45 protein-coding genes (1 of these 45 cut by a window edge) are annotated in these 57,671 nt (G+C 65.5%); 15 read left to right on the plus strand and 30 right to left on the minus strand.

Features of this window, described 5'->3' with window-relative positions; genetic code table 11:
- Positions 1-1,861, minus strand: partial view of an RND family transporter gene (locus HBE63_RS27220; protein ID WP_208301222.1) — the 5' portion only. It extends 1,043 nt beyond the left edge of the window; 1,861 of the gene's 2,904 nt are visible here — the first part of the coding sequence; it begins with the start codon at positions 1,859-1,861; the stop codon falls past the left edge of the window.
- Positions 1,858-2,304 carry an MmpS family transport accessory protein gene (locus tag HBE63_RS27225; RefSeq protein WP_166907889.1) on the minus strand — a complete coding sequence of 149 codons (447 nt, stop codon included), beginning with the start codon at positions 2,302-2,304 and terminating at the stop codon, positions 1,858-1,860. The genes HBE63_RS27220 and HBE63_RS27225 overlap by 4 nt, the downstream gene beginning before the upstream one ends.
- Before the next feature lie 137 nt (positions 2,305-2,441).
- On the opposite strand from HBE63_RS27225, the gene HBE63_RS27230 reads away from it, so the two are divergent.
- Positions 2,442-3,068: a TetR/AcrR family transcriptional regulator gene (locus tag HBE63_RS27230; RefSeq protein ID WP_166907891.1), complete on the plus strand. Its 627-nt coding sequence runs from the start codon at positions 2,442-2,444 to the stop codon at positions 3,066-3,068.
- A 26-nt stretch (positions 3,069-3,094) separates the two neighbouring features.
- Here the strand turns inward: HBE63_RS27230 and HBE63_RS27235 are convergent, their stop codons facing one another.
- Both HBE63_RS27235 and HBE63_RS27240 read right to left on the minus strand, forming a co-directional pair.
- Positions 3,095-3,727 carry a DUF1361 domain-containing protein gene (locus HBE63_RS27235; RefSeq protein ID WP_166907893.1) on the minus strand — a complete coding sequence of 211 codons (633 nt, stop codon included), beginning with the start codon at positions 3,725-3,727 and terminating at the stop codon, positions 3,095-3,097.
- 143 nt (positions 3,728-3,870) lie between these two features.
- The gene (locus HBE63_RS27240; protein ID WP_166907895.1) at positions 3,871-5,706 is read right to left on the minus strand and encodes an acyl-CoA dehydrogenase; all 1,836 of its coding nucleotides are present in this window, start codon (positions 5,704-5,706) and stop codon (positions 3,871-3,873) included.
- Positions 5,707-5,940: 234 nt separating this feature from the next.
- Here HBE63_RS27240 and HBE63_RS27245 point away from each other — a divergent pair, with 234 nt between their 5' ends.
- Complete coding sequence (locus HBE63_RS27245) at positions 5,941-7,020, plus strand: dihydrodipicolinate reductase (RefSeq protein ID WP_166907897.1); 1,080 nt, start codon at positions 5,941-5,943, stop codon at positions 7,018-7,020.
- A gap of 9 nt (positions 7,021-7,029) precedes the next feature.
- Here the strand turns inward: HBE63_RS27245 and HBE63_RS27250 are convergent, their stop codons facing one another.
- Together HBE63_RS27250 and HBE63_RS27255 are read right to left on the minus strand one after the other, a co-directional pair.
- Positions 7,030-8,139 carry a transporter substrate-binding domain-containing protein gene (locus HBE63_RS27250; protein WP_166907899.1) on the minus strand — a complete coding sequence of 370 codons (1,110 nt, stop codon included), beginning with the start codon at positions 8,137-8,139 and terminating at the stop codon, positions 7,030-7,032.
- Between the two features lie 548 nt (positions 8,140-8,687).
- Positions 8,688-19,796 carry a type I polyketide synthase gene (locus HBE63_RS27255; RefSeq protein WP_166907901.1) on the minus strand — a complete coding sequence of 3,703 codons (11,109 nt, stop codon included), beginning with the start codon at positions 19,794-19,796 and terminating at the stop codon, positions 8,688-8,690.
- Positions 19,797-20,043: 247 nt separating this feature from the next.
- On the opposite strand from HBE63_RS27255, the gene HBE63_RS27260 reads away from it, so the two are divergent.
- The 6 genes from HBE63_RS27260 (at position 20,044) to HBE63_RS27285 (ending at position 29,067) form a co-directional block, all read left to right on the plus strand.
- Complete coding sequence (locus tag HBE63_RS27260) at positions 20,044-21,465, plus strand: condensation domain-containing protein (RefSeq protein WP_166907903.1); 1,422 nt, start codon at positions 20,044-20,046, stop codon at positions 21,463-21,465.
- A gap of 67 nt (positions 21,466-21,532) precedes the next feature.
- Positions 21,533-24,523: an RND family transporter gene (locus tag HBE63_RS27265; protein WP_166907905.1), complete on the plus strand. Its 2,991-nt coding sequence runs from the start codon at positions 21,533-21,535 to the stop codon at positions 24,521-24,523.
- Between the two features lie 69 nt (positions 24,524-24,592).
- The gene (pe, locus tag HBE63_RS27270; protein WP_166907907.1) at positions 24,593-25,723 is read left to right on the plus strand and encodes an acyltransferase PE; all 1,131 of its coding nucleotides are present in this window, start codon (positions 24,593-24,595) and stop codon (positions 25,721-25,723) included.
- A gap of 47 nt (positions 25,724-25,770) precedes the next feature.
- The gene (locus HBE63_RS27275; RefSeq protein ID WP_166907909.1) at positions 25,771-27,534 is read left to right on the plus strand and encodes an AMP-binding protein; all 1,764 of its coding nucleotides are present in this window, start codon (positions 25,771-25,773) and stop codon (positions 27,532-27,534) included.
- A gap of 130 nt (positions 27,535-27,664) precedes the next feature.
- Positions 27,665-28,510, plus strand: a complete 846-nt coding sequence (locus HBE63_RS31215; protein WP_243858322.1) for a P1 family peptidase — start codon at positions 27,665-27,667, stop codon at positions 28,508-28,510.
- A gap of 71 nt (positions 28,511-28,581) precedes the next feature.
- Positions 28,582-29,067 (plus strand): flavin reductase family protein, encoded by a 486-nt coding sequence (locus tag HBE63_RS27285; RefSeq protein WP_166907911.1) that lies wholly within the window; start codon positions 28,582-28,584, stop codon positions 29,065-29,067.
- A 31-nt stretch (positions 29,068-29,098) separates the two neighbouring features.
- Here the strand turns inward: HBE63_RS27285 and HBE63_RS27290 are convergent, their stop codons facing one another.
- The 12 genes from HBE63_RS27290 to HBE63_RS27345 all read right to left on the minus strand — a co-directional run bounded on the left by HBE63_RS27290 (position 29,099) and on the right by HBE63_RS27345 (position 39,717).
- Complete coding sequence (locus tag HBE63_RS27290; RefSeq protein WP_166907913.1) at positions 29,099-29,260, minus strand: hypothetical protein; 162 nt, start codon at positions 29,258-29,260, stop codon at positions 29,099-29,101.
- A gap of 65 nt (positions 29,261-29,325) precedes the next feature.
- The gene (locus HBE63_RS27295; RefSeq protein WP_166907915.1) at positions 29,326-30,192 is read right to left on the minus strand and encodes a hypothetical protein; all 867 of its coding nucleotides are present in this window, start codon (positions 30,190-30,192) and stop codon (positions 29,326-29,328) included.
- On the minus strand, positions 30,189-31,241 hold the full coding sequence (locus tag HBE63_RS27300) for a hypothetical protein (RefSeq protein ID WP_166907917.1): 1,053 nt from the start codon (positions 31,239-31,241) through the stop codon (positions 30,189-30,191). The genes HBE63_RS27295 and HBE63_RS27300 overlap by 4 nt, the downstream gene beginning before the upstream one ends.
- Positions 31,238-32,275: a VWA domain-containing protein gene (locus HBE63_RS27305; RefSeq protein ID WP_166907919.1), complete on the minus strand. Its 1,038-nt coding sequence runs from the start codon at positions 32,273-32,275 to the stop codon at positions 31,238-31,240. The genes HBE63_RS27300 and HBE63_RS27305 overlap by 4 nt, the downstream gene beginning before the upstream one ends.
- Positions 32,272-33,342, minus strand: a complete 1,071-nt coding sequence (locus HBE63_RS27310) for a hypothetical protein (RefSeq protein WP_166907920.1) — start codon at positions 33,340-33,342, stop codon at positions 32,272-32,274. Before HBE63_RS27310 ends, HBE63_RS27305 begins: the two co-directional genes overlap by 4 nt.
- Complete coding sequence (locus HBE63_RS27315) at positions 33,333-33,806, minus strand: hypothetical protein (RefSeq protein WP_166907922.1); 474 nt, start codon at positions 33,804-33,806, stop codon at positions 33,333-33,335. Before HBE63_RS27315 ends, HBE63_RS27310 begins: the two co-directional genes overlap by 10 nt.
- Positions 33,806-34,696 (minus strand): DUF58 domain-containing protein, encoded by an 891-nt coding sequence (locus tag HBE63_RS27320; RefSeq protein WP_166907924.1) that lies wholly within the window; start codon positions 34,694-34,696, stop codon positions 33,806-33,808. The genes HBE63_RS27315 and HBE63_RS27320 overlap by 1 nt, the downstream gene beginning before the upstream one ends.
- 9 nt (positions 34,697-34,705) lie before the next feature.
- Entirely contained in the window at positions 34,706-35,710 is a 1,005-nt protein-coding gene (locus tag HBE63_RS27325) for a MoxR family ATPase (protein WP_166907926.1), read from the minus strand.
- 129 nt (positions 35,711-35,839) lie between these two features.
- Entirely contained in the window at positions 35,840-36,589 is a 750-nt protein-coding gene (locus HBE63_RS27330) for a succinate dehydrogenase/fumarate reductase iron-sulfur subunit (protein ID WP_166907928.1), read from the minus strand.
- 2 nt (positions 36,590-36,591) lie between these two features.
- Positions 36,592-38,499: a fumarate reductase/succinate dehydrogenase flavoprotein subunit gene (locus HBE63_RS27335; protein ID WP_166907930.1), complete on the minus strand. Its 1,908-nt coding sequence runs from the start codon at positions 38,497-38,499 to the stop codon at positions 36,592-36,594.
- A 38-nt stretch (positions 38,500-38,537) separates the two neighbouring features.
- On the minus strand, positions 38,538-39,368 hold the full coding sequence (locus HBE63_RS27340; RefSeq protein ID WP_166907932.1) for a hypothetical protein: 831 nt from the start codon (positions 39,366-39,368) through the stop codon (positions 38,538-38,540).
- 52 nt (positions 39,369-39,420) lie between these two features.
- Positions 39,421-39,717 (minus strand): hypothetical protein, encoded by a 297-nt coding sequence (locus tag HBE63_RS27345; protein WP_166907934.1) that lies wholly within the window; start codon positions 39,715-39,717, stop codon positions 39,421-39,423.
- A gap of 210 nt (positions 39,718-39,927) precedes the next feature.
- On the opposite strand from HBE63_RS27345, the gene HBE63_RS27350 reads away from it, so the two are divergent.
- Together HBE63_RS27350 and HBE63_RS27355 are read left to right on the plus strand one after the other, a co-directional pair.
- Positions 39,928-40,686 carry an isocitrate lyase/phosphoenolpyruvate mutase family protein gene (locus tag HBE63_RS27350; protein WP_166907936.1) on the plus strand — a complete coding sequence of 253 codons (759 nt, stop codon included), beginning with the start codon at positions 39,928-39,930 and terminating at the stop codon, positions 40,684-40,686.
- A gap of 134 nt (positions 40,687-40,820) precedes the next feature.
- Positions 40,821-41,297 carry a hypothetical protein gene (locus tag HBE63_RS27355; protein ID WP_243858324.1) on the plus strand — a complete coding sequence of 159 codons (477 nt, stop codon included), beginning with the start codon at positions 40,821-40,823 and terminating at the stop codon, positions 41,295-41,297.
- Between the two features lie 61 nt (positions 41,298-41,358).
- On the opposite strand, the gene HBE63_RS27360 is transcribed toward HBE63_RS27355, so the two are convergent.
- Positions 41,359-42,267 carry a DMT family transporter gene (locus HBE63_RS27360; protein ID WP_166907938.1) on the minus strand — a complete coding sequence of 303 codons (909 nt, stop codon included), beginning with the start codon at positions 42,265-42,267 and terminating at the stop codon, positions 41,359-41,361.
- On the opposite strand from HBE63_RS27360, the gene HBE63_RS27365 reads away from it, so the two are divergent.
- From HBE63_RS27365 to nirD, 3 genes are all read left to right on the plus strand, one after another.
- Positions 42,266-43,678, plus strand: coding sequence for a PLP-dependent aminotransferase family protein (locus HBE63_RS27365; protein ID WP_166907940.1), 1,413 nt, complete (start codon positions 42,266-42,268; stop codon positions 43,676-43,678). The genes HBE63_RS27360 and HBE63_RS27365 overlap by 2 nt on opposite strands.
- Before the next feature lie 113 nt (positions 43,679-43,791).
- Positions 43,792-46,401, plus strand: a complete 2,610-nt coding sequence (gene nirB, locus HBE63_RS27370; protein WP_243858326.1) for a nitrite reductase large subunit NirB — start codon at positions 43,792-43,794, stop codon at positions 46,399-46,401.
- Positions 46,398-46,769, plus strand: a complete 372-nt coding sequence (gene nirD / locus HBE63_RS27375; RefSeq protein WP_371814826.1) for a nitrite reductase small subunit NirD — start codon at positions 46,398-46,400, stop codon at positions 46,767-46,769. The genes nirB and nirD overlap by 4 nt, the downstream gene beginning before the upstream one ends.
- Here the strand turns inward: nirD and HBE63_RS27380 are convergent.
- The 10 genes from HBE63_RS27380 to HBE63_RS27425 all read right to left on the minus strand — a co-directional run bounded on the left by HBE63_RS27380 (position 46,754) and on the right by HBE63_RS27425 (position 56,297).
- A complete protein-coding gene (locus tag HBE63_RS27380; protein ID WP_166907941.1) occupies positions 46,754-47,005 on the minus strand; it encodes a transcriptional repressor in 252 nt (83 codons plus the stop codon). The genes nirD and HBE63_RS27380 overlap by 16 nt on opposite strands.
- 673 nt (positions 47,006-47,678) lie before the next feature.
- Positions 47,679-48,374 (minus strand): sirohydrochlorin chelatase, encoded by a 696-nt coding sequence (locus HBE63_RS27385; RefSeq protein ID WP_166907943.1) that lies wholly within the window; start codon positions 48,372-48,374, stop codon positions 47,679-47,681.
- The gene (locus HBE63_RS27390) at positions 48,371-49,522 is read right to left on the minus strand and encodes a uroporphyrinogen-III synthase (protein ID WP_166907945.1); all 1,152 of its coding nucleotides are present in this window, start codon (positions 49,520-49,522) and stop codon (positions 48,371-48,373) included. Before HBE63_RS27390 ends, HBE63_RS27385 begins: the two co-directional genes overlap by 4 nt.
- A 34-nt stretch (positions 49,523-49,556) precedes the next feature.
- Positions 49,557-50,963: a NarK/NasA family nitrate transporter gene (locus HBE63_RS27395; protein ID WP_243858790.1), complete on the minus strand. Its 1,407-nt coding sequence runs from the start codon at positions 50,961-50,963 to the stop codon at positions 49,557-49,559.
- A 120-nt stretch (positions 50,964-51,083) separates the two neighbouring features.
- Positions 51,084-51,680, minus strand: coding sequence for an aminoglycoside N-acetyltransferase AAC(2')-Ib (gene aac(2')-Ib, locus HBE63_RS27400; RefSeq protein ID WP_371814827.1), 597 nt, complete (start codon positions 51,678-51,680; stop codon positions 51,084-51,086).
- A gap of 149 nt (positions 51,681-51,829) precedes the next feature.
- Positions 51,830-52,711 carry a 5-oxoprolinase/urea amidolyase family protein gene (locus HBE63_RS27405; RefSeq protein ID WP_166907952.1) on the minus strand — a complete coding sequence of 294 codons (882 nt, stop codon included), beginning with the start codon at positions 52,709-52,711 and terminating at the stop codon, positions 51,830-51,832.
- A gap of 17 nt (positions 52,712-52,728) precedes the next feature.
- On the minus strand, positions 52,729-53,400 hold the full coding sequence (locus HBE63_RS27410) for an allophanate hydrolase subunit 1 (RefSeq protein WP_166907954.1): 672 nt from the start codon (positions 53,398-53,400) through the stop codon (positions 52,729-52,731).
- A 74-nt stretch (positions 53,401-53,474) separates the two neighbouring features.
- Complete coding sequence (locus HBE63_RS27415; protein ID WP_166907956.1) at positions 53,475-54,179, minus strand: queuosine precursor transporter; 705 nt, start codon at positions 54,177-54,179, stop codon at positions 53,475-53,477.
- Between the two features lie 12 nt (positions 54,180-54,191).
- Positions 54,192-55,142: an ABC transporter substrate-binding protein gene (locus tag HBE63_RS27420; protein WP_166907958.1), complete on the minus strand. Its 951-nt coding sequence runs from the start codon at positions 55,140-55,142 to the stop codon at positions 54,192-54,194.
- 21 nt (positions 55,143-55,163) lie between these two features.
- Entirely contained in the window at positions 55,164-56,297 is a 1,134-nt protein-coding gene (locus HBE63_RS27425) for a YeiH family protein (RefSeq protein WP_166907960.1), read from the minus strand.
- A 277-nt stretch (positions 56,298-56,574) separates the two neighbouring features.
- Between HBE63_RS27425 and HBE63_RS27430 the strand changes: the two genes are divergently transcribed.
- Positions 56,575-56,853 carry a hypothetical protein gene (locus HBE63_RS27430; RefSeq protein WP_166910273.1) on the plus strand — a complete coding sequence of 93 codons (279 nt, stop codon included), beginning with the start codon at positions 56,575-56,577 and terminating at the stop codon, positions 56,851-56,853.
- 37 nt (positions 56,854-56,890) lie between these two features.
- Entirely contained in the window at positions 56,891-57,205 is a 315-nt protein-coding gene (locus HBE63_RS27435; RefSeq protein ID WP_166907962.1) for a heme-binding protein, read from the plus strand.
- Positions 57,206-57,226: 21 nt separating this feature from the next.
- On the opposite strand, the gene HBE63_RS27440 is transcribed toward HBE63_RS27435, so the two are convergent.
- Complete coding sequence (locus HBE63_RS27440) at positions 57,227-57,649, minus strand: organic hydroperoxide resistance protein (protein WP_166907965.1); 423 nt, start codon at positions 57,647-57,649, stop codon at positions 57,227-57,229.
- Between the last annotated feature and the right edge of the window lie 22 nt (positions 57,650-57,671).

Consider the following 57,671-nt stretch of genomic DNA (forward strand, 5'->3'; position numbering starts at 1 on the left):
GGAGGGCGTCGAGCTTGTCCAAGCTCGCGGTGATCTGGCCGAACTGGTCGCTGAGCTTGTCGATCCCGTCGAGCGCGTCGAACACCGACCGCAGCGCCGCGCACATCGGGATGTCGAAGCAGTGCGGTTCCCAGTAGAAGTAGTTGCGCAGGGGCCGGAACTGATCGTCGAAGTTGGCGATCTTGTCACGCAGGTCGTTCACGATCGTCACGGTGTCGTGGAAGGCCTGGGTCTGCTCATGAGTGGCGGCAGCACTGGCCTGCTGCAGTGTGACCTGCTGCTTGAGGATGTTGATCGTGTTGGACAGCTCGCCTGCCTGCTTGAGCAGATCGGCTGCGCGATCCTGCTGGTAGCCCAAATTCATGATCTGGCTGGCGCTTTGCGCGCTGATCTGAAATGGGATGGAGCTGTGCTTGATCGGGGTGCCCAGCGGTCGGGTGATCGACTGGACCAGGGCAATGCCGCGGGTGTGCAGAACTGCCTTGGCAACGCGTTCGAGCACCAGCATGTCGGCGGGGTTGCGCATGTCGTGATCGGTTTCGATCATCAGCAGCTCGGGGTTCAGGCGGGCTTCTGAGAAGTGCCGTGTGGCAGCGGTGTAGCCGATGTTGGCCGGTGCTGATTCCGGTAGGTAGGGCCGGCCGTCGTAGCTGGTCTTGTAGCCCGGCAGGGCGAGTAGGCCGACGAGGGCGATCAGACACGACACCACCAGGATGGGACCGGGCCAACGCACGATCGCGGTACCGATGCGGCGCCATCGCGGTGCCCGTGGGTTGCGTTTCGGCTCAAGGAGTCCGAACCGGCTGAAAATGGTCAGTACGGCGGGGCCCAGCGTCAGCGCGGCTGCCAGCGTCACAAGCACGCCGATGGCGGCGGGTATGCCCAAGGTCTGGAAATAGGGCAGTCGGGTGAAGTGCAGGCAGGCCACGGCTCCGGCGATGGTCAGTCCGGAGCCGACGATGACGTGTACGGTGCCGCGAAACATGTCGTAATACGCGGCTTCTCGGTCCATGTCACGGCTACGCGCTTCGTGATAGCGGCCGACGATGAAGATGCCGTAGTCCGTGCCCGCCGCGATCGCCAACAGCGTCAGCAGATTCGTCGAATAGGTGGACAGGCCGATGACCCCGGAGTGCGCGAGCGCGGCGACGACACCGCGCGCGGCAGCCAGCTCGATGAGGACCGTGACGAGCATGATGAGCATGGTGACCAGCGAGCGGTAGACCACGAGCAGCATCACCGCGATGACCAAGAAGGTTATGCCGGTGACCTTTTCGGTGCCCTTGCTGCCGACCTCGAAGTTGTCGGTGATGAGCGGTGCGGCGCCGGTGACGTAGGCCTTGACACCCGGCGGTGGTGGGGTGCTCGCCACGATTTCGCGGATGGCGTCGACGGATTGGTTGGACAGTGCCTCACCCTGGTTGCCGGCGAGATACACCTGCACCAGTGCGGCTTTGCCGTCCTTGCTCTGCGAGCCGCCCGCGGTGAGCGGATCTCCCCAGAAGTCCTGAATGTGCTCGACGTGCTTGGTGTCCTGGGCCAGTCGCTGTACCAGGGTGTCGTAGAAGCGGTGGGCGTCGTCGCCGAGCGGCTTGTCGCCTTCGAGCACGACCATGGCTGCGCTGTCGGAGTTGAACTCGTCGAAGACCTGACCGATGTGCCGCATCGCCATGGTCGATGGCGCGTCGGGCGCGTTCAGACCTACCGAGCGCGCCGCACCGACGACCTCCAATTGCGGCACAAGGATATTCGTCAGTGCGGCGACGGCGACCCACACCAGCACGATCGGTACGGCGAGCAGGCGAATGGTTCGCGCTGTCCTGGAACCGGCAACTTCACCTTCTGCGTGCTGCCCGCTCATGCCGACTTGTCCAGGCAGGCGATGTAGCCGTTCACGTTATCGGTGGACCTTTCGTCCTTGACCACACCGTTGACGGTGATGCGGCACCCGATGGACTCGCCGTCCCCTTGCGCCCGCAGGTCGGCGAACATGGTCGGGTCATCGGTGACCAGCGTCTGCGACCACGGCAGCGTCACGTCCTCGGCCCGCTGCGGTTGTGCGTCGATGTCCAGGTAATTGATGGTGGCAACGGAGCCCGGTGATCCGAACACTTCGAAGAGAACCCGTTTCGGGTTGTATCCGGTGTTCTCCAGAGCGTCGGCACTGGGACGTGACACCTCGTTGTCGGAACCGAATATGCCGTGCAGCCGGCTGACGGCGAAGGCGACGACCGCCACCACCAGTACGGCAACGATCACCGTCCAACGTCGCCGGACCAGGCTTCCTACCGAGATCCCCTGCATCTCAGAGCCTTTCGAGGACAAGCGCACAACTCGCCTTGAGGCGAGAGTGTTCGGCCGTTCCAAGCACCTGAACGGTACCGTACGGTACAGTCGTGTTGAGGGCAAGGCCTACGGACAAGTGGCCATGGCTGCCCGCTATGGAAAGGTTTTCAGTGTCACCCGCTTCGACCGCCTCATCGCATGACGTCTCACCGCCGGCCCCGGCGTCGCAGTGGACCGAGCGCGAGTCGGAATTGTTGGCGGTGACCCTTCGCCTGTTGCAGCAGCACGGATACGACCGGCTGACCGTGGAAGCCGTGGCGACCGAGGCGAAGTCGAGCAAGGCCACGATCTACCGGCGGTGGCCGTCGAAGACCGAGCTCGTGTTGGCGGCCTTCATCGAGGGCACCCGGGTTCAGCTGGTGCCGCCCCGCACCGGCTCGTTACGCACCGACCTGCTGAGCATCGGGGCGTCGGTGTGTGCACAGGCACGCGAGCACGGCAGCACGATGAGCGCGATCATGTCCGAGGTGGCACACAGTCCGGAGTTGAGTGCGGCCATGCAGAATCAGTTCGTGCTGCAGCGCAAGAAGCTGATGTCCGACGTCCTGGCCGACGCGGTCGGCCGGGGCGAGATCGACGCCGCGGCGGTGCACAACGAGCTGTGGGATGTGATGCCGGGATATCTGGTGTTCCGGTCCCTGATACCTGGACGTCCGCCGACCGAGGCGACGGTTCGGGCACTCGTGGACGACGTCTTGATGCCCAGCCTGACCCGCTTCTGACCTCGCAGGGCGGCGGGGCCTGTCGCTCAACGCAATCCGCGCACAGCCCAGACGGTCAGATAGGCCAACCCGAAGAACGCCGCAACCGCTATCGCCACACCCGTCGACTGCACGTAGGACAGCGGTGAGCGCATCCAGTCGAACGTCGCCGCGACCACCGCATCGGGCCGGGTCACCAGGTCCCAGGAGTTCCATCGCTGGAAGCGGCCGATGACCACGCCGACGGCGCACGCCGCAACGGACAGCACGACGGTCAGCCAACCCCAGAACGAGCCGAATTCGTCGTCCAGGCGCTGATGCACGAGCAGCAGCGACGCCACGCCCAGCAGGATCCCGGTCCACGCGGCGAACCCGTACTGCAGTACGTGGCGCCACAGCTCATACCCCTCGCCGAGGTGAACCAGATCGGTCACCAGATACGGGGCGTTCGGCAGGAACGCCAACCAGCCCAGTCCCAGCGGCAGCAGCCACAGCCGGCGCTCGACCAGATCGAACGCGATCGCGAAGACCATCGGCATCCACGCCAGCACCAGGTTCCATACCAGGAACTTGGTCGGGTAGGACATCGGTGCGGCCGGGTCGGTGATCCCAAGGGCCAGGGTGAGCGCGGTCGTCGCCATCAGCGATACGACGAGCAGGATGCCGCGGGCTTCGGTCATGGGACCAGTTTGCCTGGTGCCGGTTGCCCGTCGAATGTTGGCTTGTGTTCGATATTTTGGCCGATGTTGTTACACCAGCCAACGTTGGGCACAGAAGCAAAATCGCCCCCGGGGTGACCCGGGGGCGATTTCGTACGAGCTTCTTAGAACGCAGCCTCGTCGAGCTCCATCACCTCGTTGTCGAGGGTCTCGATGACCTGACGGGTGCTGGTCAGCAGCGGCAGCATGTTCTTGGCGAAGAACGATGCGGCAGCGATCTTGCCCTCGAGGTAGGTGCGGTCGTCGCCACTGGCGCCGGCGTCGAGCTTCTCGATGGCCACCGCGGCCTGGCGGGCCAGCAGCCAGCCGAGCAGCAGGTCGCCGACCGACAGCAGGAAGCGCACCGAGCCGAGGCCCACCTTGTAGATGCTGGCGGCGTCTTCCTGGGCGGCCATCAGGTACCCGGTGAGGGTGGCGGCCATGCCCTGCACGTCGGTCAGTGCGGTGCCCAGCAGCTCACGCTCGGTCTTGAGGCGGCCGTTGCCGGTCTCGTTCTTGATGAACTGCTCGATCTCACCGGCCACGAACGCCAGCGCCTGGCCTTTGTCGCGGACGATCTTGCGGAAGAAGAAGTCCTGCGCCTGGATGGCGGTCGTGCCCTCGTACAGCGAGTCGATCTTGGCGTCGCGGATGTACTGCTCGACCGGGTAGTCCTGCAGGAAGCCGGAACCACCGAAGGTCTGCAGGCTCTCGGTCAGCTTCTCGTAGGCGCGCTCGGAGCCGACACCCTTGACGATCGGCAGCAGCAGGTCGTTGACCTTGTGGGCCAGCTCGCCCTCGATGCCGTGCACGGCCTGGGCGACCTCGACATCTTGGAACGTTGCCGTGTAGATGTACAGCGCGCGCAGCCCCTCGGCGTAGGCCTTCTGGGTCATCAGGCTGCGACGGACGTCGGGGTGATGGGTGATGGAGACACGCGGAGCGGTCTTGTCCATCATCTGGGTCAGATCGGCGCCCTGGATGCGCTCCTTGGCGTACTCCAGAGCGTTGAGGTAGCCGGTCGACAGGGTGGCGATGGCCTTGGTGCCCACCATCATTCGGGCCTGCTCGATCACGTCGAACATCTGCGCGATGCCGTTGTGGACCTCGCCCACGAGCCAGCCGACGGCGGGGGTGCCGTGCTGACCGAAGGTCAGCTCACAGGTGGTGGAGACCTTCAGGCCCATCTTGTGCTCGACATTGGTGACGAAGGCACCATTGCGCTCGCCCAGTTCGCCGGTCTCATGGTCGAAGTGGAACTTCGGTACGAAGAACAGCGACAGGCCCTTGGTGCCCGGGCCGGCACCCTCGGGGCGGGCCAGCACCAGGTGCATGATGTTCTCGAACAGATCATCGGAGTCGGCAGAGGTGATGAAGCGCTTCACACCGTCGATGTGCCAGGTGCCGTCCTCCTGCTTGACGGCCTTGGTGCGGCCGGCGCCGACATCGGAGCCCGCGTCGGGCTCGGTCAGCACCATGGTGGCGCCCCAGCCGCGCTCGGCGCCCAGTACCGCCCACTTCTTCTGCTCTTCAGTGGCGTTGTTGTAGAAGATCTCGCACATGCCCGCGCCCATCGCGTACATGTAGGCCGCGGGGTTGGCGCCGAGGATGTGCTCGATCAGCGCCCACTGAAGGGCGCGAGGCACCGGCATGCCGCCGAGCTCTTCGGAAAGGCCGACCTTGTCCCAGCCGCCGTCGAGGAGCGCACGCATCGACTTCTTGAAGGACTCGGGCAGCGCGACGCTGTGAGTCTTGGGGTCGAACACCGGGGGATTGCGATCACCGTCGGCGAATGACTCGGCGATGGGGCCTTCGGCCAGTCGGGCGATCTCCGCGAGCATCTCACGAGCCGAATCCTGGTCGAGATCCGCAAACGCGCCGGTGCCGAGCACCTTGTCGATGCCGAAGACGTCGAACAGGTTAAAGACCTGGTCACGGACATTGCTCTTGTAGTGGCTCACTTTTCCTCCTTGTGGAATGCCACCTGAGGTTGGGTACTTTGGATAAGTTACCCACCAGTAACTGCGGCCAACTATACCGTTCAGTAACTTCAACGCAAAGAAACTCTGAGCAATTTCTGGAAGCTAACCAACCCAGTGGTTGATCGAGCCTTGTACCTCTCGCCGCGAACGGCTTTGACCTGCCATTTTCGGATACTGTGAGGATAGTCACCAACTGTCCACTAGGGTGGCCCGATGCGTCGAATTGCGGTGTGGGGTACCGGGAACATGGGTGCGACGGCCATCAGGTCGGCCACGGGATTCCCTGGACTGGAACTGGCTGCAGTCATCACGTCATCTGAGGACAAGGCTGGTCGTGACGCCGCGACGTTCGCCGAGCTCGACGCCCCGACCGGCGTCACCGCGACCACCGATGTCGACGCCGCGCTCGCCCAGTGCGATGCGGTTGCCTATATGTCCTCTGGCGATATCCGTCCGGAGGAGGCCATCGCCGAGATCGAGCAATGCCTGCGTGCGGGCAAACAAGTGGTGACGCCGTCTCTGTATTCGCTCTACGACCCGGCCTCGGCTCCCGCGGAGTGGGTCGAGCGGCTCACCGACGCCGCGGTGGCCGGTAACTCGGCACTTCTGGTCAGCGGCGTGGACCCGGGCTGGGGCAACGACGCCCTGGCGGTGATCGCGGCCGGGCTGTGTACCCGGATCCGCACCATCCGGTGCCAGGAAATCTTCGACTACTCCACCTATAACCAGCCCGAGGCCGTGCGGCTGCGGTGTGGTTTTGGAGGGTCGATGGACGAGACGCCGATGATGTTGCTGCCGTCGATCCCCACCATGGTGTGGGGCGGCAATGTGCGGCTGATCGGCCGCGGGCTGGGCCTGGAGATCGACGACATCACCGAGACGGTCGAACGGTTGCCGCTCACCGAGGCCGTCGACAACGTCATGGGCCGGTTCGAGGCCGGCACTCAGGGCGCGTTCCGACTCCAGGTCATCGGATGGGCCAACGGCGTCGAGCGGGTCGTCATCGAGCACATCACCCGCATCGACCCGGCCTGTGCCCCGGACTGGCCGGAGCCCGACGAGGGCGTCGGCGACCATCGCGTCATCATCGACGGCGATCCGCAGCTGACCATGGTGGTGCGCGCCGACGTGCCGGGCGGGACTCGCGCGGACGGCGGCAACACCACTGCGGCCAACCGCCTGCTCGGCGCGATCGACTGGCTGGCCACCCAGAAGCCCGGCATTTACGACGGCCTCGACGTGCCGTTGCACCCGCCGCTGCCTGCCGAGGTCGAGGCCACCCGCTGGATCTGACGGACCTGTTCAGCTGGCGCCGGCGGCAGTCGCGACGTCGTCGCCGAACCACTTCTCTTTGATCAAGTTGTAGGTTCCGTCCTCGCGCATGCGGAATAGGGCTTGGTTGATCGGTCTGCGTAGCGGGCTGTTGGTGCTGACGACAAAGCCTTGGTTCTCGTCTTGGAACACTGGGCCGGCCGTCACAGCAACGCCTTCGCCACGGTGAGCGACGTAGTAACGCAGCACGGGCGCATCGAAAACGACTGCGTCGTAGCCTTCTTCACGCAATAAGTGGTACGAGTCCTCGATAGTGGACGTCTCGGTGGCCTCGATGCCCATCGAGTGAAGGAAATCCGCTGCCGTCGTCCCTCTCACCGTAGCTACAGACTTCTCATAAAGATCAGCCGGGCCGGTAATTTTGGCATCGAGCTTCGCCACGGTCAGGGTGGCGCTGAGGTTGGCCGAGTAAAACGACACGAATACGATTGCGGCAAAACCCCATAGGATGGCCAGTGCTTTGGTAACCGTTTGTGTTGCCGATGTGCTCTGGCGTCCTACCAGCGAACCTATTCCCCAGCCGAACGCCTGGAAAATGCCCGGGAAGTACGATCGAGACACCACAGGCTTCTCGTCGCGTCGCCGCTCCACCAGCCAGAAAGCATGGGCCGGAATCACACTGACCACCACCGCCGCAGTAAGCCACACCAGCATTGTGCGCGACAGCAGCAGATCGAGGTAACCGCCCAACCCCGGCACCGACGGCCTGGTGTCCTGCACTGGGACGATGATCTGCAAGCCTGCGTCCAGAGTCGGTTGGGTGAAATCGAACGACCGTTCGCGCTGCGCGGTGAGTGAAACTCCACCGACGGCGACGCCGGCGCGTCCGGTAGCCACCGACGCCAACTGCCCGCGAACATCATCGGTGATGAGGTACTCGGTGGTCCATCCCACGCGTTTGGCAATTTCATCCCACAGATCGATACTGAACCCGGTGAGTTCGCCACTGCTGGTTCGCATTACAAACGGCTCCAACGGATGGACCACAACTTTTACCGTCTCTGCTGCTGAGCCCGGGTTGGTGGGGGGCGCAGGCTCGGCAGCAACCCGCGCGGCAAACGTAGGTGCCAGCGTCAGCATGGACACGATAATTGTGACCGCCGCCAATCCAAGGCACCGCCGTGTCAGCACACTACCTATCCTTCCTACGCTGGTGAGCGGCATTGCGACCACAATGAGATCCCGACGGTCCCATCACGGTGTCTTCCGCCACGCCGGTGAACTGCTTATCGAGAACATCCGACGCCCAATTCGCTATACCCGGCCGGCACTGAATGCACTAGTGCTGGGTGATCTGCCCAGTTCCCACCTCCGCACCTTAGCTACCGCCGACTTCACGACATGCGCTGTCACCAACATCCGAGCTGACACTACCGACGAGACTCCCAGTCAGCCGATGCGGCCGCTCGCCGTCAGACTGCGACGGCCGACCTCGGCTGCACCTGGGGCCTTCCGACTGAGCCTCTTCTGCCAGGCAGACGCACTCACTGGCGTTGGCGCTCATGCAGGGGAGGAACTGCTGGCGCTATTGGCTTTCCCGTGACGAATTCACTAGGGGTCAGATGAGAAGACGCGGCGGTACCCGAAAATAGGCATTCTCGGGTACCGCCGCGTCTGGTCGCGTGAATTCAGCTTTCCGTGGCGGAGGCGGGTTCCGTCTCCGCCCGCGGTGATCCCGGATCGGCCGGCGCCTCAGCCTCAGCCTCGCCCTGCGGCTCCTCGGACGGTGCCTCCGCTGACTCGGTTGATGATTCCGCCGGCGACTCCGCATCGGGCAGCTGACCGACCAGATACTCGGCCAGCCCTCCGATGGTCGGGTAGTCGAAGACTGCCGTCGCGTTGAGTGTGAACTTGCCGCCGAACTGAGTGTGCAGCCGGTTGCGGAGTTCGATCGCCATCAGCGAGTCCGTGCCGAGATCCAGGAAGCGGCTGGTCGCGGCCGGCGGTGAGGCGAGCCGCAGGAAGTTCTGCACCTCCTTCTGCAGGAACTCGGTCACGAACCCGGCACGCTGCGGCACCGGGATCTCGAGCAGCTGCTTGAGAACCTCGCTGTCGCCGATGACTTCACCGACGGCACTCGGCAACACCAGGTCGAGGATCGGTGGCCGCTGACTGCCCAGCACCTTCGCGGCACGCTGCCAGTTGGCCTTGATGACGGCCGCCTGGCCGGTCCCATTGGCGACGACCTCGGCCAGAGCCGCAAGTGCCGCTGAGGGATCCAACGGAATCAGGCCCTGGGCACTGATATTGGCGGTCGCCGCCTCCGAGGAAGCCATGCCGCCCTGACCCCAGGGACCGAAGTTGATACCGGTGGCCGGCAGGCCCTGCGCCCTGCGTTGCGCGATCAGACCGTCGAGCAACGCATTGGCCGTCGCGTAGTTGGACTGCCCGGGTGAACCGAACAAGCTGGACACCGAGGAGGACACGATGAAGAAGTCCAGCTCGTCGTCCTTGGTCAACCGGTCCAGGTGCGTGGCACCGAAGGCCTTGGGCGCCAATGTCGTCTGGAACCGCTCCACACTCTGCTGACCCAGCAGCGCATCGTCGAGCACGCCCGCCAGATGTACCACACCGGCCAGTGGAGAGATCTCCGCCCGGATCCGCTCCAGCAGCTTCGCCACCTCGGATTCCTCGCCGACATCCGCGGTGAAGACGTGGATACGGGTCTTGTATCGCTCGGTGATCTCCTCGATCAACTTCTGCGCGTCCGTATCGGGCGCGCGCCGGCTGGTCAACACAATGTCGCCGGCACCGAGTTGGGCGAGGTAGGACGCCGTGTGTAGACCGATCGCGCCGAGACCGCCGGTGATCAGATAGCTCCGATCAGGCTGCGGCTGCAGCGGATTCGGAATTTGCACCACGATCTTGCCGATGTGCCGCGCCTGCTGCATGCGGCGGAACGCGGCCCTCGCCTCGGTGAGCGGGTAGATCTCCGCCGGCAGCGGCGTCCACTCGCCGTTGGCCAATCCCTGCGACACCTCGGTGAGCAAGTCGCGAATGCGATCGGGCTCGGTGAACATCACCGTGTCCAACGCGACGATCTCGTAGGCGATGTCGGGCCTGGCCTCGGCCATCTTCTCCGCTGGCCAGATGTCGCGCTTGGCGATCTCGGCGAAGCGGCCATCCTTGGCGGTGGCCTTCAGCGTCGCCTCGATGAAGCCCTCGCTTGTCAAGCTGTTGAGCACCACGTCCACGCCCGCGCCGTCGGTGTCCGCCAGGATCTGATCGGCGAAATCCGTTGTGCGGGAATCGTAGACATACTTCACGCCCAGCTTGCGCAGGGTTGCGCGCTTGAAGGTGCTGGCCGTGGCGAACACCTCGGCCCCGAACTGCTGGGCCATCTGGACCGCCGCCAATCCGACACCACCGCTGGCGGCGTGGATGAGCACCTTGTCACCGGGCTTCAGTTGCGCCCAGTCGAACGACAGTCTGACTGTCAGCGCAGCGGCCGGAATGGTCGCGGCTTCCACCGCGCTCACCCCGTCCGGGATCGGCGCCAGGAACTGGGCAGGCACGTTGAACCGGCTGGAGAATGCGCCCTGCATGGAGCCGTACACGCGCTGGCCCACCTCGACCCCGGTGACACCCTCGCCCAATTGCGTGACGACACCGGCGAAGTCACCACCGATCGGTCCGGGATCGCCCGGGTAGAGGCCCAGGACGTTGAGGACGTCACGGAAGTTGAGGCCCGCGGCCTCGACCCGCACCTGCACGTAACCCTCGTCCGGCGCCGGCACGTCCTTCTCGGTGATCCGCAGGTTGTCGATCGCACCGCGTTCGGTGGGTGCGAGGACGTAATCGCTCCCGCGCGGCACCGTGAGATGCCCGCTGCGGGCCCACGGCAGCAGCCGAGAGGCCAGCAGCTTGCCCTGCCGCACAGCGATCTCCGGCTCCTCGACCGGGCTGGCGATCAAACTCGCCAGCGCCTGTACGGCCTCCGGTGAGCCGTCGGTATCGATGAGCTTGGCGCGCAACGCCGGTTCTTCGTTGATCGTGGTGCGCCCGAATCCCCACAGCGCCGCCTGTACCGGATCCACCGGCTCACCCGATTCGGTGGCCACGGCGCGTTCGGTGACGATCCACAACCCATGTGGAAGTTTCACGCTGCCGCTTTGTGAACCGCCCTGCACCGTGTGCACAGCGCTCAGCAGATTCTCGATCTCGGTCTCGAGGCGTGCGGTTGCGTCGGCGCCTGTTTCCTGTGCGCTCGGCGCGGTGGCGCGCCAGACGACACCGGAGAAGGGCAGGCCACGCTCGGCAGCCTGTGCCAGTACCTGTCCCAGGAGTTCCGGATCGGCGTTCCGGTTGAGCGGGATGCAGCCCGGCACCTTGGCGGCGAGTTCGTCGAATCCGGCGACCAGCCAGGTGCCACTTGCATTCTCGGCACCAGGCTCGGAGGGCGGCACCGGTACCTCATGCCAGCCCAGGGTGTAGAGAAGCCGGGTGGCGTCGCCGCCGAGGCCACGCAGCAACGCTTCGCGGGGTGCGCGCTTGACCGTGAACTCGCGAACACCACCCAGGTGACGGCCATCTCGATCGATGTAGTCGAGATCGAAGACCTGGGTTTCGTTATTGAGCTCGGCCTCGTGCCACCTGGCCCGGCAGTAGAACCGCCGAGGCATCTTCTCCTTCAACGTCACCTGCCCGTACCGCAGCGGCAGGAACAGATCGTTGATGCCCTGCTCGGCCGCGAGCAGCGCCGGGAACGCCGGGAAGGCGACGCCCGTGCACAGGTCCATCAGGACCGGGTGCATCGGCTCGGTTCCGAGTTGTTCGGCGAGTTCCTCGCCGACCAGGATGTCGCCGATCGCCTCGCCCTCACCGAGCCACAGCGACTTCAGAGAACCGGACCAGTTCGGGCCCCACGACAGTTCCAGGTCGGAGAAGGTCTCGAACAGCTCCTGCGGGCGCATGCGGTTCATGCGCTCGATTGCTTCGTCGACCGGATCGCTCTCCGGAGCCGTCTCGTCCGTCTCCTCGACGCCGGCGACCACGGTGCCTTCGGCATTCAGCGACCAATCGACGTCGCGTTCCCCGTAGGGACGGCTGTGCACCTGGAACTTCCACCCACCGCCGTCGTCCAGCGGGTGCAGCGTCAGCTGCACTTCGCGAGAACTCTTCTCGGGCAGAATGATCGGCTCGTAGAAGAAGACGTCTCTGGCCCGAGCCGGGGTGCCGACCGCGGCCAGCGCCATCGCGGCGTACGTCGCGCCGGGGACGACGACGGTGCCGTAGATGACGTGATCGGACAGCCACGGCTGGGATTTGACGGACAACCTGCTGGTGTAGACCGAATCGCCGGACGCGAGATCCTTTGCACTGCCCAGGATTCCGGAGGAAGCGGCCGACCCTACCCCGCCGTCCATGGCGATTCCGGCCGACTTGGGCCAGAAGCGGCGGTGCTGGAACGGATATGTCGGCAACTCGACCTTGTGGCCAGGCTGACGCTGCACCGCGGCGAAGTCGGGTCGGTGTCCGCCGACGTAGGCCGCAGCCAGCGCGTCGGCGACCTGGCGCCGATCCCCGACGCCCTTGCGCAGGGAGACGATCGCGCGCGGTGCGGCCAGATGCTCGGGCCATACCTGCACCGCCGCGCTGGTCAGCACCGGTTGCGGACCGATCTCCATCAGTATCGAGCAGCCCAGCGCCGCGGCCGTACGCACGCTTTCCGAGAACTGCACGGGCTGACGCGAATGCCGGCGCCAGTACTGAGCGTCGAGCGGAGTCTGGGCCGTCAGGATGGCTCCGGTGCGGTTGCAGACCAGGGGGAGCGTCGGTGCCGCGTACTGCACCTGCGCCGCGTACGCCTCGAATTCATCGAGCACCGGATCCAGGAGTTCCGAGTGGAATGCGTGGCTGGTCTGCAGCCAGGTGCAGCGGATCCCCTCGTCACCGAACCGGGTGACGATCTCTTCGAGGTCATCACCCGGGCCCGAGAGCACGGTGTTGGGCCCGTTGTAGGCGCCGACCGACACCCGGGGGAATTTGTTGGCGATCTCCTCGACGTGCTTGGGGTCGGCGAATACCGCCACCATCCGCCCGCCTTCGGGCAGGCTGCCGAACAGTCGGCCGCGCTCGGCCATCAGCCGGGCACCGTCCTCCAAGCTGAAGACCCCGGCGACGCATGCCGCTGCGTACTGGCCGACGCTGTGGCCCAATACGACATCGGGTTCGATGCCCCATGACTGCCACAGCCGCGCCAGACCCATCTCGACGGCGAAGAGCGCCGGCTGCGCATAGGACGTGTCCCGCAGGCTTTCTGCGGCGCCGCTGCCGGTGGCGAACATCACCTCAAGCAACGGACGCGGCAGCATGCTCTGGATCGCGTCGGCGCACCGCGTCACAGTCTCGGCGAAAACCGGCTCCGTGTCGAACAACTCACGTGCCATCCCCGGGTACTGGCTGCCCTGCCCGGTGAACAACCATGCCGTTGTCGGCTGGTTCGTGTGCTCGCCACGCACCACACCCGGTCGCGTCCGGTTGTCGGCCAGGTCGGCCAGACCCTGGCGCGCCTCCTCGATCGAATCCACGACCAGCGCAGCTCGATGCTCGAAGTGCGACCGCCCGGTTCCGGCGGTCAGGCATACGTCGGCGAGGTCGGCGTCCGGATGGGCACTCAGCCACCCTTCGTAACGCTGTGCCAGCGCCACGAGGGCTTCCGGTGACCGCGCGGACAGCGCCAGCACAGCCACCTGCTCGGCCGCAGCCGACGACTCCGTCACGACCTCGTCGGCCGGGTGCTCCTCGGCGACGACCGGTCGCGCGGGCGCCTCCTCGATCAACACATGGGCGTTCGTGCCGGTGAACCCGAACGAGCTCACACCGGCGCGGCGCGGCCGGCCGTTGGTCTGCCAGGGGGTCGCCTTGTCCACGACCTGCACCGGCAGTGAATCCCACGGGATGTGCGGCGACGGGTTTTCGAAGTGCAGGCTCTGCGGCAGCACTTCATGCTGCAACGACAACACGACCTTGATCAGACCCGCTGCCCCCGAGGCTGATTCGGTGTGACCGATGTTGGTCTTCACCGACCCCATCAGCAACGGCCGGTCGGCATCGCGCGACGTGCCGTAGGCGGCGGCAGCCGCCTGGACCTCGATCGGATCGCCGAGCGGGGTTCCCGTCCCGTGCGCTTCGAGGTAGTCGACGTCCCCGCCGGTCCAGCCGGCGCGGGCCAGCGCCATTCCGATGAGCCGTTGCTGTGCACCACCATTGGGCACGGTCAAGCCGCTGGACGCACCATCCTGGTTCACGGCGCTGCTGGGGATGACCGCGGCGATCCGGTCGCCGTCGCGCTCCGCGTCACTCAGCCGCTTGAGCACGAGAACACCGCAGCCCTCACTGCGTACGTAGCCGTCCGCGGACGCGTCGAAGGTCTTGCACCGCCCGACTGGGGAGAGCATGCGTGCGCGGGATGCGGCGACGACCGTCACCGGAGAAAGGAGGACGTTCACGCCGCCGGCCAACGCCAGGTCGCAATCGCCGGAGTGCAACGCCTGGCAGGCCTGATGGATCGCCACCAACGCCGAGCTGCACGCGGTGTCGACTGCCATTGCCGGGCCTTCGAATCCGAGTGCGAAGGCAACCCGGCCGGAGATGGCATTGAGGGCATTGCCGGTGATGAAGTACGGCTCGATCTTGTCGATCGACTCCGACGACAGCAGGTGCGCGTACTCGTTGGCGGCCACCCCGGCGAACACGCCGGTCCGGCTGCCGCGCAACGCGGCCGGCGAGTACCCGGCCCGCTCCAGGCCCTCCCAGACCGTTTCGAGCATCAGGCGCTGCTGCGGCTCGATCCAGACCGCCTCACGCGGGGAGATGCCGAAGAACTCGGGGTCGAATCCGTCGATGCCGTCGAGGAATCCGCCGAACCGCGTGTAGGTCTTACCCGCTGTGTCGGGATCCGGGTCGTAGAACTCGTCGATGTCGAATCGGTCTTCGGGAACTTCCCGGATGGCGTCGACGCCGCCGGACAGCAAGTCCCAGAAGGCTTCCGGGTTGGGAGCGCCGGGGAAGCGGCACGACACGGCGACGATCGCGATGGGCTCGTCGGTGCGCGCTGTCGCGGCTGCCGGTTGCGGCGCCGGTTTGGCCTGCTCGTTGAGACCGAGCACGTCGCCGAGCAGGTATTCGGCCACGTCGGAGATCCGGGGGTGATCCATCACCAGCGTGATGGGGATCTCCGCGCCTACTCCCTGTTCAATGCGGCGGCGCAGTTCGACGGCCATCAGTGAATCCATGCCGAGGTCGAAGAACCCGGCGTCCTCACGGATCTCCGATGAGTCCACCCGCGTCACCTCTGCCACCGCGTCGCGCAGGTGGTCGGTCAGGAGCTTTTTGCGCTGCTGCACAGGAGCATTGGTCAGGCGCTCGACCAGCTGCGTCTTTCCGGATGCAGTGGTGGGCGCGGCGTCCGAAAGTTGTGCCGGTACCTCACGCTCCAGCTCTGCCAGGAATCCACGCCGGCCCGCCTGCTGGTACAGCGGCAGGAAACGGCTCCAGTCGATCCGGGCCACGATTCCTTGTGCCGGACCCTGCGCCGAGGATGCCGCTACGACGTCGGCCAGCCCGGCCAGTGCATCGGCGGGTGGCAGTGTCCGGACACCACGCTGATCCAGCCGCGCACGAGACTCCGCGTCGGCCATGCCGGCGGCCCATGGACCGAAGTTGACACTGGTCCCCGGGATGTTCAGCTCGCGCAGTCGCCAGGCCAGGCCGTCGAGGAAGGCGTTCGCCGCACCGTAGGCGGTCTGACCGTATCCGCCCCAGACCGAGGCGATCGACGAGGTGCTGATGAAGAAGTCGAGCTTCGCCTCTGCCGCTGCTTCACTCAAATGCCAGGCGCCCCAGACCTTCCCGGCAAAGACGCGATCCACCTCGTCGTCGTCCAGGTTGCCCAGTGGGGTGGTGCCGAGCTCGCCCGCGGCGTGCACGATACCCGCGAGCGGCGGCAGCTCGGCAGCGACGGTCTTCAACAGGCGTGCGACGTCGTGCGCATCGGCGACGTCGGCAGTCACCGCCCGGATGTCGCAGTTGTGCTGGTCTCCGACTGCGGTGATGCGTTGCGCGGCGGCCTCGCTGGGTGCGCGACGGCTGGTCAGCACCAGGTGCTTGGCGCCGTGCGCGGCCAGGTATCCGGCGATCTCCAGGCCAATCGACCCCAGTCCGCCGGTCACCAGATACGTTGCGTCACCACGCACTTCCAGGGGTGTTCCGCTCGGCAGGTCCTCCCGGCGGACCAGCCGGGGGACATAGACCGCTTGATCGCGCAATGCGATCTGGTCTTCCCGCCGGGCCGCGTCGGTCGACGTCGTGATCCGGTTGAGCAGAGCGGTCCACTCGCCGGCACTGCCTTCCGACAGGTCGGCAAGTCCGCCCCACAGTTGCGGGAGCTCCAGTGCCGCGGCGCGGCCGAATCCCCACAGGGCACTCTGTTCGGGCGCCACGGTGTCCGCATCGGCGACGTGCTGTGCGCCGCGGGTCACCAGCCAGATCGGAGCCCTGAGGTCGGCCTCGCCTGCGGCGCGGAAGAGACGTCGCGTTCCGCCCAGGATTTGGTGTTGCATCCGCAGCAGTGACCGCATCGAGGGCACGGTCTTGGATCCCGGCTCCCCCTCCAGGGCTGCCACGTGAAGGATGCGAAGTGTCGAACCGTCTGCAGCCGCAGCGCGCAACGCATCTGCCAGTTGATCGGTGTCTGCGTCGGACGTCGGCAGCGCGAGGAACCGATGCTGCTGCCCGCGTGAGGTCAGCGCGTCGACCAGTGGCTGGACCGCAGGGGATTGCTCACCGATGAGCAGCCAGGTGGACGACTCTGCGGAGTCCGCGGCTGACAGCGGAGTAACCGCCTTCTCCCAGCGGAACTCGTAGCGGTCGTCGGCGATGGACTCGGTCGATCGTTGGCGGTTGTGTTGCGCGGCAAGCTTGGTCAACACGTCCAGGGTCTGACCGTCGCCGCCCGCACCGTCGAGCAGGGTCGCGAGTTCCTCGAGGCGGCCGTCTTCGAGAAGGCGAACGGCCTGGGTGCGCGGACCGGCAACGTGCTGTCGTTGGTTGGGCTCTTCCCGATTGTCCCGATACCAGTACTGGCGATGCTCGAACGGGTAGGTGGGCAGATCGAGCTTCCGTGCGTTCGCGTGCCGGAACGCGTCGAATTCGGGCAGGTGGCCCAGGACATACGCATCGGCGACGGCCTCGGTGATCTGCCGCTGGTCGGAGGTGTTGCGGCGTAGTGACGCGATCACCCGCGGTGCGGTGGCCTGGTCGGGCCATGCCCCCAGGGCTGTGGCGGTGAGCACGGGCCGCGGCCCGATCTCGACCAGCAGCTTGCAGTTCATGTCGGCAAGGGTGCGCACGGTCTTGGCGAACTCCACCGGCTGGCGGGCGTGCCTGCGCCAATAGGCGCCATCGAGCTTCACGCTCCTGCCCAACGCCGCGCCGGTGCGGTTGTCGATCAGAATCCGTTGTGGTGCGTTGAAAGTGAAACGGTTTGCATACGATTCGAATTCGTCGAGGATCGGATCCAGCAGCGCGGAGTGGAATGCGTGGCTGGTTTCGAGCCAGTCGCATCGCACGCCGTCAGCGGTAAGTCTGGCGACCGCCCTCTCCAGTTCCGCCGCGGGCCCCGACAGCACCGTGTTGGCACCGTTGTAGGCGGCAACCGACAGCGTGGGGTAATCGTCGGTGAGGCTCTCCACCCGCTCGGCGGTGGTGAACACCGCGACCATGCGGCCCCCTGCGGGCAAGCTGCCGAAGAGGCGTCCTCGTTCGGCCATCAACAGGGCGCCGTCCTCCAGACCGAACACGCCCGCGACGCATGCGGCCGCGTACTGGCCGACGCTGTGACCCAGCACCACGTCGGGTTCGAATCCCCATGATTGCCAGAGCCGGGCCAGACCCATCTCCACCGCGAACAGGGCGGGCTGTGCGTAGGAGGTGTCGCGCAGCGTGTCCTCGGCGTCCAGATCGAAGATCACGTCCAGCAGGGGCTTGTCGAGCTTGTCGGCGATTGCCGCCGCGCAGCGCTTCAGCGTCTCGGCGAATACCGGCTCGGAATCGAACAGCTCCCGGGCCATACCGGCGTACTGGCTGCCCTGGCCGGTGAACAGCCAGGCCGTTTTGGGTTTGTCGTGGGATTCGCCGCGAATCAGGCCCGGCGCCGGGCGATCGTCGGCGAGCGCGCCGAGTAGTTCGATGGCGGATTCCCTCGTATCGACCACCATCGCTGCCCGGTGCTCAAGATGTGCCCGGCTGACCCCCGCGGTGTGGCACACGTCAGTCAGCGTGGCCTCGGGGTGAGCGCTCATCCAATCGCGGTACTGCTCAGCGACCTGCACCAATGCGGCGGGTGTGTGTGCCGAGAGGGGAAGGATGCCGAATCGATCCGGTCTGGGCTGCTCTACGGGGTCCGCTGCCGCCGGTTCGGGTGCTTCCTCCAGGATGACGTGGGCGTTCGTCCCGGCGAACCCGAACGAACTGACACCCGCGACGCGTGGCGTGCCGTTGCGCTCCCAGGGGGTGGCCTCTTTGACGACCTCCACCGCGAGCCGGTCCCACGGGATGTGCGGCGACGGGTTCTGGAAGTGCAGGTGCTGGGGTAGCAACTCGTTCTCGAGCGACAGGACGACCTTGATGACGCCCGCGATGCCGGCGGCGGCCTCCAGATGCCCGATGTTCGTCTTCGCCGAGCCCATCAACAATGGCTGCCCGGGTTCGCGTCCGGCGCCGAATGCCGCACCTGCGGCCTGGGCCTCGATCGGGTCTCCCAGCGATGTCCCGGTGCCGTGCGCTTCCAGGTAGCCGACCTCTTTGGGTTCGAGGCCGGAGCGCTTGAGTGCCTCAGCGATGACGCGCTGCTGAGCGACGCCGTTGGGCACCGTCAATCCACCCGACGCGCCATCTTGGTTGATCGCACTGCCACGGATCACTGCCCGGATGTGGTCACCGTCGCGGATGGCGTCCTCGAGGCGTTTGATGACGATGACACCGCAGCCTTCGCCGCGCACATAGCCGTCGGCGGCCGCGTCGAACGTCTTGCAGCGGCCGTCCGGTGCCAGCATATGCGCACTGGAGAAGGTGATCATGGTGGCGGGCGTGAGCAGGACGTTCGCACCGCCGGCCAGGGCGAGGTCGCATTCATTTAAGCGAAGTGCTTGGCACGCTTGATGGATCGCCACCAGCGACGAGCTGCACGCGGTATCGACGGCGACCGAGGGGCCCTGCAGACCTAATCGATAGCTGATTCGGCCTGCGGCCGCGGCATTCGACGTCCCGATGGCCATGTAGGCCTCGATCTCGGGGTAAGTCAGCTCGTCAGAAGCCATTCCGAGGTAGTCGTGGGTGGCCAGACCCACGAACACACCAGTGTTGGTGTCAGCCAATGCTGTTGGCGCGGTACCCGAGTGTTCCACCGCGCGCCAGGCGGTTTCCAGCAGGAGCCGATGCTGCGGGTCCATCAACCTGACCTCGCGCGTCGACATGCCGAAGAACGGCGCGTCGAATCCGGTTACGTCATCAACGAAACCCGCCCGGCGGGTAACCACCTTGCCTGGTACGCCGGGCTCCGGATCGAAGAATTCTTCGACGTCCCAGCGATCTTCGGGTACGTCCGAGATCCCTTCGCGTCCCGTCCGCAACAGGTCCCAGAAACCGTCGGCGTCTGGGGCCCCTGGAAAACGCGCAGCATAGCCAACGATGGCAAAGCGTGCGGTGTGTTCGTTCGGATGTTCAACGGAGTTCATACCGTTGTCCTCTCGCATCGGCGTGCAGAAATACACCTCCGCGCATCCCCCCGAAAGCGCTTGAAGATCAACCCGGACCACTATTGCATGCGAACCTGTGGCGCGCGCGACTCCCCTTGCCCGGTCAAACTTCCCTCGTCAAGCTCTCTGAGCGGTCTGGGGGGAACGACGGGTATGTTGATCCCCCGGGGGGTCCCGCCGGCCCGAGAGTGGCCGTGCGCAGAGCACTATTGGGAGGGCCTGAGTTTTGCGGATCGGTAAGATAACTGTTGGCGCACTTGATGAATGGTCGCTGAGTCCTGGCTCGGTGACCTCCTGGCATCCGACGGCCGCGGCTCAGGAAACAGCAAGAAACGCACCGGTCAGCCCGGTGCCGGTTAGCTACATGCAGGGCCAACATCTGCGTAATTACAGCCAGCGTAAAGCGGCGGGATTGAACTTCTCGCGACAGATCATCGCTAGCTGTGAGGTTGCTGGGCAATGTGATATCTCGGCCATGGATCACGCGGTGAACACCTACCTGCGCAGGCACGATACATTCCGGAGTTGGTTCAAAGAAGGCGATGACGGCCAATTCGTCAGGCATGCAATCGAAAACCCGTCCGATATCGAGTTTGTGCCGGTCAACCATGGCAACTTGACCGTCGACGAAATACACGGTCACGTGGTGGCCATACCGAATCCCCTGGAATGGGGCTGCTTTACGTTCGGAATCATCCAGAACGAGGAGCACTTCACTTTCTTTGCTGCCATGGATCACGTCCACGGAGACGCGACGTTGATCGGTACCACAATGATGGAAGCCAACGGAATGTATTCCGCGATGAGCGGCAGCGGTCAGGCCCTCACGCTTCCCGATGCCGGTAGCTTCGACGATTTCTGTATCCGCGAGCGTGAGTACACATCGGCGTTGACCCTGGACTCGCCGGGCGTGCGTGCCTGGCTCGACTTCGCCGAGAACAACCAGGACGGATTTCCGGAATTCCCACTGCCGCTGGGGAATCCGAATGAGTCGACCAGCAGCGCCTGGTCCACTGAGGTCCTGTTGGATCCGGCGCAGACGGAGCGTTTCGAGAGTGCATGCGCGGCAGCCGGCGCCCGCTTTGTCGGTGGGTTGTTTGCCTGTCTGGGCCTGGTGGAGCACGAGTTCACCGGTGCTCTCACGTATTACGGCCTCACGCCGAGGGATTCCCGCACAGCCGGCGACAATTTCATGACACAGGGTTGGTTCACCGGTCTGATACCGATCACCGTCCCGGTGGCGGCGGCCTCTTTCAACGACGCCGCCTGGGCAGCGCAGCAGTCTTTCGATTCGGGCCTGGACATGGCGAGAGTTCCGTATTACCGCGTGCTGGAGTTGGCGCCGTGGTTGAACTGGCCGCAGCCGAACTTCCCGGTATCGAACTTTCTGCACGGTGGAGCGGCGCCGCTCAACGCCATCCTCGCGGCGGGCGACATGGGGCTGGCGAACAACATCGGAATGTATCCGGACAACCGGTTCTCCTACCAATTGACGATCTATATCTTCCGGTACGGGGAGGGCACGGTCATGGCGATCATGCATCCCGACAATCCAGTCGCCGAGAAGTCGGTCACCCGCTATCTGGAGGCGATGAAGTCGGTGTCGTCACGAGTAGCTGACAGCGGTCACTGGGGCCGGGTCGCGTAGCGGAGAGCAAACATATGGTCATGGATTTTCCGCTTTGCTCCGCCTTCGAGGTGACGGTGAGAGCAACATGCGACGGTTAGCCGATTTTGTGGTGCGGTGGCCCTGGGCAGTGATCGGAGCCTGGGCCGCACTGCTGATCGCGCTACCGCTGACGTTCCCCTCCCTCGGCGCGATGGCCGAGAAGCACCCGCTCGCAATCCTCCCGGCGGATGCGCCGTCGAGTGTCACCGCCCAGAAGATGACCGAGGCGTTCCACGAATCGGGCAACAACAACCTGCTGTTGGTGGCCCTGATCAACGAGAACGGGCTGGGCTCCTCGGACGAGGCGACCTACCGCAAGCTGGTGGACGCGCTGCGCGACGACGTGACAGACGTCGAGAGCGTTCAGGATTTCATCGCCACCCCGCAACTGCGACAGTTCCTGACCAGCAAGGACAAGACCACCTGGGTGCTTCCGGTGGGTCTGGTGGGTGAGTTGGGCACGCCGCGGGCCATGGACTCGTTCAATCGGGTTTCCGACGTCGTCAAACTCAGTACGGCCGGCAGTCCGATGGCCGTGCACCTCACCGGTCCTGCGGCAACCGCTGCTGATCTCACCGTGGCGGGGGAGCACGATCGGCTCCCGATCGAGATCGCGATCGCCATCCTGGTCCTGGCCGTGTTGCTGTTGGTCTACCGCAGCGCTGTCACGATGCTGCTGCCGTTGATCACGATCGGGTCCTCCCTGCTCATCGCGCAGTCGCTGGTGGCGGGCTTTTCGCAACTGACCGGCGCGGGTGTCTCGAACCAGTCCGTCGTATTTCTGAGTGCGATCATGGCCGGTGCCGGCACGGATTACGCGGTCTTTCTGATCAGCCGATATCACGATTATCTGCGATCGGACCACGATTTCGACGAGGCCGTCCGGGCCGCGATGATGTCGATCGGGAAGGTGATCTCCGCATCTGCCGCGACGGTTGGCCTCACCTTCCTGCTGTTGAGCTTCACGAAGATGGGTGTGTTCAAAACGGTCGGGGTGTCGGCTGCGATCGGTATCGGCGTGGCGTATCTGGCCGGAATGACCCTGTTGCCGGCCATCCTGGCCCTGGTCGGTCCCCGCGGCTGGGTCAAGCCCCGGCGCGAGCTGACCGCCCGGTTCTGGCGGCGGTCGGGAATCCGCATCGTGCGCCGGCCGGTTCCGCATCTCGTCGCCAGCCTTCTGGTGTTGGCCCTGCTGGCCGGCGCCGCGATCTTTGCCCGCTACAACTACGACGATCGCAAGGTGGTGGCGGCGTCGGCGCCGAGTTCGATCGGGTACGCCGCGGTGGAGCGCCATTTCCCCATCGCCCAGTCCATTCCCGAATACATCCTCATCCAGTCACCGCACGACCTGCGCTCCCCGAGGGGTCTCGCAGACCTGGAGCAGCTGGCTTCGCGTGTCGCCCAGTTACCCGATGTGGGTCTGGTCAGCGGCATCACCCGGCCCCTGGGGGACGTACCGCCGGAATTCCGGGCGACCTTCCAGGCCGGCATCGTCGGCGACCGGCTGGCCGACGGTTCCACCCAGATCGACCAGCGTTCGAGCGACCTCAACCGACTGGCGACCGGGGCCGACACGCTGGCCGACAGCCTCGCTGACGTGCGCACCCAGATCAACCAGATTGCGCCCAGTCTCCAGAGTGCGGTCGATGCGTTCTCCTCCGCACGCACTGAATACGGTGGCGACAAGCTGGTGCGGGACGTCGACACCGCGGCCAAGCTGGTCGACAGCATCAACGCGTTGTCCAACTCCATGGGCGTCAACTTCGCTGCCGTCAAGAACATGTTCGCCTGGATCGGGCCGGTGCTGATGGCGTTGAACGGCAATGCGGTCTGCGATGCCAACCCCTCGTGCAGTGACAGCCGCATCCAGATGCAACGGCTCATGGACGAGAACCAGGACGGCAGCCTCGACCACATCAACGATCTGGCGCACCAGCTCCAGGGAGGCAGCGGGCAGACTCTCAACGCCACGGTGAAGAAGCTGAATGCGGCACTCGCCGGCGTCACCAAGGCGGCCAATGCCATGGGGATGAACAAGGCCGGCGGTCCCCAATCGGGCTTGAAGGACTTGCAGAGCGGTGCCAACCGCCTGGCCGGTGGAAGTCGTGAAGTGGCCGGTGGTGTGGACGAACTCGTCAAGCAGATCAAGGTGATCTCAGCCGGGTTGGACCAGGCCTCGGGATTTCTGCTGACGATGCGCAACGACGCGGCAGATCCGGCGCAGGCCGGGTTCAACATCCCGCCCGAGGTGCTGAACATGGAGGAGTTCAAGAAGGCCTCCGCGGCGTACGTCTCGCCAGACGGCAGGTCGGTGCGGTATCTGGTGCAGACGAAGCTCAACCCGTTCAGTCCCGAGGCCATGGATCAGGTCAACGAGATCCAGAACATCGCCCGGGGTGCGCAGCCGAACACCACGCTCGCCGACGCCTCGATATCGATGGGCGGTTTCCCCGCCGGGCTGCGGGATACCCGTGACTACTACCAGCAGGACATCCGGTTCATCATCATCGGGACCCTCGTCGTCGTCATGCTGATCCTGATGTTGCTGCTGCGTTCGATCGTCGCGCCGATCTACCTTGTCGCGTCGGTGGTGGTCTCCTACCTGGCTGCACTGGGCATCAGCGTCCTGGTGTTCCAATCGCTACTCGGCGAGCAATTGCATTGGAGCGTGCCGCCATTGGCCTTCGTGGTGCTGGTCGCGGTCGGAGCCGACTACAACATGCTGCTGGTGTCGCGAATGCGGGACGAGTCTCCGCACAGCATTCGGTACGGCATCATTCGCACACTGAGTTCGACCGGCGGGGTGATCACCGCAGCGGGCCTCATCTTCGCCGCCTCGGTTGCCGGTCTCATGTTCTCCAGCATCGGCATGGTGGTGCAGGGCGGCTTCGTGATCGGAGTCGGCATCTTGCTGGACACCTTCGTGGTGCGCACCATCACCGTGCCGGCCATCGCTGCGCTGATCGGCAAGGCCAACTGGTGGCCGTCGCGAATGGGTGATCAGAAATCGCTACGCACACCGGCAACCAGCGCGTGACCACCGCAGGAAGCGCGCACACGTGATGTATGGAAAACTCGAAACGAAGCAAATCGGGCAGGTGCAGAGATGAAGAAGCTACTCGCAGGACTGACGGTCCTGGTAACTGCCGGTGTCACAGGATGTTTCGGCGTTGGATCGGCAGCCGCCGATGACACACAGGCCCCCGGAGCATCGAGCGGCAGTACGCCGCCCCCGGCGCCGGCAGACCCCGGGACCGCCTACGCGCTGGGTGGCGCTCACGTCCTCGGTATCCCCTATGACGAGTACATCCGCATGACGGGTGAGCAGTGGTTCCCCGGCATGAAACGGGTGAAGGTCGACTACCCGGCAGGGCAGGTTCAGGGCCATACGCTTGAACGTCTCTTCCCCGGTATCGGTCCGATCGGAGAGCAGATCTATCCCGGTCTGGGTCTCGACGGTCCCAGCATCGGCGAGTCTGTCGACGAGGGAGAAGGAAACCTCGACGCCGCCATCCGCAAAGGTGGTAAAGGAAGGGCGATGGGGCTGTCCGAGGGAGCGCTCGTGCTCAATGCAGTGAAGGCGCGACTGGCCAACGATCCGACTGCCCCGCCGCCGGACCAACTGAGCTTCGCGACGTTCGGCGACCCGATCGCCAAGAGTCCCTTCGGTGAGAGTTTCCTGACCCAGAACTTTCCGGTCGGCAGCGTGGTGCCGTTCATGGACTACCGCGTCCCGGCCCCGGTGGAGAGTCAGTACCACACCGACCAGTTCGTCTCGGCGTACGACAGTATCGCCGACTGGCCGGACCGGCCCGACAACTGGATGAGCGTCATCAACGCGGTCGCCGGCCTGGCGACCGGCCACACGGCGATCGCATTCACCAATCCCAGCAATGTTCCGGCACAGAACATCCGGACGACGGTCAACTCCAAGGGGGCGACGACGACGACGTACATGGTCCCCGAAGAGCACCTACCCCTGGTGTTGCCCTTCAAGTACCTCGGATATGACCAGGGCACGCTGAATCAGCTGGACGCGATACTGAAGCCCCGGGTTGACGCGGGTTACTCGCGCAACGACGACCCGGCGACCGCCCCGATCACCGTGGATCCCGTGCACGGGTTCGACCCCGCGGAGGTCACCGCACCGGCCAACGACGCGACGTTCGGCGATGGCACCGACCCCATGTCGGAGATCGCCAACGGTGCGTTGTCCTTGTTGTCCGGCGGACACTGACAGCGGCGCCCGAGCCGAACGATTCGACGAGTTAGTACGGACGTGACATGACGCTGACGACGACTTCGCCCCAATCAACCATTCTCTCGATGCTGCACGGACGTGCCAGCCTGCGTCCGGACGACGTGGCCTTTGCGTTCACCGAATACACCGACGACCCGGGCGGGGTCACCGAGACCGTGACGTGGTCGCAGCTGTCCCGCCGGACGATGAATGTCGCACGGCAGATCCGCCTGAACGGATCTGTCGGCGACCGGGCGGTGATTCTGGCGCCGCAGGGCCTGGAATACATCCTGGCTTTCCTCGGTTCCATGCAGGCCGGGTTGATCGCGGTTCCCCTTCCGTTGCCTCATCGCGGCTCGAACCACGACCGGGTGAGTGCGGTCTTCGTCGATACCGCGCCGTCGGTTGTCCTGACGACATCGGCGGTCGCCGAGGATGTCGGGGATTACGTGGATCAGTCACGTCTGGACACCGCACCGAAGATCGTTGCGATCGACTCCCTGGACGTGGATGCGCAGGACGAACCGGGCCTGAGCTTCGACACTGCCGAGTTCCCCAATACTGCGTATTTGCAGTACAGCTCGGGTTCCACCCGGTTGCCGACCGGGGTGATGGTCTCGCACCGCAACCTGCAGGCGAATTTCGAGCAGTTGATGCGCGGTTTGTTCGCCGATGCCAACGTCAAGACCTCGACCGATATGACCATCGTTTCGTGGTTGCCCTTCTACCACGACATGGGGCTGGTACTGGGTGTGTGCGCACCCATCCTGGGCGGCTACCCCGCGGCCTTGACGAGCCCGGTGGCGTTTTTGGAGAAGCCGGACCGATGGATCCGGGCGCTGGCCGAGAATCCCAATGCATTCTCGGCTGCGCCCAACTTCGCCTTCGACCTCGCCGCGCGTAAAACCAAAGACGCAGACCTCGCCGGGCTCGACCTGGGCGGGGTGGTGGGCATCATCAACGGCGCCGAGCGCGTCGAGCCCGCCAGTTTGGAGCGCTTCGCCGACAGGTTCGCTCACTTCAACTTCCGGGACCACATGCTGCGTCCGTCGTACGGGATGGCGGAGGCCACCGTCTTCGTGGCCACCGGCACGTGGTCCGAGTCGGTGGACGACGTGCATTTCGATGTCGACGAATTGGCGGCGGGCCGCGCTCGGCGCTGCGCCGCCAGGGCCGGCACCGCGCTCGTGCAGTACCAGCTCCCGCAGTCGCCCGTGGTGCGGGTCGTCGACGTCGACACCAACCGGGAATGCGCGCCTGACGCGGTCGGCGAGATCTGGGTGCATGGCGACAACGTCGCGGCCGGCTATTGGAGCAGGCCGGCGGAGGAGCAGCAGTGCTTCGGCGCCACACTCGTCGATCCGTCGCCTGGCACGGTCCACGGACCGTGGCTGAAAACCGGTGACCTGGGCTTCGTCTCTGGCGGTGAGCTTTTCATCGTCGGTCGGATCAAGGATCTGCTGATCATCCGCGGACGCAATCACTACCCCGAGGACATCGAGGCGACGGTCCAGCAGATCACCGGTGGCCGGGTCGCGGCGATCTCGGTCCCGGTGAACAGCACCGAGAAGCTGGTCACCGTCATCGAGGTCAAGAAGCCAGGCGAGTCCCCAGTCGAGGCGGGGCACTGGCTCACCGCGGTCAAGAGCGATGTCACCTCGGCGATATCCAATGCGCACGGCTTGAATGTCGGGGATCTCGTTCTGGTTCCTCCGGGGTCGATACCCACCACGACGAGCGGCAAGATCCGCCGCGCTGCCTGCGCGGAACAGTATCGGCAGGACGAATTCGCCCGGTTGGACGCCTGAGCGCGGACACGTCTATCCGGGCGGTCGGTCCTGGGGTCTGCCCAGTGGGGAGTGCGTCGCTTCGAGTGGAAGTGTCAGTACCGTTGGGGCGGTGTCAGTACTCGACTCGCAAGTCACGCGGTTAGTTGGGGTGTCCGTTGGTCATTGGACCGATGAGTCGTCACTAACCGGATGTACGGCCGTTCTGCTTCCCCCCGGCGCGGTGGCGTCACGGGAGGTCCGTGGTGGCGCGCCGGCGACGCGCGATTTGGACGCATTGGCTCCGGACAAGGCGGTTACGTCGATCGATGCCGTTCTTCTCACCGGAGGGTCGGCTTTTGGATTGGCTTCGGCCGACGGGGTAATGAGGTTCCTCGAGGAGCAACGACGCGGCGTACCCACTCCGGGTGGACTCGTTCCCATCGTTCCGACGATGGCTCTGTTTGACCTGGCAGTCGGCAACTCATCGGTCCGTCCGACGGCCGAGAACGGATACCGGGCCGCGTCGTCGGCGACTGGTCCCAGCTTCGCGGTGGGGCAGATCGGGGCGGGAGTCGGTGCCTTCACCTCGCACTGGCGCGGCGCGGGCCACCGCAAGCCGGGTGGGATCCATTACGCGGAAACCGTTTTGGGAGATTTGGTGGTGGGTGCGCTGTGCGCGGTGAACGCATATGGCGACATCGATCGCGGGAACGCACCCGTGAGCTTTGGCAGCGTCGCGGATCTGAAGCCGCCGTTCACTTACACGTCGGATCGTGTCCACACGACCATCGGCGTTGTCGTATCTAATGCGCGACTGGACAAGACAGCATGCTTCGTGGTTGCTCAAGGCGCCCACGACGGGCTCTCACGTGCTCTCACGCCCCCGCACACCAGATATGACGGCGACGGGTTCGTGGCCGTGGCAACAGGCGAAATCGAAGCCGATGTCGACACCGTCCGTCTCATGGCGCTAGACGCTGTGTGTCGCGCGATACGGTCTGCTCCCGAGCGGTAGTCGGCCTCCGAAAGGCCGAACGGCATCGCCGACCACACTGCGACAAGGTGCTGTGTGAAGATGGAGGTGTTATGAGTGCAACAGAACTGAGCCCGACCTCGCTGCGTGAGGCGTTCGGCCACTTTCCGTCCGGTGTCATCGCGATTGCTGCCAAGGTAGAGGGCACTCTGGTCGGCTTGGCTGCCAGCACCTTCGTGCCGGTGTCGCTCGATCCGCCGCTGGTGTCGTTCTGCGTGCAGAACTCTTCGACCACCTGGCCCAAGCTCAAGGATCTCCCGTCGCTGGGGATCAGTGTGCTGGGCGAATCCCATGACGACGCGGCCCGCACCCTGGCCGCCAAGACCGGGGACCGGTTCGCCGGGCTGGAGACCGAGTCGCGCGAATCCGGCGCGGTGTTCATCCACGGAACCAGCGTGTGGCTGGAGAGCGCCATCGAGCAGTTGGTGGAGGCCGGCGATCACACCATCGTGGTGCTGCGGGTCAGTGACATCACGGTCAATGCCGATGTCGCGCCAATCGTGTTCCATCGCAGCGCATTCCGCAAGCTCGGCGCCTGACCTCTGGCGCCTTCGGGCTTCAGATCACCGACTAGGGCCGCGCGCCCAGTTCGTCGCGGTATTTGGCGATGCGCTGTTCGATCTCGCCGGCATCGTCCGGGCGGCCCTCTTTCCGGGCGAGGTCGGCCCGCACCGACAGTTCCCGGATCGCGGTCCGGATCTCGGTGACGCTGTGAGTCCGTCCCATGCTCATGAAGCCGCCTTTCGCTGCTGATTGGCTGCTCTTCCGAGCCTACGCGCCGAACCTTGGCGAGCGGTTCAGATCTCCTGCATACCGATGATGACCTTGCGGAACAACTGTGCGCCGGCCTCTTTCTGGGTGGGCGGGCAGGCCACGTTGACGATCATTCCCCGGACCAGACCGTAGTAGTCGCACACGTCTTTCTTGCTGGTGGTCACCGCGAAGGAGTCGTCGGCCGCCGACTCCGGCGCATTGGTCACCATGTTGTCGACCGTGCCTGTGGTGGTCTCGACCACCTGTCCGAACTTCGTGACAGTCGTGGTCGTCTTCGCGTTCTGGCAGCGTTCATACCACTGGCGGGCGTAGTCGAGGCTGTTCGGATCCTTGGCGGGGAAAACCGTGAGCACGAAGGATGTCCTGGCGTCCCCATCCTGCGCCTTGTTGCCGCCTGGATCGTCCACCGGGAACATCAACCGTGAGATGCGGGCGTGCTCGTAGCGCTCCGGGTCCTTCTTCTCGTTGAAGGTGAAATCGTATTTGCCGGTTTCGATGGGATCGTCTTTCCAGGTACACCCCGGCGGTGACGAGGTCACCGTGTATTCGCGGTCAGGGTCGTAGGTGCCGTCCGACTGCCGCACCGACTTCGACGAGTCGTAGTCGGTGTAGCCCGGCGGATACAGCGAGTTGAAGTCGATCGCGTTGAGGATCATCGTCGGTGGCTTGTCGCTGAGCAGGGGCTTGCGGTCATGGGGACTGTTCGCCTGCTCGACGGGGGCAGACCGTGGCCAGGCCAACCAGGCCACCAATACCACGACGAGCAACACCACGACCGCGATCCCGACGCTTCCGGCGATGATCGTCCGCCGGGAAAGCTTGCGGGGGTTCGCGGCGCTGGGAACCGCCGAATATGACCACGGGCTCGGCGCGCCGTCGGGCCCGGTCACGGCTGCGGCCCTGCCGTGTCGCACAGCGCTGCGGTCAGTTGGCCGAGCGGGGTCCCGTCAGGATCGCAGTAGCCGGGCTGGCCGGCCTTGCGAAGCTCCACGTGATCGGGATACCGCGGTGCCCCGTCGGCTTCGGCGCCTGGGCCTGTCCCCGGTGCCGGGGAGCCCGGTGCCGGAGGAGGCAGCGGGGGCGGCGGGGGCGGCGGTGCCGGCTGGTTGGGATCAGCAGGTGGCTGCTGTTGCTGCTGTTTGGCCTTGTCTTCCTGCTCTTTGGCCTGCTTCGCGGCCTCGGTCTTCTGCGCCACCTCCTGGTCGCGCAACGTGATGCATTCCTTCATCCGGGCTTCGTCGTCTTCGTAGGGGCAGGGCCCGGTTTTGGACTCCGTGAAGTCGATGCCTCCGCCGGGCGCCCGCTTGTAGTCGTAGCCGTCGGGAGTCTTGGTGAGGGCACCGCCCTTGAGGGCTGCGAGCTTGTTGGACAACCGCTCGGGTGTCTCGCCGACGAACGCGCGGACGTCGGCGCTCGCGGAGGGGAACGTCGTGAAGCATCCGGTGTCACCTTTGGCCGCATCCACTGCGGGCGTAAGGATTTCGCGGGCCTTGGTGAAGTGCCCCTGTTTGAGCTCGTTGTCGCTCAGGGTTTCCGCTACGAGGGTGAAGTTGCCGCGCGGCGGACACGCGCTCGGCTCCTTCTCGTGTGCCGCCTTGAATTCTTCGAAGGCCGCGGGGATGTCGCCACGGAGCATGAGCAGATCTCCCGCGGCGAGCTTCTCGCGGAAACCGCGTCCGATGTTGCCGACATCGATCCACTCCAGGGTGTTCTGCATGGCCCCGTCATCGCGGGCCGCGAACTGGCGCGGGAGCTTGTTACCGAGGATGCCGACGCTGGCGACCTTGACCGCGAGCACAAGCAGCAGGACAAGCACGGGGATGGACCACAGCAGAAGCGTGCGCCGCAACCGCAGGCGACTGGGCCGGGTGACGGCGGGTTTCGTCGGCTCGGGCTCTTGCGCCTGGCCGGCTTCGGCAGGTGGGAGCGTTTGCGTCATTTCGATACCGTCCCCCGCTTGCGCCTGAGCCAGTGCCCCACCAGCCCATACAGCTCGACACCGAGCAACCCTGCGGCGATCGCAGCGAATAACCAGTAGAACTCGGTCCGGTCCGGGTGCGGCACTTTGGGAATCACCGGATCGGCGGGGACAGCCTGGGGCACGGCCGAGGGGAGTTCGTCGGCGCTGAACAATCCGCGCTCCCGTTTGTGGAACGGAATCCCAAGGCTGTCGGCCGCGGTGTTCAGCGCCTCTTCGTTGAGCGGAACGTCGACCGTGTCGTAGTTGGCGCCGGCGTAGATCCGCGGTTTGACGTCGTTGGTGCTGTAGCCGAACACGGCTCCGCCGGACACCTGGCCCTGGGGGATGTCGAACGCCGAATCGTCCGAGTCGCTGCCCGCGCCGAAGATGAAGACCAGATTCGCAGATCCGGGATACGTGTGTGATGCGGCGGTGAGTTGTTCCTTCAGCAGCGAATTCGCTGCCGCGACATTGGTTTTCACCACCGCGTCCTTGGCTCGCTCACCGTAGGGCTTGAAGTTCTGCAGGAACGGGGCCAGGCTCCACTCGTCGCGGGAAATCGGCCAGTCGACGCGGGCGGTGTCGGCATAGGAGATCACGCTGAACCGGGCATCCGGGTACTTCGTGAGTACCACCTGGGCGTCGTTGATGGCGCCTTTCATGCGTGATTCCAAGTCTCGGTAATCAGTCGATCCCGAGCTGCCGAAACCGTCGGCGGTCATGCCCGCCGAGCGGTCGATCACCAGGAACACGTTGATGTTCGATTCCTCGGCGGTGCTGGTGAGTCGGGGCGGGCGTTCGGCGCGGGATTCGTCACCGAGACGGGTGGCGGCCAGCCCGAGGCAGACGATCGCCAGCACGGCCATACCGAGCCGCAGCCATGCCCTGCCGTCCGGCATCTGGCCCTGTCGACGGGACGCGGTGATGGTTGCCCCAACCCTCAGGCCAATGGCCAGGAGTGCGAGCACGACGATCAACCAGATCGGAAACGCCGGGGCGACACTGAGTTTCACAGCCGCATCCCCAATCGTGCCGCGGCGAGCGCGACCGCCGCGATCAATGCAATCTGCAGCAGAAGGTCCGGAACATCCCACTGGAACGGATGCTGCTCTTCCTTGCGCTCGTCGTCCAGGGTGGACTGCGGTGGGTTCGACAGGATCTTGTCGACCGCACTCGACAGCTCTTCCTGCTGATTGTCGATCTTCTTCGGCGTAGGTTCATCGTTGAACCCGCCCACCTCGGTGTAGAGGTACTGCCGGCCGCCGGAATCCTTGACCAGCTTGTCGACCGCCTCGCCCGTGAGAGTGCCGGGCACGATGGTGTTCACCTGGATCTTGGCGTCCTTGACGATCCCGGCCAGCATGGCATCGGAATACGTCGGGACAGTGTCGCTGTAGCTCTTGGTGTCGCCGACATAGACGATTGCGCGGCCGCGACCGTTGTCGGATCCCACTGCGGGCAGACCCATGGCGCACATGGCGAGGGTGTCGTTGATCGTGCCACGGGCGGAAAAGCGGTCGAAAAGTTCGGTATCTGTCGAGTACCGGGCAGTGGAATTGTCTTTGGACGACGCAGCTTCGGCAATCTTGGCGATTTCACCGAGGCGCTGTGACACCCACGGCAGATCCGAGGTGACCGGGAAGTTGCGGTAGAACTCCTTGGTCATCCCGATGCGTTGGTTGCCGAACCCGTCCACCTTGTCGCGGAAGATCGTCATCAACTGATCGATGGCGAGCCCGTCGGACATCGTGATGCTGTAATACGGCCCGAAGCACAGCATGATGTCGACGTGCGGGGTGTCCGAGCCGGCGAGCTGGGGCTCGTAGGTCTTGGTCGGTCGAACGGTCGCGCCGATGAGCATGAAGACGGCGATGATCGCCATCACAAGGGCCGCGACGGAAAGGCGTTCGTGCAGGCGTAGTGCCCGCTGATACTCGGGAAGCGTGGTGAGCCGGTACGACCTTGCCAGGTAAGGCAATTCGCCCTGCCAGCCGTACCGTGTGCGTCGCATCGCGTACCACACCGCGACACCGATACCGGCGACGATCGGTAGCAGCAGCAGGGGCCATTTCAGGTCCAAGTCAGCACCGCCGTCCGCGCCGCGTCGATCACACTGGGTACGGTGCGTGGGTCGGCCTCGTCGAACTGTCCCGGGTAGGTCATGGCCAGGACATTCAGGGCCGGACCGGCCAACGGGCTCTGGGCGACATCGGTGGCGGTCATCCGTCGCGCCTGATAGCCGGTACGAAAGTCGATGAAATTTCGGAAGATTCGGCTGATCTCGTGGAATGCGTCGCGGGTGGACAGTTGGCCGTCGTGATGCTGCTGCTCAACCTTGCTCAGGGACCGGGAGAACTTGAACCGCAGCACCCGGTAGCTGATGCCGCGGAGAACGGGCATGCGCCGTAGGACCTCGATCGGCAGCGTCCACACGATCACCCCGACGATCCAGCCTATGGCGAGCAGCACGAGCAGCGCAGCGCCGACGACCCACCACACCGAATAAGTCATCGGGGGGAACAGGAACTCGAGTGAACTGTGCATCAGCGCCGCCCCTCGCTCAGCACGGAAAGGGCCGGGGCGATGTCGGCGCGCGATCCGATCCGCACACACGGACTGTCGAGTTGCGCGATGAACGATTGCCATTCGGCCATCCGTGCCGCCTCTGCACGGCGGTACGCGTCGAGCACCTTGGCGCCCAACACCGACGGCGTCAGAAGGGCTCTGCCGGTGGCTACGTCGAGTACCTCGTCCGCGGTGTGCGGTTGGCCGAGGATGTCGAGGTCTTCGATGAGGATCCAGTGGATAGCGTTGCGCCCCCGCACCGTCATCGCGGCCGCGATGAGTTCCGGTGTGACAGCGGGCTGGTCGCAGACGATGTAGACGGCGTAGCGCTTGTCCAGATTGCCTGCGACGAACTCGAGTTGCCTGACGATGTTGGACGGGTTGCCGACCTCGATGTTGATGTGGCTGAGTAGGGTCAGCATCTGCTCGAGATGGTCCTCGCCGGTCTTGCCCGGTTCGATGGACGATCCGCGGTCATCGCCGTAGACCAGGCTGATCTTGTCGGCCTGTGCCGAGGCGACCAGACCGACCGCGCCGAGGGAGAGGATCGCCAGGTCACGTTTGCTCTCCCCGCTGGGGGCGTGGGCGAGCAGATTGGCCCCGGTGTCGGCGATCAGCAGGAACTCCTGGGCCTTTTCCGCGACGTACCGGCGGACGACGAGGTGGGTGTTGCGCGCCGATGCCTTCCAGTCGATATCGCGGACGTCGTCGCCGAAGGCGTACTCGCGCAGGTCCACGAAATCGTCGCTGCGGCCGAACTGCAGCGACGTGTGGCCGCCCTCCAGCACTCGGTGCGACCGCAGCCGCATTCCAACGGCCCTAGGGTCGAAATTGAGTTGGGCGCGGACCCGGTTGAGAATGTCCCCCATCGTGGCTCGCTACGGCGTCGGCACGCGGTGCAGGATGCCGTCGACGAGATACTCCGGGGTGATGCCTTGGGCCGAGGCCTGGAACTTCAGGATTATCCGGTGCCGGAGAACACGTTTGGCGACGGCTTTGACGTCATCGGGCACGGCGTACGGTCGGCCTTCCAGAAGGGCGTGTGCACAGGCGGCCCGGCACAGGGCGATGGTGGCGCGCGGGCTGGCGCCGAACTGGATGAGATCGGCCAGTTGGGGCTCCAGGTAATTCTTGGGGTGCCTGGTCGCGTTCACGATGTAGCTCGCGTACCTGACGATCGAGCGGTCGATGAACACCCGCTTGAACATGGCTTGCAGCCAGAGCACCCGCTGAGTGTCGAGCTGCCCGTTGCCGGCTTCCGGATGCGCGTCGAACACTCCGCCCGCGATGCGGGCAACGACTTCCTCTTCCTCCTCGGCCGTGGGGTAGGTCAGGATGTCTTTCAGCATGAAGCGGTCCATCTGCGCTTCTGACAGCTGATACGTACCCTCCTGGTCGATCGGGTTCTGCGTCGCAAGCACCAGGAACGGATTCGGCAGCGGATACACGGTTCCGCCGATCGTGGTCTGACGCTCCTCCATGGCTTCCAGCATCGCGCTCTGGGTTTTCGCCGAGGACCGGTTGATCTCGTCGAGCAGCACGATGTTGGCGTGCACGGGACCGAACGAGACCTTGAACTCACCGTTCTTCTGGTCCCAGATCTGACCGCCGGTGATGTCGCTGGGCAGCAGGTCCGGGGTGCACTGGATGCGCTGGAAACGCGCGGCCAGACTCTCTGCGAGGGTCTTCGCCGCGGTGGTCTTGGCCAGGCCGGGAACACTTTCCAGCAGCACGTGGCCGGAGGCCATGAGTCCGATCAGCAGGGACTGCTGCAGGGTTTTCTGACCGACGATCTTGGCTGACAGCGCGTTCTGCAGATATTGGACCGTCCCGCCGACCCGTTGGAGGTCCTCATGGGACAGCTGAGGTCCGGACAACTGCATGCGTATCCCCCGTCGCAGCGAGCTTGATGTCAGTTGAGCCTAGCAACGGTTGGCTGGGGCTCGCGACACCAATTTTTTTGCCCACCGACCCCGGGGGATCGGTGGGCAAAGCGTGGTGAACTCCGGCGCTCAGCGTCTGAACAGCTTGTTGCCCAACCACACAATCGGGTCGTACTTGCGGTCGGCCACGCGCTCCTTCATCGGGATGATCGCGTTGTCGGTGATCTTGATGTTCTCCGGGCACACCTCGGTGCAGCACTTGGTGATGTTGCAGTAGCCCAGACCCGCTTCGTCCTTTGCCAGATCCTTCCGGTCCAGGACGTCGATTGGGTGCATGTCCAACTCTGCGAGACGGATGAAGAACCGCGGGCCGGCGAACGCCTCTTTGTTCTCCTCGTGGTCACGGATCACGTGGCAGACGTTCTGGCACAGGAAGCACTCGATGCACTTGCGGAATTCCTGGCTGCGCTCGACATCCTCTTGCTGCATCCGGTACTCGCCGGGCTGCAGGTCCTTCGGCGGGGTGAATGACGGGATCTGGCGGGCCTTTTCGTAGTTGAACGACACGTCGGTCACCAGGTCGCGCATCACCGGGAAGGTGCGCAGCGGCGTGATGGTCACCGTCTCGGACGGATCGAACGTCGACATCCGCGTCATACACAACAGCCGCGGACGGCCGTTGATCTCCGCCGAACACGAGCCACACTTGCCGGCTTTGCAGTTCCACCGCACCGCGAGATCCCCGGCCTGGGTGGCCTGCAACCGGTGGATGATGTCGAGCACCACCTCGCCATCGTTCACCTCGACGGTGTAGTCCTGTAGTCCACCTCCGGTGTCGTCGCCGCGCCAGACCCGCAGGTTCGCGTTATACGCACTCATGCTCAGCCCTTCCGATCGGGGTGCTCGGCCAGTTCCTGCCCGGTGTAATACTTTTCGAGTTCGGACAGTTCGAACGTCGCCATCAGGTCCTCCCGCATGGGCAGCTGCGACTCGGGTGTCACGGTCACGTCCGGCACCACCTGATCGTCGCCGGACGTGCGACAGACCAGCAGGGTGTTGCGCCAGTTGGCGTCCATGTCCGGGTGGTCGTCGCGGGTGTGCCCGCCGCGGCTTTCGGTGCGGGCCAGTGCGGCCTTGGCGACGCACTCGCTGACCAGCAGCATGTTGCGCATGTCGATGGCCAGGTGCCAGCCCGGGTTGAAGACGCGACCACCCTCGACGCTGACGTTGTGCACGCGGGTCCGCAGCTCGGCGAGCTTGGCCAGCGCTTCCTCGATCTCTTCGGCCTTGCGGATGATGCCGACCAGGTCGTTCATGCACTGCTGCAGTTCGGCGTGCAGCGTGTACGGATTCTCCGGGTTCGCGTGAGATTCGAACGGCGCCAATGCCAGTTCGGTGGCCTCGATGAGCGCGGCCTCCGACACCTTGGGCCGCTCCGACAGTGCCTGCACGTAGTCGGCTGCCCCGAGTCCGGCGCGTCGTCCGAACACCAGCAGATCCGAGAGTGAGTTTCCACCAAGGCGATTCGAGCCGTGCATGCCGCCTGAGCACTCACCTGCTGCGAACAGTCCGAGGGTCGCGGCACTTCCGGTGTCGGGATCCACCTCGATACCGCCCATCACGTAGTGACAGGTCGGACCCACTTCCATCTCGTCCTTGGTGATGTCGACCTCGGCCAGCTCCATGAACTGGTGATACATCGACGGCAGCCGGCGCTTGATCTCCTCGGTGGGCATGCGCGTGGCGATGTCGAGGTAGACCCCGCCGTGTGGCGAGCCGCGGCCTGCCTTGACCTCGGAGTTGATGGCGCGGGCCACCTCGTCGCGGGGGAGCAGGTCAGGGGTGCGGCGGGCCGAGTCGTTGTCCTTGAGCCACTGGTCGGCCTCTTCCTCGGTCTCGGCGTACTGGCCCTTGAACACCGCGGGAATGTAGTCGAACATGAACCGCTTGCCCTCGGAGTTCTTGAGAACTCCGCCGTCGCCGCGGACACCTTCGGTGACCAGGATGCCCTTCACCGACAACGGCCAGACCATGCCGGTCGGGTGGAACTGGATGAACTCCATGTTGATCAGGCCGGACCCGGCGCGCAGGGCCAGGGCGTGGCCGTCGCCGGTGTACTCCCAGGAGTTCGACGACACCTTGAACGACTTGCCGATACCGCCGGTGGCCAGCACGATCGCGGGGGCCTCGAACAGCACGAAGTTGCCGGTCTCGCGGTAGTAGCCGAAGGCCCCGGCGATCCGGTCGCCGTCTTTGATCAGGTCGGTGATCGAGCACTCGTGGAAGACCTTGATCCGGGCCTCGTAATCGCCGAGTTCCTTCTTGTCCTCCTGCTGCAGCGAGACGATCTTCTGCTGCAGCGTGCGGATGATCTCGAGGCCGGTGCGGTCGCCGACGTGGGCCAGGCGCGGATAGGTGTGCCCGCCGAAGTTGCGCTGGCTGATCCGGCCGTCCTTGGTCCGGTCGAACAGCGCGCCGTAGGTCTCCAGCTCCCACACCCGGTCCGGAGCTTCCTGCGCGTGCAGTTCGGCCATCCGCCAGTTGTTGAGGAACTTGCCGCCGCGCATGGTGTCACCGAAGTGCACCTGCCAGGAGTCCTTGGTGTTGACGTTGCGCATCGCCGCGGCGCAGCCGCCCTCGGCCATCACGGTGTGGGCCTTCCCGAACAACGACTTGGTCACCACCGCGACCCGCAGGCCCCGTTCGCGTGCCTCGATCACGGCGCGTAGTCCAGCCCCACCGGCACCGATCACGACTACGTCGTAGGAGTGCCGTTCCAGTTCAGCCATCTATAACCCCACTACTGTTATCACTAGGAATTAGGTTGTCAGCCAATGAATCTCAGGTCAGAGATGGTGCCGCTGGCAACCAGCATGATGTAGAAGTCCGTCAGCATCAGGGTGCCCAGCGTGATCCATGCGTACAACTTGTGGCGGACGTTGAGTCTACTGATCTGCGTCCACATCCAGTACCGCACAGGGTGTTTGGAGAAGTGCTTGAGGCGTCCGCCCGCGACGTGACGGCACGAATGGCAGGACAGCGTGTAGACCCACAACATGATGACGTTGCCCAGCAGGATGAGATTGCCGAGCCCGAAACCGAAGCCGCTGGCGGTCTTGTCCGAATGGAACGCGATGATCGCGTCATAGGTGTTGATGAGCGAGATGATGCCCGCGATGTAGAAGAAGTACCGGTGGGTGTTCTGGATGATCAGCGGCAGCCGCGTCTCGCCGGTGTATTTCGCGTGCGGTTCGGCGACCGCGCATGCGGTGGGCGACTGCCAGACGGAGCGGTAGTACGCGCCGCGGTAGTAGTAGCAGGTCAGCCGGAACAGCAGCAGGAACGGCAGTGAGAAGGCCGCGTAGGGCAGCCACCACACGTCGGGAAGGACCTGTGGCCAGAAGTGGCTGGCCTCGGGGGTGCAGCCCTGGCTGACGCACGGTGAGTAGAACGGCGTCAGATAGTGGTACTGCGGTACGTAGTAATTGCTCTGCAGGAAAGCGCGCACAGTCGCATAGATGACGAACGCGGCGAAGCCGAGATCGACGACCAGGGGCGACTGCCACCACCGATCGGTTCGGAGAGTGCGCTCGGGGATCTGCGCTCGTGTGGACGAGAAGACCCCGGTCGCGCGACGGTCAGCAGTGGGTGCGCTCACGGTTCCCTTTCTTCAGTTTCAGTTGTTCTTCGGGCGGCAGGCGCCCGTGAGCTCAGCGATATCCGCCGAGACCCTCGTCAGCGACGTCCTGCCAGAACTCGCTGCCGTACTGGGTGTCGGGGATGCCGATCTTTTCGCGGCCTGGTTTTTGGCGAGTCACGCCGTGACGCATCTCCAACTCCTCGGCGTCGATGTCCAACCGCTCGATGTCGTTGAGGATCCGCTCGGCGTCGTTCACGACGCGGCGCATGGCGGGGGAATCCCCGTACTTCGACGCCAACGTGGTGACGCAACGACGCATGTCGCCGATCAGGTTGTGCAGTTCGGAGAACTCAGTGGTGGTGGACAAGTGACCTCCTCGGGCTGAAGGTGTCGGGGCTCACAGTACGACAACCAATGCTAGCCACATCACGATCGGGACGTGATGCGCATCACGTCAGGTTGCTCGACGGGCTGTCAATGAGATGAGCGCCGGGAACCGGGGTCGTAGTGTTGGTTTCGCCGGCTTCGCGGCCGGTCGAAGGACATTGAGCAGGACATCTGAGCACCTGGAGGACCTATGAGTGAGACCACGTTGCAGGAGCGGGCCGCTGCGCTGCTGGCGCTGCACCAACCCGGCAACCCCGTTGTGCTGCCCACGGTCTGGGACGCCTGGTCGGCCCGGCTGGCGGTCGGCGAGGGATTCTCCGCGATCACCGTGGGTAGCCACCCCGTGGCCGAGTCCATCGGCAAGGCCGACGGTGAGGTGATGTCATTCGACGACCTGCTGACCCGGGTACGTCAGATCACCGACGCGGTCGATGTGCCGGTGTCGGTGGACATCGAATCCGGCTATGGCGAGCGGCCGGAGCGGCTGATCGAAGGTTTGCTCGACGTCGGCGCGGTCGGGTTCAACCTTGAGGACACCGTGCACAAGGAGGACAAGCGGCTGCGCAGTCCGGCCGAGCATGCCGAGTTGGTCGGGCAGTTGCGCGCGGCCGCCGACGCCGCCGGGGTACACGTGGTGATCAATGCGCGCACCGATCTGTTCCTGCGTAAAGACGGGGATGCCGCCGATCGGGTGGATCGGGCGATCGCTCGCCTGTCCGAGGCGGCCGCGGCCGGCGCCGATTCGCTGTTCCCGGCCGGCCTGGCCGACCCGGAAGGATTGGGGCGCTTCGTTTCTGCCGTGCCGCTGCCGGTCAGCGTGACTGTTCCGGCCGATTCCGCGGACCTCGCCGCATTGGCGGCCATCGGCGTGGGGCGGATTACCTTCGGGCCCTTCCTGCAGGCCGTGCTGAGCGCACGGGCCAAGGAGGTGCTCGGACGCTGGCGGTAGCCGGCTCCGGTTGAGTGCCGATCGGCCGGGCCGATCAGGTATTTTGCGCGAACTTCCGCTTCTCGACGCGCGATCTGTGCCAATAATGACGCACTGATACGTCGAGCAGGCGGGATGCAGCGATGGGTTGGCGCATGAGAAGTGTGGTGGCACTGGCTGCGGCCGGTGGGTTGGTGCTCGGTGGGATCGGCGCGGCACCGGCTGGGGCGACGACGATGGTGCCGTTGTCGAACCACATCCGGGGGTGCGATTTCCAGAAGGGGCTTTTCCTCGACGGTATGGGGTCGGGCAGCGGGGGCGGGTTCGCCCACGTCGGATCTGACGGCGCTCAGGTAAGCGCCCAGGTGACGCTGCAGTCGGCCACGGCGGATACCGACTACCGGGTCAGGCTCATCCAGCTGCCACGGTCGTCGGTGGCGACGTGCAACGTCGGAGATCCCGGCGTGGCGGGCGGAGTACTGCATACCGATGCCAGTGGGACGGCCACCATCACTGTCTCCGGACCGGCGATGGACGGTGCCACCGAGGCCTGGGTGTCGGTCGAAGGCCCCCCGGCGCCCGGACGCATACGTAGCGACGTGTACAGCTCGGACTTCCCGGTAAAACTCTGACTCAGGCGAAAGCCGGTGGAATCCAAGGGGTTCCACCGGCTTTCGGTGTCAGGTCGGTGAATCACCGGAGTCGGACGCGGACGGCCAGCGCCGCGCATCCGATGACCACGGCGCCGCCGAGCACCGTGGACCAGGTCAGTCGTTCGTGCAGTAACAGGGCAGCCCAGCCGATCGTCATCACGGGCTGGATCAATTGCACCTGGCTCACCTGGGTCATGGGCCCGATGGCCAGACCGCGGTACCAGGCGAAGAAGCCGAGATACATGCTGACGGCCGCGAGGTAGCCGAACGCCGCCCACTGTGCCGGCGTCGCATGCGGCGGTTGCTGCACGACGGCCAGCGCGGTCAGGACCAGCATCACGGGCGCCGCGACCACCAAAGCCCAGGACACGGTCTGCCAGGCGCCCAGTTCCCTGGCCAGTAGCCCGCCTTCGGCGTACCCGACGGCGGCGGCGAGCACCGCCCCGAACAGCAGCAGATCCGGCCAGCTCAGGTGCCCGAGGCCGGCGCCGTGGACCATGGCGAACACCACTGCCGCCAGGGCCCCCGCGGCGGCCAATGTCCAGAACGCGGTCGGCGGACGCTCGTGTCCGCGGAGTACCGCGCACACCGCTGTGGCTGCCGGAAGCAGTGCGACCACGATGGCACCGTGGCTGGCCGGAACCACTGTGAGCGCATAGGAGGTCAGTAGCGGAAACCCCGCAACGACGCCGGCTGCCACCACGGCCAATCGTGCCCACTGCCGGCCCCTGGGTAGTGCCTGCCGGGTGAGGGCCAGTGCCGCCACCGCGATGGTGGCGGCGACGACGGCGCGTCCGGCACCGATGAACAGCGCGGACAGTCCGCTGGTGGCGAACTTGGTGAACACGATGGTGAACGAGAAGGCCGTGACGCCCAGCAATCCCCACCACAAGCCAGGGTGGGATAGCGCCGACGAACTATCCCGAGTAGCGCTACTCTCTATCAACATGGATAACGATAGCACTGAGCGCATCGTGTCCGGCCTGCGAAAGTGGATCACCACCGCGCCGCCGGGCGCCCAGCTGCCGTCCAACCGCTCTCTGGTGGCGGAATATGCGGCCAGTCCGGTGACGGTGGCCAAGGCCATGCGCACACTGCGCAGCCTGGGCCTGGTGGAGAGCCGGCCGGGGGTCGGGACGTTCGTGCGCGCGGTGCGTAGCGCGCGCCTGCCCGACTACGGCTGGCAGACGGCCGCCCTGCGGTCGCCGCAGGCGCGGATCCCGGCACTGTCGACTCCGCTGCGTAGCGTCGCACCTGACCTCATCGCGTTGCACTCCGGCTATCCCGTCAGCGAACTGCTTCCTCAGCGACTGGTCCGCACCGCATTCACGCGCGCCGCCCGGGGGGACGCTGCGCTGAGCCCGGCACCCGCACCCGGCCGGCCCGACCTGCAGGCCTGGTTCGCCCAAGAGCTGGCCGAGGCGTTCGGCGCCGGCGTGACCGCGCCGACGGCACGTGAGGTGATCGTGCTACCCGGGAGTCAGAGCGGTCTGAGCTCGATCTTTCGTGCCCTGGTCGGGTTCGGGCAGCCGATGTTGATCGAGTCGCCCAGTTACTGGGGAGCCATTTTGGCGGCGGCCCAGTGCGGCGTACGTTTGGTGCCCGTGCCGAGCGGGCCGAGAGGGCCTGAGCCCGAGGAACTTTCGCGGGCATTCGCCGAGAGTGGTGCCCGGGTGTTCTACGCCCAGCCGAATTTCGCCAATCCGACTGGTGGCCAATGGGAGCCAGAGCTGGCCGGCCAGGTTCTGGAGGTGGTGCGCAGCCATGGCGCCTTCCTGGTCGAGGATGACTGGGCGCATGACTTCGGCATCGACAGCACCTCCAGGCCGGTGGCGGCTTCCGACGACGCGGGCCACGTCATCTATCTGAGATCGCTGACCAAGAGTGTTTCGCCGTCGATCCGGGTGGCGGCGATGGTGGCCAGAGGTCCTGCGCGCGACCGGATTCTGGCCGATCGCGGTGCGGAGACGATGTACGTCAGTGGGTTGTTGCAGGCGGCCGCGCTGGATGTGGTGAGCCAGCCGGCCTGGCGGACCCATTTGCGCGACGTGCGTCAGCAGTTGCGGGCCCGGCGGGACCTGTTGATTGCCGCGCTGACCGAGCATGCGTCCGGCGTGCAGTTGGAGCAGGTGCCCCGCGGCGGGCTGCACCTGTGGCTGCGCCTGCCCGATGCGATCAACCTGCAGCGGTTGGTGCGTGAATGTGAAGCCGAGTCGGTGCTGGTCGCGCCGGGCGATGAGTGGTTTCCGGCCGAGCCGTCCGGGCCGTACCTGCGACTCAACTTTTCCGGGCCCGATCCGCAGCGCTTTGACGAGGCTGCCCGGGTCCTCGGCGGGGCGCTGGCTAATCAATTGGGCTGACCGGGGCACGGCGCCGCAATCTCACATGTGCGGCGCGCGGGCCGTGAGCACACCGTGACGGGCGATTCACACAGGGCGACATTTCGGCAACTTCCGGTTTCTAACCTCGCCGTATGTCGTCAACACAGAACGTCGTGGTCATCGGACACGGCATGGTGGGACACCGCTTCGTCGAGGCGTTGCGGTCCCGTGACGCCGCGGGCACCTGGCGGATCACCGTGTTGTCCGAGGAAGCTGACGCCGCCTATGACCGGGTCGGCCTGACCGGCTACACCGAGCACTGGGACCGGGGCCAGCTGGCCCTGCCGGGCAACGACTATGCCGGTGACGGCCTGGTCGACCTGCGGCTGGGCTGTGCGGTGGCCGAGATCGACCGGGACGCCAAAACCGTGCGGACCGTCGACGGTCAGAGCATCGATTACGACACCCTGGTACTGGCCACCGGCTCGTATGCCTTCGTGCCACCGGTGCCCGGTCACGACCTGCCGCACTGCCACGTCTACCGCACGCTTGACGACCTGGATGCCATCCGGGCCGGCGCGCGGGCAGCGCGCGACTCGAAAACGCCGGTCGGTGTGGTGATCGGTGGTGGCCTGCTCGGCCTGGAAGCCGCGAATGCGTTGCGCGGGTTCGGGCTGGCGACCCACGTGTTGGAGATGTCGCCGCACCTGATGTCGGCTCAGCTGGATCCGGCCGGCGGCGCACTGCTGAACCGGATGATCCGGGGCCTCGGCATCGAGGTGCACACCGGAGTCGGCACCGAGAGCATCCAACCGGTGCAGCGGCACAAGCCGCTGAAGAAATCCCAGACCGACGACTCGGTGCGGGTGTCGCTCAACGACGGCAGCAGCGTCGACGCGAGCGTGATCGTGTTCGCGGCCGGTGTGCGTCCCCGCGACGAGCTGGCCCGTCAAGCAGGGCTCGACATCGCGCAGCGCGGCGGCGTGATGACCGACTTATCGTGTGTCACAAGCGATCCCAGCATCTACGCGATAGGCGAGGTGGCTGCGATCGAGGGGCGTTGCTACGGTTTGGTCGGCCCCGGCTACACCAGCGCCGAGGTAGTCGCCGACCGGTTGCTCGGCGGCGCCGCCGAGTTCCCCGAGGCCGATATGTCCACCAAGCTGAAGCTGCTCGGCGTGGACGTGGCCAGCTTCGGCGATGCCCAGGGCCGCACACCCAATTGCCTGGACGTCGTCGTCAATGATCCGGTGAAGAAGACCTACGCCAAGCTGGTTCTCTCCGATGACGCCAAGACGCTGCTCGGCGGCGTCCTGGTCGGTGACGCGTCGGCCTACGGGGTGCTGCGTCCGATGGTGGCCAGCGAGCTGCCCGGCGATCCGCTGTCGTTGATCGCGCCGGCTTCCGACGGGAGCCCGTCGGGCCTGGGTGTTGGCGCCCTGCCCGATATCGCCCAGATCTGCTCGTGCAACAACGTGACCAAAGGTGATCTCAAGGAAGCCATCTGCGGTGGCTGCGCCGATGTCCCCGACCTGAAGAAGTGCACGCTGGCCGGCACATCGTGTGGATCCTGCGTCCCACTGCTCAAGCAATTGCTGGAGGCCGAGGGAGTTGAGCAGTCCAAGTCGTTGTGTGAGCACTTCAGCCAGTCGCGGGCCGAACTCTTCGAGATCATCAGTGCCACCGAGATTCGTACCTTCTCCGGTTTGATCGAGCAGTTCGGTACCGGAAAGGGTTGCGACATATGTAAACCCACCGTCGCATCGATTCTGGCGTCCACCAGCTCCGATCACGTGCTCTCCGGTGAGCAGGCCTCACTGCAGGACTCCAACGACCACTTCTTGGCCAACATCCAGAAGAACGGCAGCTACTCGGTGGTGCCGCGGTCGCCCGGCGGTGAGATCACCCCTGAGCAGCTGATCCTGATCGGTGAAATCGCAAGGGATTTCGATCTTTACACCAAGATCACCGGCGGCCAGCGTATCGACATGTTCGGTGCGCGCGTCGAACAGCTACCCGAGATCTGGCGACGGCTGGTCGAGGGTGGCATGGAATCCGGTCAGGCGTACGGGAAGTCGCTTCGCACCGTCAAGAGCTGCGTGGGCAGCACCTGGTGCCGTTACGGGCAACAGGATTCGGTGAACATGGCCGTCGAGATCGAGAAGCGGTATCGGGGCCTGCGCTCGCCGCACAAGATCAAGATGGCGGTGTCGGGGTGCGCACGGGAATGCGCCGAAGCGCAGAGCAAGGACGTCGGCATCATCGCCACCGAACAGGGCTGGAACCTCTACGTGTGCGGCAACGGAGGCATGTCGCCACGGCACGCCCAGTTGCTCGCCGGCGATCTCGATGACGAGACGCTGATCCGCTACATCGACCGTTTCCTGATGTTCTACATCCGAACCGCCGACCGCCTGCAGCGCACCGCGCCGTGGCTGGAGGCGATGGATTCCCCGGGAGGTAAATCGGGACTCGACCACCTGCGCGATGTCGTGTGCGGCGACTCCCTCGGCCTGGCAGCCGAATTCGAGGCGGCCATGGAGCGCCACGTCGACGGCTACGCCTGCGAGTGGAAGGGCGTCCTGGAGGACCCGGAGAAGCTGTCTCGCTTCGTGTCGTTCGTCAACGCACCCGACGTCGACGATCCCACCATCACGTTCACCGAGCGCGCGGGCCGGAGGGTGCCGGGCGCCACCGATTTCGCGCACGCGAGGAGCAAAACAAGTTTGGGTATGCCGTCAATCATCCAGGAGGCGAAATGACCCTGCTCGACGACGGCAAAGACATGTACACCCCTGGGTTCTCGGGGTGGACGACGGCCTGCCGCTATGACTTTCTGATGCCGTGTCGTGGCGTCGCGGTGCTGCTGCCCGACGGTTCGCAGGCGGCACTGTTCCGTCTCGATGACGGCTCGTTGCACGCGGTGGGAAACATCGACCCGTTCTCCGGTGCGGCGGTGCTCTCGCGCGGAATCGTGGGCGATCGAGGCGGGTGCGCGACTGTGCAGTCGCCGATCAAGAAACAGGCCTTTGCGCTCGATGACGGTCGTTGCCTCGATGACGCCGCCGTGGCGATACCGGTCTACCGGACGCGGGTCACGCCGGGCGGGTTTGTTCAGCTCGCGGCCTGATCGGCCGCCCGGCTCCAGTGGGCGTCACGCCCCTGGAGTTTGCAGCGCTCCACGGCGCCGCGTCGTTCGAGCACCGTCAGATTGCGGTACACCGACTCGATCACGACGGGTGCGCGGAAATGCTGGTGCATGTCGTCGCGTAGCTGTGCGGTCGTCATCGGCCGAGACGTGCGTTCCAGGGTGTTCAGCAGGTGTTCACGCAGACGTTCGGCCGGGACCCGGTTACCGGGTCGCACGGCTGAGTACGCCGCCGCGGCGGGCAGCGCCCACCGGTGTTGTCACCTGCACTTTTACCTACACTCCCGCCGAATCGCCCGCTGATCGCGATAACGATAGCTGAGTATTCGGCCCGGATCTGACACGGCGAGTCCCCGGCAAACGATCGAGAAATTTGTTCCCCCGTCAACCACCTGTACACGGGCGGTTTCGGTGGGGAATTTGCCAGAATTGCACCATCGGCGGATGTCACCAAAGGTGTGGTGCGCCTGCTGCTGGCTAACTAGAATAGTTCGCTGGGTGTGTTTAGACTCCCTCTAAAGGAAGCGTCGTCAGAGGGGCTGACAAGGGATGTTTGCGCGTTCGGTTTTGAGTCTGGTGGGGGCGGCAGCGATGCTGGGCGCACTCGGGGCAACGATGCTGCCTCTGGGTTTGAATGCCGTGGATCGCGCCGGTGAACCCATTCCGTGCGGTAACGGAGCACGTCCGGATTACCACGTTGCCGCCCAGCAGGACCGCCTGAACCTGGACCAACACACGCTCGCTGGGCCGGCATACATGGCCAGTGATTACGTCGAGCAATGTTCGGCGATGGTCGGTGCGCGACGGTCTGCGACGTTCTCCGTTGCAGGGGCCGGCGGAGCGCTCTTGATCGCGGGATGGGCCGGGCCGCTCCTTGTGCGGTCGATCCGGCTACGCCGCAGCGGGCAGGCTCAGTACCCCGGCGCGGCGGAAGCGGTTCGCAATCAACCGGACCATGCCGGGGTGGGTGCCCAGTGGTTCACTGACGAGGTCGGCGCCGGATTCACGCAGCCGGTCCTGGAAAAGCCCGTCGGCGAGCAGGTAGGACGCCACAGCTATGCGGCGATGGCCGCGGCCGCGCTGCGCGGAGACGGCTTCGGCAACACTCGGCGCGCCGGTGGCGGCGAAGGCCAGTTCTACGCGATCGCCGGTCATCGCTGACAGCAGCGCGGCGGTGCGCCGAAGGTCGGATTGGGCATTTCTGTCCGAGGTGCCTGCGGCCGCCAGGATCACTGAATCGCCTGGCCGCCATCCCGATTCGATGAGCCGATCGGCGAGAACCCGTACCGTGCCCGGACATGGGCCCAGCGGCTTGGTGACGGTGACGGCCGGGTGCTCGCTGGCGGCCACGTGGGCGGGCACGTCGACGCGGACGTGATAACCGGCGGCCAGGAAGGCGGGCACCACCACCGCCGGGCAGTCCGTGGGCAGGGACCTCAGAACCTCACTGGGCGCCGGCCCGACGACGTCGACGAACGAGACGTGCACCGGCCGGCCCAGCAGGTCGGACACCCGGGCGGCGAGATCGCCGATCATCGCCACGCCATCCGGCTTGCGGGTTCCGTGCGCCACCAGGACCAGGCTCATCGTGTCCGGGCCATCTCGGCTTCGTCGACGGCCAGCCGGTAACCGCGCTTGACGACTGTCGACACGATGTTCTTGTCTCCCAATGCAGTACGAAGTCGCAGCACTGCGGTCTCCACGGCGTGGGTATCGGTTCCGGTGCCCGGCAGTGCGCTGAGCAGATCGAACCGCGACACCACCGCCCCCGGCCGGTGCGACAGTGCCCGGATGGTCGCCATCGAGGCCGGCGACAGCGGCCTGACCGTGCCGTCGACCAGGACGCAGGTGCCCCGGATCTCCAGCGAGTGTCCGGCGACCCGGACGGTTCGAGCCTGCAGCAGTGGCAGCTCGTCGGTGATGTGACGGGCCAAGGCGCCCAACCGCATCCGTTCCGGTGCCGAGGTCGGCACCCCGAGCCGGACCAGCGGCCGTGCGGTGACCGGGCCGACGCACATGGCGTGGACGTCGGTGCGCAGCGCTGACAGCACCCGGTCGGCGATATCCATCTCGGTGGCCCGCATCAAGACCGAGGCAACCGCCATGGCCGAGGTGAAACTCACTGCGTCGAAACGTCGTTCGGCAATCCCGGTGACCATCTGGTCGAACTCGCCGTCCCGTGGCGCGGGATGCCAGCGATAAACCCGGATCGGCACCACTTCGGCGCCGGCGGCCCGGAGCTCGTCGAGAAATTCGGGGAACGGGTCCCAGTCGTCGGTGGCACCGTGCAGCTGTATGGCGATCCGTTGCCCCGAGATGCCCTGCTCGATGAGGCACTGCAGCACCTCCCGGGAGGATTCCGATTCGGGCGACCATTCCTCGGGCAGGCCCGCCGCCCGCAACGCCCCGGTGGCTTTCGGGCCACGGGAGACGATGCGGGCCGTGCCCAGGGCGGTGCTGAGGTCGGAGGCCAGGCCCCACCCATCCGCTGCGGCGAACCAGCCGCGGAAGCCGATCCCCGTGGTGGCCACCACGAAGTCGGGTGGCATCTCGATGAGCGACTCGGTGTGGGCGCGTAGCTCGTCGTCGTCGGGCAGCGGAACCATCGTGATGGCGGCCGCACTGGTCACCGTCGCGCCACGCCTGGTCAGGAGCGCGCTCAGCTCATCGGCACGTCGGGCGGAGGTCACCGCCACACGGAAACCGGTGAGCGGTGCCCAGTCGGGCTCGTTCATGGATCCAGTGAAGGCACCTTGTGTTTCCAAGTGATTAACCGGCCATTGCCGAGGCGTGTCGGTCTTCCGGGGCTGTTGTGACACCCGTCGCAGCAGGCCGGCGGACGTAGCGGAACCAGGTGCATGCCGAGGCCAGCACGTAGAAGGCCAGGAAGATCCAGAACGCGGCGGTGGCTGATCCGCTGGAGAGGTACGACTGACGCAGGGCCAGGTTGATCCCCACACCGCCCAGGGCGCCGATCGCGCCGGCGAATCCGATCAGTGCGCCCGACATCGACAGGGACCATCGCTGCCGCTCCTCTTCGCTGATCTGCAGGGAGTGGCTGCGCGCCTCGAAGATGGACGGGATCATCTTGTAGACCGAGCCGTTGCCCAGGCCGCTGAGCAGGAACAGGGCGACGAATCCGATGACGTAGCCGATCATCATCAGGCCGTTGGCCGCCGCGGCGGTGTGATCGTCGAACATGCTGATCGCGACCAGGAGTCCGGCCGCCAAGATCATGCCCCCGAACACCACCAGGGTCACCCGGCCGCCGCCGACCCGGTCGGCCAGCTTGCCGCCGTAAACCCGAGACAGCGAGCCGAGCAGCGGGCCGATGAAGGCGATCTGCGCTGCATGCAGCGATGCCTGTGCCGCACTCTGGCCACCCGCGGCGAAGTTGATCTGCAGGACCTGACCGAAGGCGAACGCGAAACCGATGAAGGATCCGAAGGTGCCGATGTAGAGCAGCGAGATCACCCAGGTATCACGTTCTACCAGAATGGCTTTCATCGCACCTAGATCGATCTTGTGCTGCTCGAGGTTGTCCATGTAAAGCGCCGCGCCGATGCCGGCCACGGTCAGGGCCACGAGGTAGATGGCGCACACCCAGTAGGGGGAGTGGTTGCCTGCGGTGGCGATCACCAACAGGCCGACGAGCTGGATGACCGGTACGCCGATGTTGCCGCCGCCGGCGTTGAGCCCAAGTGCCCAGCCCTTGAGTCGTTGCGGGAAGAACGCGTTGATGTTGGTCATCGACGAGGCGAAGTTGCCGCCGCCGAAGCCGGCTAGGGCGGCGCACAGCAGGTAGGGCCACAGGGGCAGACCCGGATTGGCCAGCAGCACCATCGTCCCCACCGTGGGAATCAACAGCACAAAGGCCGAAAACACCGTCCAGTTGCGGCCGCCGAACGTCGCGGTGGCCAGCGTGTAGGGGATGCGCAGGCAGCCGCCCACGAGGGTGGCGGTGGCACCCAGCAGGAACTTGTCCCCGGCCGAGAACCCGTACACCGCCTCGGGCATGAACAGGACCATGACCGACCAGATGGACCAGATGGAGAAGCCGACATGCTCGGCGAACACTGACCAGATCAGATTGCGACGCGCGATGTACTTGTTTCCGGCTTCCCAGGCCAGCGTGTCCTCGGGATCCCAATTGGTGACGCGATTCGACTTCAGCAGAGTGGGCATGGCGCACACGCTAGGAAGCGTTTATTGCCCGAATGCGCCCTGCGGTGACCCGGCCGTGAAATTCCGCTCACCTGCTCTGCGGCAACGGTGTGAGCCTGTGCTTCCTGGTGGTTACCAGACGTCCCCGTCGCGCCAATCGCAGGTGATCTCGGCGGTGGTGTCGAGTTCCAAGCCTGCCGGCAGATCGATCGGCAGCACGAAAAGCGACCGGTCGTCCTCGGGTGTGCGCGTCACACCGGCAGGCCGCAGCACCGACGTCGTGCCCTGCCAGGGCACCCACCCGCGGCCGAGGTACATGTCCCTGGCAGCCTCGGACGTACTCAGTGCGCCGAGTTGGTAGGCGCCGCGCAGGACCTGTTCGACGGCGTCCAGGACGGCGGTGGCCAGGCCCTGGCCGCGCCAATCCTCGCGTACCGCCACGGCTTCCACGTAACCGCAGCGCAACGCGGTGTCGCGGTAGATCAGGCGCCGCTGGACCACTGCGGCATGCGCGATCAGGGCGCCGTGGTGGCAGACGAACGCGTGCATGCCGCCGAGTGAGTGCTCCCAGTCCGCATCCGTGAAATCGCTTTCGAACGCCTCGATGACCATGCGTCGGGCGCCCTCGCGGGTCTCGTGGTCGAGATCGGAGGTGTGAACCAGACGCGCGGTGTGCAGGATCCCGCCTCGGACGGACGGCGCGCTCACATCCTGGAAAGGCACACCCATGTTCTACCAGCGCCAGGCGCCGGTGTCTCTACCTGCGGGCCGTCCCGCGTGAAGGCCGAGCTCCCCGGGCGCCGTTTTCCACACCTGGGTGTTGATCGCTGGGATCGCAACCCTGACGTAGAAAATGACGACGGGAATGTTCGAGACGTCTAACCCTCGAGCGGTCGCCGCGGGTGCGCCCAGTGCAGCCGCACGGTCTGTCCGGGGCGGACCTGGCCCAGTTTGTCGATGTCCTCGTCGGTCACCACACCGATCACCGGGTAGCCGCCGGTGACGGGGTGGTCGGGCCCGAGGATCACCGGAAAACCGTTGGGCGGTATCTGGATTGCGCCCCGGGTCGCACCTTCGCTGGGAAGTTGGCGGTCCGGCCAGCGGTAGTCCAGCGGCATGCCGACCAGGCGCATCCCGACCCGGTCGCTGCGGGTGGTCACCTGCCAGTTGGTCCGTATCAGGACATCGGGGTCGACGAACCAGTCGTCGCGAGGGCCGGGCACCACGTTCAGCTCCAGCACGTCGTCGCTGATCGCGGCGACCGGGGCCTGATCCGTTTCGGGTAGATCGGTGGTGTGCTCACCGACCGGCAGGACGTCGCCGGCTTGCAGCGGCGCCGGCCCGATCGCCGACATCACGTCGTAGCTCCGGGAACCCAGGACCGGTTCGACGGCGATGCCGCCGCGGACCGCCAGATAGCTGCGCAGTCCCGAATGCGGGGCGCCCAGCGAGATCACCTCGCCGTCGTGTGCGTGGTGGATGCTGTTGGTGCCGAACGGAGTCCCATTGACAGCCGGATCGGTGTCCGCGCCGGTGACGGCGATGGAAACGTCCCCGCCGCGCACTCGGGCGGAGAACCCGCCGAACATCACCTCGATGGTGGCGTGTTCACCGGGGTTGGCGACCAGTCGGTTGGCCAATGTGTGGGACCGACGATCGGCGGCGCCCGAGCGGGTGACGCCGAGGTGGGCCATGCCGGGGCGGCCGAGATCCTCGACCAGGGCGAGAGGTCCGGTCCGCAGCACTTCCAATGTCGTCATGATGTCCTCCTCGCCGACTAGCCGATGGCCCGGAACTGCACCCAGGTACCCGGGGTGAGCAGTGCGGGTTGGTCCCGATGTACGTCGAACAACACCGCGTCGGTGCGCCCGATCAACTGCCAGCCGCCGGGTGACTGTCGCGGGTAGATGCCGCTGAACTCGCCGGCGAGTGCCACCGCCCCGGGCGGGACGCTGGTGCGGGGCTCGGCCCGGCGCGGGACCTGTAGGCGTTCGTCTCCGCCCACAAGGTAGGCGAATCCGGGTGCGAAGCCCATGAATCCGACCTGCCACTGGCTGCCGGTGTGTGCCGCGATCACCTGTTCCGGGGTCAGCCCGGTCAGTGCCGCCACGTCGTGCAGGTCGGCGCCGTCGTAGATCACGTCGATGGTCACGTCGGCCTGGCCGACCGGGCGGACCGCGGTTGACCCGGGTTGTAGCTGCAACTTGCCCAGCCGTTGCCGGGTGGGCGCCTGGTAGCGGGGATCGGCCAGCTTGATCAAGATCGTGCGTGACGCCGGCACGATATCGACCACACCGAGTAGTTGGGCCGCTGTGAGACTGGCGGTCCACGCCAAAACATCGGCAGTGCTGTCGAACTCGAGCAGCAGAGCCTGATCGCCATAGTCGCGAGCGGTGCCTGGGTTCAGGCTTGGTCCCGTCGCGTCCATCACCTCTGATGTCACACTCATGACCTGAAGCTACCCGCGAGTAGCTAAGAAAGCGCCGGCTCTATGAACCTTGCCAGAGGTGCCTTATCGAAGCCTCACACGGCGGCCTGATAAGTGGGCTCGCGGCGCTTGATGGCGCCGATCACCCGGTAGGTGATCGGCAGCATGATCACCTCGACCGCGGTCTTGTAGATCCAGCCCAGGGCGGTGTAGGTGACGAAGTCACCGAAGGTGCTGATGCCGATCGCGCTGGCCGCGATACCGCAGAAGACCAGGGTGTCACCGAGCTGGCCGGCGAAGGTGGATCCGACCAGGCGGGCCCACAGGTGCTTCTCCTTGGTGCGTTCCTTGATGGCGACGACGACCCAGGCGTTGATGGTCTGTCCGACGATGAACCCGGCCAGGCCGGCCACGATCAGCTGGGTATAGGCGTGGACGATGTTCTCGAAGTGTTCCTGGTTGGTGTAGAAGTCCGCTGCGGGCAGATAGATCGTGACCCAGAACGCCAGGGCAGCAAGGGCATTCATGGAGAACCCGAGGAAGATGGCGCGGCGGGCGGCCTTGAATCCGTAGACCTCGGAGAGCACGTCGCCGATGACGTAGGTGAGCGGGAAGACAATGAATCCGCCATCGGTGATGATCGACCAGTTACCGATCACTGGTCCGAAGGCGACGCCCTTGGTGGCGGTCACGTTGGAGATGATCACCAGGGCGGTGAAGACCGCGACGAGCACCGGATAGTAGGCCGAGCCGACGATGGCGGTGCCGCGGTGCTCGGAGTGTTCCTGGGTGCTTGTCACCCGGTCATCTTGTCAGGTCAGCGCGCGGTTGAGCAGCGACGGCAGTTGGTCGGCCACCAGGGGGTAGGACAGCGGTGAGGCGAACGCAATGGCGCCGGCCAGGTCCTTGGGGGTGAAAACGTGCCGCTTGCGAACGGTGGCTTTGAGCTCGGCGATCCCCGGATCGGCCAGCAGGGCGTCGCGCTCCTCATCGCTCTCGGTGGTCCAGATCAGCACATCGGCGGCGTCGAGCACGGGGGCGAAGTCCGAGCGCGGGATCAACTCGGGTGTTGGGGGCACCACGAAACCCATCTGGGTGAGAAATTCGGTACGCCATCCCGTCTGGGTCTGTACACCGTCCCGGAACAGGGTGCCGCCCAGCAGCATGGCCTTCTTGCCGGCGAATCGCGGGTTGTTGGTGGCCACCGCCTTGAACCTGTCGTCGACGCCGGCGACCAGGCTCGTCATCGCGTCGTTCTGGAACAGGGCCTGGCCGATGAGGGTGGCCTGGTCACGCCATGGTTCGAAGAACGCGTCGGGGCCGCTCTGCGCGATCGTCGGGGCGATCTCGGAGAGTTTGGCGAAGGTGTCGGCATCGAGTCCGGCATTGGTGGCCACGATCAGGTCCGGTTTGAGCGCCGCGATCGCGTCGACCTGGATCCCGTCGGACAGGCCGAGCACGGTGGGCTGGGCCTGTCCGAGTTTCGGTTGCGCCCACGGCCACACCGCGAACGGCTCACCGCCGAACCACTCGGTCGTCGCGACCGGCACGACGCCGAGGGCCAACAGGTCGTCCTGTTCGGTGAATCCCGCGCTGACCACCCGGTGCGGTGGCCCCGGGATGTTGGTGTCACCGAACAGGTGGCGAACGGTCACCGAACCGTCTTTCGCCACTACGCCGGGCTTTTGAGTGCTACACGCAGCGACCAGGGCCATCCCAGCGGTGACCGTGAAGAAGCCTCGCCGCGACCAGGTTGTCGGCACTTAGCCAGGGTAACCGTTTAGCTACCCGGTGGCGAAGGTCCCGAACAATCCGCCGAACAGGACCGAGGCCAAACCCAGCGCCACCACGATGTTCACCACGGTCGCCGCGGCGAACAACACGATGGGCCGCCAGCCGGCTTCCTTCAGACCGCGTAGCGAGAATTCCAGCCCGATGGCCACGAAAGCAAAGATCAGGAACCAGGTCCGCAGGTCGTTCACGGTGGCGATGGCCGTCTTGCCGTCGGCTGCGAATTGCAGGTACAGCGTGCCGATCACCGAGGCGGCGAGGAAGCCGAGCACGAATTTCGGGAAGCGGTCCCAGAATTCGCGCAGGGACGGGCGTGCCACCGCCGGGTCAGGGCTCTCAGATTTGCGCTCGACTTTGAGGGCGAAGTACGCGGTGAGGGCGATGGCGACGATGCCGATCAGTGCGTTCTGCGTGGTCTTGACGATCGTGGCGATCTGCAACGCCTGTTCACCGGCGATCGTGCCTGCGGCGGCCACGGCCGCGGTGGTGTCGATGTTGCCGCCGATCCAGGCTCCGGCGACCGCGTCGGACAGGCCGAATACATCGGCGAGCCAGGGCAGCAGGAAAATCGAGGGCAGTGCGAACACGATGACGAGCGATGCGGCGTAGGCCAGTTGCTCTTTTCGGGCCTGAACCGCCCCGGCGGCAGCGATGGCGGCGCTCACCCCGCAGATGGAGACCGCCGATGCCAGCAGGGCCCGCAGTTTGTCGTCGAGGCCGAGCCGTCCGCCTAGCCACCAGGTGAACCCGAAGACGATCGAAATCAGAAGGAGCGCTTGGATGATCGCCGGTCCGGCGGCAGTGGCGAGCACCTTGAGATTGATCGATGCTCCCAGCAGGACCAGGCCGGTCTTGATGAAGAACTCGGTGCGAAAACCTTGGGACAGGACGTCGCGGAGCGCGAACCTGGCCAGGATCGCATTGCCGATCAACCCGAGAGCGATTGCGTAGACTGGGAATTCGACTGATTTGGCGACCTTTGCCAGCGGTGTTCCGGCGGCCCAGTGGGGCACCTGGGTTTCCAGGAATCGGGTCGCCGCGCCCAATGCGATGACCACGAGCACACCGGCGACGGCGTAGCCGATCTTCGACGAACGCTGTTCGGAGCGTTCCTCGGTGCTGGTCATGGGATCACGCTGCCGGGGATGGCGCCGACGAGCACGAGGGTCAAGAGGGTGAGGCCGACGATCACGGCCAGCCAGTCTTCGTTCACGCGCGTCAGGGTAGGAGGCAGTCTGGCGTGCGGGGACCCTTGAGATCTTTACGAATACAACCGGTTACGAATGGCGCAGGCGTGCCCTGCATCAGGCCCGGTGACCGGCTATTGGCGTTCCCGCGTACTGGGCGTCCCCGGGGTTCTATTCTCGGCCCAACGGGACCTACTGAGGAGTGGTCATGCGGAGCATGTGGCGTCCAGTGATACTCGGACTGACCGGTTTGACCATCCCGATCGCCATCGTCGTAGCGCCGCCCGCCTTGGCCGACTGCGTCGATGCCGGCGGTTCCACGGTGTGCGCGCAGGGCAATGTCCGCGGCGGGGGACCGACCGCGCCGAAGGCCGGTCCCTACTACCCGTATCCGTGTGCCAACGACTGGTACTGCGGTGACTGGGGTCTGGAGATCAACCTCGACCCGGGCCGGCCCGACAACGGCGGCGGTGGTTGGCGCCCCGGGCGTCCATAGCCTCAGCTCATTCATCCGAGTCGACTTAGGAGCCACGATGTTCACCCGTCTGATCGCCACCGGCGCAATCAGCCTGTCGCTCTTGGCAGTTGGCGCACCCGTCGCTGCGGCCGACGAGCCGAACTGCACGGCTGCCGATCTGGCCGGGGTGATGGCCGGGGTCCGTGCGGCCACGTCGGCGTATCTGTTCACCCATCCCGACGTCAACGCGTTCTTCACCAGTCTCAAGGGGCAGACGAACGACGAGATGGCCGAATCGGTGCGGGTTTACCTTCAGGACAAGCCGCAGATCCGCGCCGAACTTCAGGGGGTCCGGCAACCGGCGACTGATTTCCGCAACCGCTGCGGGTAGCCGCCGGGCCGGTCCTGCCTGTCAGGCCACGCTGATGGTGACGTCGATGTTGCCGCGGGTCGCCTTCGAGTACGGGCAGACCTGGTGTGCGTCATCGGCGATGGCCTGGGCCGTCTTCCGGTCGACGCCCGGGATGGTCACGTTCAACCGCGCACGGAGGGAGAACGCCCCGTCGGTGTTGAGCAGGTCCACCTCGGCGTCCACGGCGGTCTCGGCGGGCAGCTTGACGTTGTGCTTGCCCGCGGTCAGGCCCATGGCGCTCAGGAAGCACGCCGACCAGCCGGCCGCGAACAACTGCTCGGGGTTGGTGCCTGCGCCGTTTCCACCCGGCGGGGTGAGCTGGATGTCGAGGTTGCCGTCGGAGCTGTAGGCCTCACCCTGACGCCCGCCGGTGGTGTGGGTTTTGGCGGTGTAGAGCACGTTGTCGGTCTGGCTGGTGGTCACGGCGTTCTCCTTCGAGGGGATG

This window comes from Mycobacterium sp. DL440 (assembly GCF_011745145.1).
In the GTDB taxonomy this organism is placed as follows: domain Bacteria; phylum Actinomycetota; class Actinomycetes; order Mycobacteriales; family Mycobacteriaceae; genus Mycobacterium.

Bases quoted from the DNA above. Each gene is read 5' to 3' on its own strand.
- HBE63_RS27225 (WP_166907889.1), bottom strand. From the start codon at position 2,304: ATGCAGGGGATCTCGGTAGGAAGCCTGGTCCGGCGACGTTGGACGGTG.
- HBE63_RS27230 (WP_166907891.1), top strand. From the start codon at position 2,442: ATGGAAAGGTTTTCAGTGTCACCCGCTTCGACCGCCTCATCGCATGAC.
- HBE63_RS27235 (WP_166907893.1), bottom strand. From the start codon at position 3,727: ATGACCGAAGCCCGCGGCATCCTGCTCGTCGTATCGCTGATGGCGACG.
- HBE63_RS27245 (WP_166907897.1), top strand. From the start codon at position 5,941: ATGCGTCGAATTGCGGTGTGGGGTACCGGGAACATGGGTGCGACGGCC.
- HBE63_RS27250 (WP_166907899.1), bottom strand. From the start codon at position 8,139: ATGCTGACGCTGGCACCTACGTTTGCCGCGCGGGTTGCTGCCGAGCCT.
- HBE63_RS27255 (WP_166907901.1), bottom strand. From the start codon at position 19,796: ATGAACTCCGTTGAACATCCGAACGAACACACCGCACGCTTTGCCATC.
- HBE63_RS27265 (WP_166907905.1), top strand. From the start codon at position 21,533: ATGCGACGGTTAGCCGATTTTGTGGTGCGGTGGCCCTGGGCAGTGATC.
- pe (WP_166907907.1), top strand. From the start codon at position 24,593: ATGAAGAAGCTACTCGCAGGACTGACGGTCCTGGTAACTGCCGGTGTC.
- HBE63_RS27275 (WP_166907909.1), top strand. From the start codon at position 25,771: ATGACGCTGACGACGACTTCGCCCCAATCAACCATTCTCTCGATGCTG.
- HBE63_RS27285 (WP_166907911.1), top strand. From the start codon at position 28,582: ATGAGTGCAACAGAACTGAGCCCGACCTCGCTGCGTGAGGCGTTCGGC.
- HBE63_RS27290 (WP_166907913.1), bottom strand. From the start codon at position 29,260: ATGAGCATGGGACGGACTCACAGCGTCACCGAGATCCGGACCGCGATC.
- HBE63_RS27300 (WP_166907917.1), bottom strand. From the start codon at position 31,241: ATGACGCAAACGCTCCCACCTGCCGAAGCCGGCCAGGCGCAAGAGCCC.
- HBE63_RS27315 (WP_166907922.1), bottom strand. From the start codon at position 33,806: ATGCACAGTTCACTCGAGTTCCTGTTCCCCCCGATGACTTATTCGGTG.
- HBE63_RS27320 (WP_166907924.1), bottom strand. From the start codon at position 34,696: ATGGGGGACATTCTCAACCGGGTCCGCGCCCAACTCAATTTCGACCCT.
- HBE63_RS27325 (WP_166907926.1), bottom strand. From the start codon at position 35,710: ATGCAGTTGTCCGGACCTCAGCTGTCCCATGAGGACCTCCAACGGGTC.
- HBE63_RS27330 (WP_166907928.1), bottom strand. From the start codon at position 36,589: ATGAGTGCGTATAACGCGAACCTGCGGGTCTGGCGCGGCGACGACACC.
- HBE63_RS27335 (WP_166907930.1), bottom strand. From the start codon at position 38,499: ATGGCTGAACTGGAACGGCACTCCTACGACGTAGTCGTGATCGGTGCC.
- HBE63_RS27350 (WP_166907936.1), top strand. From the start codon at position 39,928: ATGAGTGAGACCACGTTGCAGGAGCGGGCCGCTGCGCTGCTGGCGCTG.
- HBE63_RS27355 (WP_243858324.1), top strand. From the start codon at position 40,821: ATGAGAAGTGTGGTGGCACTGGCTGCGGCCGGTGGGTTGGTGCTCGGT.
- HBE63_RS27365 (WP_166907940.1), top strand. From the start codon at position 42,266: ATGGATAACGATAGCACTGAGCGCATCGTGTCCGGCCTGCGAAAGTGG.
- HBE63_RS27360 (WP_166907938.1), bottom strand. From the start codon at position 42,267: ATGTTGATAGAGAGTAGCGCTACTCGGGATAGTTCGTCGGCGCTATCC.
- nirB (WP_243858326.1), top strand. From the start codon at position 43,792: ATGTCGTCAACACAGAACGTCGTGGTCATCGGACACGGCATGGTGGGA.
- nirD (WP_371814826.1), top strand. From the start codon at position 46,398: ATGACCCTGCTCGACGACGGCAAAGACATGTACACCCCTGGGTTCTCG.
- HBE63_RS27385 (WP_166907943.1), bottom strand. From the start codon at position 48,374: ATGAGCCTGGTCCTGGTGGCGCACGGAACCCGCAAGCCGGATGGCGTG.
- HBE63_RS27390 (WP_166907945.1), bottom strand. From the start codon at position 49,522: ATGAACGAGCCCGACTGGGCACCGCTCACCGGTTTCCGTGTGGCGGTG.
- HBE63_RS27405 (WP_166907952.1), bottom strand. From the start codon at position 52,711: ATGACGACATTGGAAGTGCTGCGGACCGGACCTCTCGCCCTGGTCGAG.
- HBE63_RS27410 (WP_166907954.1), bottom strand. From the start codon at position 53,400: ATGAGTGTGACATCAGAGGTGATGGACGCGACGGGACCAAGCCTGAAC.
- HBE63_RS27425 (WP_166907960.1), bottom strand. From the start codon at position 56,297: ATGACCAGCACCGAGGAACGCTCCGAACAGCGTTCGTCGAAGATCGGC.
- HBE63_RS27430 (WP_166910273.1), top strand. From the start codon at position 56,575: ATGTGGCGTCCAGTGATACTCGGACTGACCGGTTTGACCATCCCGATC.
- HBE63_RS27435 (WP_166907962.1), top strand. From the start codon at position 56,891: ATGTTCACCCGTCTGATCGCCACCGGCGCAATCAGCCTGTCGCTCTTG.